Raw genomic sequence first — 57,213 nt, 5'->3', positions numbered from 1 at the left:
GGACCCTGGCGCTCGCCGGCCGCAAGAATCGTCTGCCACGCTTCCGGCCACGCACGCTTCACCGCATCGACCCACCACGCGCGGTAATTCCAGCGTGCGACGGGATCGCCCTGCATCGCCGCGACGAGCGCGTCGCGCTCACGTTGGAAACGCCGCAGCACGGCGTTGACCAGTCCCTTCGCGAACGCAAATTCGCGCCGTGCGCCGATCACGGTGACGGCCTGGTCGACGATCGTGAATGCCGGATACGCGGCCGAGTCCTCCGGATCGAGCAGCAGCGCAAGCGCACCAGCGAGCACCGCATGCACATGCGCGGGCGGCGCCTTGCTGACCAGCCGGCCGATCAGCCAATCCGCACTGCCGAGACGACGCATCGTCCGGTACGCGACGTCCTGCGTCGCGCCGCGCGCCAGCGCCTGCGCGCCGGCCGGCATCTGCGCGAACACCGCGGCCAGTGCCGCCGGCAGCGCGGTGCCGCGCCGCACCGCATCGACGGCCTGCGCGGCCGCGTCGAGCGCGAAGCCCAGCGAATCGGGCGCGAGATGCAGCGCGGGCAGGCGCGCGGCGCGACCGGAGGAAGACTGAGCGGAAGAGCGGGTTCGTGTCATCGGAGCAAAATCGGCAAACGGGCGCCGCGAGCGGCGGGAACCCAGCGGCCGCATGGCTGCCGCGATTCCAAACCGCGCATTGTAGCGTGCGATCATGCGGCCCCTTTACGGGGCGCACAAATGAAACACCCCGCAGCGCGGGGCATGCGGGGTGACGTGTCGAGCGCGACGCGACTTAGTCGAAGCGGCCGGTGCGCGCCATCTCCATCAGGCGCGCGATGCGCTCCTCGGTCGCCGGGTGCGTGGAGAACAGATTCTGCAGACCGCCGCCGTGAAGCGGGTTCATGATCATCATCTGCGCGGTGGCCGGATGCGCTTCGGCCGCCTGGAACGGGATGCCGGCCGCATAGCGATGGATCTTGTCGAGCGCGGTGGCGAGCGACTGCGGATCTCCCGAGATATGTGCGCCGCCGCGGTCGGCCTCGAACTCGCGCGCGCGAGAGATCGCCATCTGGATCAGCGCACCGGCGATCGGTGCGAGCAACGCGACTGCGATCCCCGCGATCGGGTTGGCCGGACGGCCGTTTTCGTCGCGACCGCCGAAGAACATCGCGAAGTTGGCCAGCGCCGAAATCGCGCCCGCCATCGTCGCGGTGATCGTCGAAATCAGGATGTCGCGATGCTTCACGTGCGCGAGCTCATGCGCCATCACGCCGCGCATCTCGCGCTCGGACAGCACACGCAGGATGCCCGTCGTCGCAGCGACCGCCGCGTGCTCGGGGTTGCGGCCCGTGGCGAACGCGTTCGGCGCGTCCTCGTTGATCAGGTAGACGCGCGGCATCGGCAGGTTCGCACGCGTGGCGAGCTCGCGCACCATCCGGTAGAACTGCGGCGCCGTGTTCTCGTCGACCTCCTGCGCGTTGTACATGCGCAGCACCATCTTGTCGGAGAACCAGTACGAAAAGAAATTCATGACGAGCGCGAACAGCAGCGCGATCGTCATGCCGCGCGAGCCGCCGATCATGCCGCCGATCACGATGAACAGGGCCGTGATCGCGGCCATCAGCATCGCCGTTTTGACCCAATTGAACATACCCACTCCTTATCCGTCAGGGGACCCGCCGCACATTTCGGTGCACGGCGGAAAATTGTAAGCGATTTGTTAGATAAGGTCTTGCCGGAAAAATTCAATCTCAGCGTTGCGTCGCCGCGAGCCGCAGCCCGAGGCCGACGAAGGCGCTGCCCACCGTGCGGTCAAGCCACTTCCTGACGCCCGGCTTGCCGGAAAAGCGCTGCGTGACGCTGCCCGCGACCCACGCGACGATGCAGGACCAGACCGTGCTCATCGCGACGAACACCGAACCGAGAGCCAGGAACGCCAGCGCCTTGTGCGGGCTGTCGGCCGACACGAACTGCGGGAAGAACGACACGAAGAACAGCACGACCTTCGGGTTCAGCACGTTGGTCCAGAAACCCTGCATGAACAGCTGGCGCAGCGGCTTCGCGGCCGTGGCCCGCGCCGCCTCGGCGCCTGCCGGCGCGGCGGCCTGCTTCGTGAGGATCAAGCGCACGCCAAGGTAGATCAGGTAAGCGGCACCGACCAGCTTGATCACCGTGAACGCGGCGGCCGACGCCGCGAGCAGCGCGGTCAGGCCGAACGCGCACGCAAGCGCGTGCACGCAGCAGCCGGCGGAGATGCCGAGCGCAGACATCAGCCCCGCGCTACGGCCCTGCGCGACGCTGCGGCCGACGATGTACGCCGTATCGGGGCCGGGCGTGACGTTCAGCAGGAAAACCGCGAGCACGAAGAAGCCGAAATGGGTGATGCCAAGCATGAGAACCTCGAAATCGGAAAGCGCAGGGAAATTCTACGCGCGCCTGCTGCGCCGTGCGACTCGGCCATCCGGCCAATTGCGCACGACCGGCATGTCGGGTCGAATGACGCTCACTGCCCGTCGGGCAACGCGAAGCGCTGGCCCGCGGCGAGCGGCGAGCCGGCCAGGAATTCGCGCGCGGGCAGCCGCTTGCCGCCCGGCTTCTGCAGTTGCGTGACGCGCAGCGCGCCGCCACCGCATGCGACGACCACGCCTTCCGGCGAAGCCTCGACGATCGTGCCGGGCGCCGCGTCGGCAATCGCGCCGTGCGCCGCCACGGGCTCGGCCGCCCACAGCTTGATTGCCGCGCCGTCGAGCATCGCGACACCGCCCGGGAACGGGTCGAACGCGCGCACCTGGCGCGCGAGCACGTCGGCCGGCTTGCACCAGTCGAGCGCCGCTTCGTGCTTGCCGATCTTTTCCGCGTAAGTCACGCCGTCGGCCGGCTGCGGGGTGGCGGGCAGCGCGCCGTCGCGCTCGAGCCGCACCAGGGCGTCGCAGATCAGGCGTGCGCCGTCGGCGGCCAGCCGGTCGTGAAGCGTCGCGGTCGTATCGTCGGGCGCGATCGCGACGCGCGCTTCGTCGATCATCGCGCCGGTGTCGAGGCCAGCGTCCATCTGCATCAGCGTGATGCCCGTCTCGGCGTCACCGGCCTCGATCGCGCGATGGATCGGCGCGGCGCCGCGCCAGCGCGGCAGCAGTGACGCGTGGATGTTGATGCAGCCGGCGCGCGGAATGTCGAGCACTTCCTGCGGCAGCAGCAGGCCGTATGCGGCGACCACCATCACGTCGTGCGGCGTCGTGCGCAGCAGCTCGATCGCGTCGGCCGCCTCCGTCGGGTACTTGCCCGCGCGGCGCAGCGACGTTGGCTGCGCGACGGACATCCCGTGCTCGACGGCATAGCGCTTCACGGCGCTCGCCTGCAGTTTCATCCCGCGCCCGGCGGGGCGGTCGGGCTGGGTGAGCACGAGCGGCACCGGAAAACCGGCCTCGTGGATCGCGGCGAGTGCGGCCGCGGCGAATTCCGGCGTGCCGGCAAAAATCACGCGCAACGTATGGGTCATGAAAGCGTTCGGGATCGATCTGGGCAAACGCGCGTTACATCGCGCGTTCGAGTTTCTTCATCTTCGTCTTGATACGAGTCTGCTTCAGCGGCGACAGGTATTCGACGAACACGCGCCCCATCAGGTGATCCATCTCGTGCTGCACGCACACGGCGAGAAGGCCCTCGCAGTCGAGCTCGAAGGTCTCGCCCTGCTCGTTGAGCGCACGCACACGCACGTGGTCGGGACGCTCGACTTCGTCGTAGATCCCGGGTACCGACAGGCAGCCCTCCTCGTAGACCTGTTTCACGTCGCTCGACCAGATGATCTCGGGATTGATGAACGCGCGCAGCTCGTTCTTCTCCTCGGAGACGTCGATCACGATCACGCGCTCGTGCACGTCGACCTGCGTCGCCGCCAGGCCAATGCCCGGCGCGGCGTACATGGTTTCGGCCATGTCGGCGACGAGCTTGCGGATCCGGTCGTCGACCTTGTCGACGGGCTTGGCGACCTTGTGCAGCCGCTTGTCGGGGTAATGAAGAATGTTCAGCAAAGCCATGGTGTTCGGTATTCGGTGAAGCGGCGCGCCGCATCGGCCATCCGGCCGGCTGGCGCCGCCGCCGGGATGCAATGAAGATGAGGCGGACGCGCGGCATGTCAACGCCGCGGGTCTGCCTCCTGCAATTGGCCGGACGCTCGTGCGCGCGGCCCTGTCGAGTATTTCGGATGATGAAAATTTTATCATGGCGCCACGCTGTTCGCTGGCCGCCGCATTCGAGGGGAACCTCATGTCGCCGCAAGCGCTGACGACCTCCGCGTTGCGTGCGTGGCTGCAGCTCTCGCATGCGCCGGGGCTCTCGCCCGCCGTGCTGCGTGCGCTGCTCGATGCATTCGGCTCGCCGGCGGCGCTGCTGCGCGCGTCCGACCAGGCCATCGGTGCGGCGAGCAGCGCTGCGGCCGCGCGGGCGGTGCGCACCAGCCAGCGGAACGACCTCGATGCGCGTACCGACGCCACACTGGCATGGCTCGATACACCGGGCAACGCGATCGTCACGCTCAACGATCCCGTCTATCCGCCGCGGCTGCGCGACCTGCACGATCCGCCACCGCTGCTATATGTAAAGGGCAGGCTCGACTTGCTGCACGGGCGCGGACTCGCCGTGGTCGGCAGCCGCCATGCAACGCCGCAGGGGCTCGCAGACGCCACGCGCTTCTCGCATGCGCTGTCCGATGCGGGCCTCGTGATCGTCTCCGGTCTCGCGCTCGGCATCGACGGTGCCGCACATCGCGGCGGGCTCGACGGCCGCGCCGGCACGGTCGCGGTGATCGCGACGGGCGCCGATCTCGTCTATCCGGCTCGGCACCGCACCCTTGCGCACGAGATTGCCGCACGCGGCGCGATCGTTTCCGAATGGCCGCTCGGCACACCCGCGCGGGCGTCACATTTCCCGCAGCGCAACCGGCTGATCGCTGCACTGGCGCTGGGCGCGCTCGTCGTCGAAGCCGCGCCGCGCTCCGGCTCGCTGATCACCGCGCGGCTCGCCAACGAGCTGGGCCGCGACGTGTTCGCGATGCCGGGCTCGATCCACGCGCCGCTCGCGCAGGGCTGCCACGCGCTGATCCGCGACGGCGCGAAGCTCACCGCGACGCCGCTCGACGTGCTTGAGGAATACGGGTTGGGCGAACCGGCTGCTCACGCCGGCCGCGCGACGAATTCGCGTTCGCGCCCCGATAACGGAGGAACAACCGACACCGCCGCGCGGTGCGCGGACGAGCCCATCGGGAAAGCGGGTTCCGCCATTCCGGCCGCTGCGCCCGCCGAGATCGACGGCACGCCGACCGACGACCCGGCCGACCGATCCGTACTCGCCGCACTGGGATACGGCCCCGTTACTTACGAGTGGCTCGCCGAGCACACCGGCTTGTCCGACGACGCGCTGCACCGCTCGCTACTCGGGCTCGAACTGGCCGGCCGCGTTGCGAGCATGCCCGGCGGACGCTTCGCGCGGCTTGACGCGACGCCCACCCTGCCCGCGTCCGGCGTGCTACAGTCCCCCGCATAGAGGCGGCCGTGCCGCCGACGCTACTCAAGGAATTCCATGCCCGCGCTGAATCTCGACACCGATGCCGATCGGATCGCCGAGCGCCTCGCCGATCCCGACACGCTGCTGGTCGCCTGCCTGTGCGCCGAATGGTGCGGCACCTGCCGCGATTACCGAACGGCCTTCGACCAGCTCGCCGACGCCCATCCCGACGCCTGCTTCGCGTGGATCGACGTCGAAACCCATGCCGACCGGCTCGACGATCTCGACGTCGAGAATTTCCCGACGATCCTGATCGAGGACGCGAACACCGCGCGCTTCTTCGGCACGGTGCTGCCGCACGCGGCGATCGTCGAACGGATGCTGTCCGACCTGAGCGCCGTGCCCGGCGCGCCGCACGCACCGAAATTGCGCAACATCCTGAATGTCGAGGCGTAAGCCGCACGCCAGCCCGGCAGCTTTTCGCGCCGTCGCGCGTGCCGCCACGCCGGGCGCTTGCCGCCATTGCGGCCCCCCACTATGATGAGCCGCTTTTTGCACGCCGCGCCGCCGTCGCCACGGCGTGTGCTATAAAGCCGTCGTAAAAGGGACCCACGCCGGCGAACCCGGTCTACCAACACACATCTGTCATGTCCAAAGCACTGATCATTGCGGAAAAGCCTTCTGTCGCGAACGACATCGCGCGCGCTTTGGGCGGCTTTACAAAGCATGACGAATACTTCGAGAGCGACGAATTCGTCCTGTCGTCCGCGGTCGGCCACCTGCTCGAAATCGCCGCCCCGGAAGAGTACGAGGTCAAGCGGGGGAAATGGAGCTTCGCTCATCTGCCCGTCATCCCCCCGCATTTCGACCTGAACCCGATCGCAAAAAGCGAGTCGCGCCTGAAAGTCCTGACCAAGCTCATGAAGCGCAAGGACGTCGACCGCCTGATCAACGCATGTGACGCGGGGCGCGAGGGCGAGCTGATTTTCCGCCTGATCGTGCAGCACGCGAAGGCAAAGCAGCCGGTCCAGCGCCTTTGGCTGCAGTCGATGACGCCGCAGGCGATCCGCGACGGTTTCGCGCATCTGCGCAGCGACACGGACATGCAGCCGCTCGCCGACGCCGCACGCTGCCGCTCGGAAGCCGACTGGCTCGTCGGGATCAACGGCACGCGGGCGATGACCGCGTTCAACAGCAAGGGCGGCGGCTTCTTCTTGACGACCGTCGGCCGCGTTCAGACGCCAACGTTGTCGATCGTCGTCGAACGTGAAGAGAAAATCCGCCGTTTCGTCCCGCGCGACTATTGGGAAGTGAAGGCCGCGTTCGCGTGCGCGGGCGGGTTCTACGAAGGCAAGTGGTTCGACCCGAAATTCAAACGCGACGAATTCGATCCGGAAAGGCGCGACTCCCGCCTGTGGAGCTTGCCGGCCGCCGAAACGATCGTCGCCGCGTGCCGCGACCAGGTCGGCACGGTGTCCGAGGAATCGAAGCCGTCGACGCAACTGTCGCCGCTGCTGTTCGACCTGACGAGCCTGCAGCGCGAGGCGAACAGCCGCTTCGGCTTCTCCGCGAAGAACACGCTCGGTCTCGCGCAGGCGCTGTATGAAAAGCACAAGGTGCTGACGTACCCGCGTACCGACGCGCGCGCGCTGCCGGAAGACTACATCTCGACGGTGCAGTCCACGCTCGAGATGCTCAAGGAGAGCCACAACTACCTGCCGCACGCGAAGCAGGTGCTCGACAAGGGCTGGGTGAAGCCGAACAAGCGGATCTTCGACAACTCGAAGATCAGCGACCACTTTGCAATCATCCCGACGCTGCAGGCGCCGAAGTCGCTGTCCGAGCCGGAGCAGAAGCTGTACGACATGGTCGTGAAGCGCTTCCTCGCAGTGTTCTTCCCGGCGGCCGAATTCCGCGTCACGACGCGGATCACCGAAGTCGCCGGCCATCACTTCAAGACCGAAGGCAAGGTGCTCGTCGAGCCGGGCTGGCTGCAGGTGTACGGCCGCGACGCCGAAGGCGCGGACGCGAACCTCGTGCCGGTGCAGAAGGACGAGAAGGTGAAGACGGACGAGATCGCCGCCGTCGCGCTCGTGACGAAGCCGCCCGCACGCTACTCGGAAGCGACGCTGCTGTCGGCGATGGAAGGCGCGGGCAAGCTCGTCGAGGACGACGAGCTACGCGAGGCGATGGCCGCGAAGGGCCTCGGCACGCCGGCGACGCGCGCGGCGATCATCGAAGGCCTGCTCGGCGAGAAATATCTCGTGCGCGAAGGCCGCGAACTGATCCCGACCGCGAAGGCATTCCAGCTGATGACGCTGCTGCGCGGGCTCGGCGTGAAGGAACTGACCGCGCCCGAGCTCACCGGCGAATGGGAATACAAGCTGTCGCAGATGGAGCGCGGCAACCTCGGGCGTGACGCGTTCATGCAGGAAATCGCCCGCATGACGCAGCAGATCGTCAAGCGCGCGAAGGAATACGATTCCGACACGATCCCGGGCGATTACGCGACGCTCGAGACACCGTGCCCGAACTGCGGCGGCCAGGTGAAGGAAAACTACCGCCGCTTCGCATGCACGAAGTGCGAGTTCTCGATCTCGAAGATTCCGGGTAGCCGGCAGTTCGAGATCGCGGAAGTCGAGGAATTGCTGCAGCAGAAGACCATCGGTCCGCTGTCCGGCTTCCGCAGCAAGATGGGCCGCCCGTTCTCGGCGATCCTGAAGCTCTCGTTCGACGACGAGACGAAGAACTACAAGCTCGAGTTCGACTTCGGCCAGGACCAGGGCGGCGAGGAAGGCGAGGCGCCCGACTTCTCCGCGCAGGAACCGGTCGGCGCGTGCCCGAAGTGCAAGGGCCGCGTGTTCGAGCACGGGATGAGCTATGTGTGCGAGCACTCGGTCGCGAATCCGAAGACCTGCGACTTCCGTTCGGGCAAGGTGATCCTGCAACAGGAAATCACGCGAGAGCAGATGGCGAAGCTGCTGGCCGACGGCCGCACGGATCTGCTGCCGAACTTCAAGTCGTCGCGCACGGGCCGCAACTTCAAGGCCTTCCTCGTGAAGCAGCCGGACGGCAAGATCGGTTTCGAGTTCGAGAAGAAGGAGCCGAAGGCTGCCGCCGCGAAGAAGACGGCAAAATCGGCGACGAAGGACGCCGAAACCGTGACGGAAGGCGCCGAAGAGAAACCGGCACCGGCTCGCAAGACCGCCGCCCGCAAGACGACGGCGCGCAAGACGGGCTCGTAATGCTCAGGCTGCCGGGGGCTCCCCCGGCGCGGCGCGCGCCGGTCGAACGACCATGAAGGCGGCGATAAAAAAACGCGGATCGATCGCTCGATCCGCGTTTTTTCTTGATGCCGGCCGTTTCCGTGCGCGGCCGCCGCGACGTTACAGCGGCGACGGCACCGCGACCCGCGCGCGCGGCGAACGCGCGAGGCGCGGCTGCAGGTTCGGGTCGGTCGATTCGGCGGGCTCGGCACGCATCTCGACGCCGATCGGCGCAGGCGCAGCACCCTGTGCGGCCCACTGTTCGCCCATCGTCGCGTCGGTCGAGTGGCTGAAATACTCGACGAGGTGGTCGATGAACGTCCGCACCTTCGCAGGCAGATGGCGCCGGCTCGGATAGGCGATGTTGATCTCGACCTGCGGCAGCCGGAAATCCGGCAGCAGCCGCACCAGCGCACCGCGCGCGATGTCGCTGCCGATCAGGTAGCTCGGCAGGATCGCGACACCCATCCCGAGCAGCGCGAACTGGCGCAGCATCGCAGTGTTGTTCGCGACGATCACGTTGGTCGGGCGCACGCGCACTTCGCCGTCCGGCCCCGTGAACACGCGCTCGTCGCCCCAGTATTCGGTCGGCAAGCTCAGCGCCGGGTGCTCGGCGAGGTGTTCCGGGTGGGTCGGCACGCCGTGCTTTTCCAGGTAGCTCGGCGTCGCGCACACGGTCATGCAGCCCGTGGTCAGCCGCCGCGTGACGATGCTCGCGCTGCGCATCTGACGCGTGACGACGATCCCGACGTCGAAACCTTCCTCGACGAGATCGACTTGGCGGTCGACCAGCGTCAGATCCGGCACCACCTTCGGGAATTTCTCGGTGTACGACTGCAGGACGGGGGCAAGGTTGTGCAGGCCGAACACGACCGGCGCGACGATGCGCAACGTGCCGACCGGCTCGTGATTGCGCGCGACGACCATCTGTTCGACATCCTCGAGCTCATCGAGAATCTGGCGCGCCCGCTCCAGGTAGACCTGGCCCGACTCCGTCAGCGAAAGGCTGCGCGTGGTGCGGTTCAGCAGGCGCGTGCCGAGCCGACCTTCCAGATCGGCGACGTGACGCGTCGCGACCGCGTTGGAGATATCCATTGCACTCGCGGCCCGCGCGAAACTGCCGAGATCCGCAACCTTGACGAACACGCGCATCGACTGCAAATGATCCATAAACGACTCCTGCCGCTGTTACAACTTCAAAAAGTTGAAGCATATGCGTAATTCTCCTACGACAGCGGAAATGATGCAGAGTTGCTCAACAAGGCCCACGTTGACGATAAAAATAGTCAAAAATCCTCACTCATCGCGAATGGATGATCCAATTATTCTGATTGAAGCAACAATTGGGTGAACCTCATCCGGTAAGCGGCCGAATCAGGAAGGACGTGTCTGATGCGACACAACATCGCACCCCGCCACACCCGACGGGAGCGGCGCCGGGTCAGGCCGGCGCCGATTGCGGCGGAGCGTAACAACCTGTTAAAAAGACACCAAGACGTCCGCCGACGTAGCATCATGTCGGCCCCGGCCGGGCGGGACGGGCGCGCGACGTGCGCCGCCGCTACTGCCGCCTTCAACGCGCGACTCCCGCTGATCATGAAAATTGCCATCCTCGACGACTACCAGGACGCCGTCCGCAAGCTGAACTGCTTCGAGATGCTTGCCGAGCACGACGTGAAGGTCTTCAACAACACGGTTCGCGGCCTGGGGCAACTCGCGAGCCGCCTGGCGGAAGTCGAGGCGCTCGTGCTGATTCGCGAGCGCACGCCGATTTCGTCGCAATTGCTCGCCAAGCTGCCGAACCTGCGCATGATCAGCCAGACCGGCCGTATCTCGAGCCACATCGACCTCGAAGCATGTACCGACCGCGGCATCGCGGTGCTCGAAGGCACGGGTTCGCCGGTCGCGCCCGCCGAACTGACCTGGGCGCTCGTGATGGCCGCCCAGCGCCGCATTCCGCAATACGTCGCGAACCTGAAACAGGGTGCCTGGCAGCAGTCGGGCCTGAAGACGTCGGCGCTGCCGCCGAACTTCGGTCTCGGCCAGGTGCTGCGCGGCCAGACGCTCGGCATCTGGGGCTACGGCAAGATCGGCCGGCTGGTCGCCGGCTACGGCAAGGCGTTCGGGATGAACGTGCTGATCTGGGGCCGCGAGCATTCGCTCGAGGCCGCGCGCGCCGACGGCTACACGGCCGCCGAGAGCCGCGAAGCGCTGTTCGAGCAGAGCGACGTGCTGTCGCTGCACCTGCGCATGCACGACGACACGCGCGGGATCGTCAAGCAGGAAGACCTGATGCGGATGAAGCCGACGTCGCTGCTCGTCAACACGAGCCGCGCGGAGCTGCTCGAGGAAAACGCGCTCGTCAACGCGCTGTCGCACAACCGTCCGGGGATGGTCGCGATCGACGTGTTCGAGAGTGAGCCGATCCTGCAGGGCTACAGCCTGCTGCGGATGGAAAACGTGATCTGCACGCCGCACATCGGCTACGTCGAGCGCGAAAGCTACGAGCTCTACTTCAGCGCGGCGTTCCGGAACATCCTCGCGTTCGACCAGGGCGACATGTCGAGCGTCGTCAATCCGGAAGCGCTGACGCCGCGCCGCGTGCGCTGACCGGCGCGGGCCGCGCTCGCCGCGCGGCCCCGTTTCTCCGTTCCCGCCTTCAGGCGGCCACGCGGCCGCCCGTCATCGCGTCGACGCGCGTGAGGAAATGCTCGCCGTCGCGCCGCCCGAGGTCGTATGCATGCCGCATCTGCGACGGGCTCGTGTAATCCCAGCTCGAAATCGGCACCTTGCTCGACGGCTGTACATAGAGCCGCCTCTGGTCGCCGTGCGCGACCGTGAACATCTGCGGGCGCGGATACAGCCGCGTGACGAGCACCAGCACGCCGCCCGGCGATGCGTCGAGCGCGTCGACCGGCACGTTGTCGACCATCCCCCCGTCGAGCACGGGCCGGCCGCCGCGACGCAGCACCGGCGTGAACGGCGGCGTGCACGACGACTGCAGGATCAGGTCGGCGAGTTCTTCGACGCTCGCGCATGCCTGCGCGCGCACGAATTCGGGCCGGAAGCCGAGCATGCGCCCGAGCGTCGGGTGCAGCGTCTTGCGCACGTATTTCTCGATGTTGTACGCGACGAGGCCGGCGGCGACCGCACTGCGCGCGCCGAGCCAGCGCGGCACGTGCGACACGCCGATGCGGATCTCCGGCGCCGCGGCGAGCTTCGCGAACGGCTCGCCGTAGATGTCGAGCAATGCCTGACGGTAGATCCGGTAATGCGGAAACACCGGCTCGCGCCCGAACAGGTTGCCCCAGTACGCGTTCTTGCGGTTGTGGCGCAACGCCTCCTCGTAATAGCGCATCACCCACGCGGCATCGCGCGTATACAGCATGCAGGCGGTCGCCGCGCCGGCCGAGATGCCGGCGATCACGCGCGGGCGCAAGCCGAGCGCCGGCTGGGCAACGTCCCAGAAGCCGGCCTGCCACCAGCAGCGATTGCCGCCGCCCGCGAAAACGATCTGGTCGAACATCGCGCCGCTCAGCTGACGAGCGCGTAGGTCGACGTGGCGTGAACGGCCATCTTGCCGTCCTCGTCGAACAGCTCGACTTCGCCGAATACCAGGTTGCGGCCCATGCGCAGCACGCGCGCGGTGACGAGCACGTCGCCCTTGCGCACCGGACGCATGAAATTCGTGTTCAGCGAGACGGTGGTCATCGGCCGGAACTCGCCGAGCGCGGCCGAGATCGCGACCACCATCGCGGTGTCGGCGGCGGCCGTGAACACCTGCCCGCAGATGATGCCGCCCGAATGACGGAATTCGCCGGAAAACGGCAGGCGCATCGTGACGCTGTCGTCGCCGATCGATACGGGGACCAGACCGAGCGAGCGGACCCACGGGGCCAGCAGGCGATCCAGCAATTCGCGGACTGCGTTTTCGTCCATCTTCGAATGTCCAGAAAACGTTGCGCGACCGCCGCGCAACGGGTGTGGACGTCATCATACCGGGAGCACGCCAACTGCGATCGATCGTTGGCGCACCGGAAGCCGCCGGGGCCGTGACGAAATATTTTCAGGGAATTTGCAGAAAGGGCTTGCCAAGTCTGAAATACCCGTGCATAATCTTTCTTCTGTTGGGGGCGTTAGCTCAGTTGGTAGAGCAGCGGACTCTTAATCCGTAGGTCGAGTGTTCGAGTCACTCACGCCCCACCAGGAATTCCAAAGGCCGGTCAGCGCAAGCTGACCGGCCTTTTTCCATTCCGGCGACCGATTCAGGCGCCCGCCCAACTCCCCCGCATCACGGCATGCAATTACATACATGCCTCGCCCGTACACTTTCCGCTAGAATCGTCCGACAAAATATCACACGACCGGGGCGGCGATCGCCATATCGCCCCCGGCACTGAGAGAGCATGGGACGTCAGACATGGAATCATGTGAGCGAGACGCGACCATTCAGAGGGCACGGTCACGCCGACAGCGGCACGCACGTCGAGTCGCGCCATCCCCCCGATCGCATCCGGCCCCGTCGCACGACGCGCAACGCGGATCCGGCCATGCCACGTAAGGACGCGCTCGTCGCACTCGCGCTCGGCGTTGCGCTGCTCGTGGTCGCAGCGATGCTCGCCGTCACCGCGAGCCATGCGGTGGGTGATCTGGTCCGCACGCCGGGCACGGTCGTGCGCATCGTGCAGGACAGCGACGCGATGCGCGGATACCGTCCGATCGTCGCCTATCTCGCGAACGACGGCCACCGCCGTGAAGTCGCCGGCAATACCGCATCGGTGGTCCCGGCGTACGACATCGGCGAAAGCGTGGACGTCCTGGTCGATCCTGCCCATCCGAACCGTCCCGCGCTGATCGACGATTTCACGCAACGCTGGTTTCCCGTCGCGGTGCCGGCACTGCTCGCGGTCGCGTCGCTTGCGGTCGGCTGCCTGCTGTACGGGAGCGAGCGCCCCAGCCGGCGAGACGACGCGCTTGCCGCCGGCAAGACGGCCCGGCGCCGCTGGAACATCGCGATCGTGCTGATGCCGATCGCGATCGGCACCGGCTTCCTGGCCGGCGCCGGTGCTGCCGGGCTGCGCGAGTGGCAGATCGCCCGCCATTACGCGCACTCGACCGGCCACGTCGTCGAGATCACCGAATCGGCGCAATCGTCCCGCACACGCACGTCGCTCTATTCGGCGACCATCGCGTTCACGACCGACAGCGGCCGCCCGGTCACGTTCGCGCAAGGCTCGGCTTCATCGCGCCCCTGGCTGTACGAAGGCGAGGTGGTCAACGTGCTGTACGACCCCGTCATACCCGAGCGCGCGGTCATCGACCGGTTCTGGGACCGCTGGGGACTCACGGCGATCCTGTTCGCGATCGGCGCGCCGTTCCTCGTCACCGGATTGTTCGTCATCGGTGCGCTGTGGCCCGACCATCGGCCGCACGAACTCGCTGAATGATGAACGCGGAGCAGGCGAGTCGTCGGCGCCGCGGCCCTGGCCTCACCGTTCCCTGAACGCCTCCACCTTCGCGCGATTCCCGCAGGTGCGCATGTTGCACCAGCGGCGCCCGACGCCGCGGCCGTGGTCGACGAAGAACCACGTACAGCGGCCGCACTGCCGCACGCGCGCGAAGTCGTCGCCACGCAGCAGATGCTCGAACCCGAGCGCGGCCGCGTCGACCCAGCGCGACGCGGCACGCGCATCGGGCCGCCACGCGAAGCGGCCATCGACCGCGTCAAACGCGCTGCGCCCGATCGCATCGCGGATTGCCTCCGTGAGCCGGCCTGCCGCTCGCGCGCCGGCGCCGCCGCCGCCACCGCTCGTCAGATGCGCGAGTGCCGCGTACGCATCCTCGCGAAAACCATGCAGCGCGGCGAGTTCGTCCGCGCCGTCCTGCCGGGGATGACGCAGAAACCGTGTCAGGTCGGCCCGAGCCAGCAACCCCGATTTCCCCGCCCATGCGCGCACGGCCGCCCAGTCGACGAGTTTGTCCTCGTCGCGCGTCTTGCCCGTGTCGGCCACCGTGTTCAGGAAATCGAGCGCCGGATGGCCGCCGACGAAATCGGCCGCGCTCCATACATGCGCCTGTCGCCCAGGCTCGTGTCGAGTAACCATTTATTTCCACCTATCGGTTTCATATCCGGATGAACAGGCGTAACCTGTTATCAACCAAAACAGGTTATCACGGAGGCGCCGATGCTCGATCTCGCCTATCGCTTCGTTTTCGACGGTCACCGGATCGCATGGGGCACGCTCGGTGAAGGGCCGCCGCTCGTGCTCGTGCACGGAACGCCGTTTTCATCGCAGGTGTGGCGCCGGATCGCGCCATGGCTCGCGCGACGCCATCGCGTGTTCTTCTACGACCTGCTCGGCTACGGCCAGTCGGACATGCCCGACGCGGACGTCTCGCTCGGCCGGCAGAACGTGCTGTTCGGCGCGCTGCTCGACGAATGGAATATTGCGCGCCCGCGCGTGCTTGCACACGACTACGGCGGCGCGACCGTGCTGCGCGCGCACTTCCTCGACGGCATCGCGTATTCGGACCTGACGCTCGTGAACCCGGTTGCGATCGCGCCGCAAGGCTCGCCGTTCGTGCGGCATGTCGCGCAGCACGAAGCCGCGTTCACGGGGCTGCCGGCGTATGCGCACCACGCGCTCGTGTCGGCCTATATCGGCAATGCCGTCGCGCGACCGTTGAGCGACGACGTGCTGTCGATCTATCGCTCGCCATGGCTCACGCCGGCCGGCCAGGCGGCGTTCTATCGGCAGATCGCGCAGATGCGCCAGCGTTACATCGAGGAAGCCGAGGCACGCTATGCGCCGCCGGACTTTCCGGTGCGCATCGTGTGGGGCGAGGACGACGCGTGGATTCCGCTCGAACAGGGGCAGGCCCTCGCCGATCGCATCGCGGGCGGCAAGCTGATCCGCGTGCCGTGTGCAGGCCACCTCGTTCAGGAAGATGCGCCGGAAGCGATCGTCGCCGCCGTGCTCGACGGACACCGACAGGATTGATGCCTCCCGCAGCCGCGTGGCGTGGCGTGGCGTGGCGCGTCAGAAGGCCATTACGCCAAGCGCGAGCGTCGCGACGAATTTCGCGGTGCGGGGGGCGCGCGATCGCCCGAACAACTCGCGCGACGCGCCGGCCTCGACGACACGGTCATCCGCGAGAAACATCGCAGCGTGCGCACGCATCTCCGGCACTTCGAGCAGGTTCACGCAGCGCTGCAACGTGCGCTAGCATCCCAATCGGCGAACGACATGAGCCGATCGAATAGCGCCCGCACTGGCCACGAAGCCGGTGCGGGCGCGGGCACATTGCGTGCCGCTTACCACGGCAGCGAATAGGTCTTCGTGTTCGTAAAGCTCTTCATCGCTTCCTGCACGCCTTCCTTGTACCCAAGCCCCGAATCCTTCACGCCGCCGAATGGCGTCAGTTCGAGCCGGTAGCCCGGCACCTCGCGCACGTTCACGCTGCCGACTTCGAGCTCGGTGATGAAGCGCGTGATGTTGTCGAAGCGGTTCGTGCAGACCGACGACGACAACGCATAGTCGGTGCTGTTCGACATCCGGATTGCTTCGTCGATGTCGCGAAAGCGCATGATCGGCGACACCGGGCCGAACGTCTCGTATTTCACGAGCGGCATGTCGGGCGTCACGCGATCGATCACCGTCGGCGAATACAGCGCACCGTCGCGAACGTTGCCGACCAGCAACCGCGCACCGCGCGCGATCGCGTCGTTCACCTGCTGCTCGCAGAACTTCGCGGCTGCCTCGTCGATCACCGTGCCCATGTCCACCGACGGATCGGACGGATTGCCGTACGACCACGCGCGCGTTTTCTCGACCACCAGCTCGGTGAAGCGATCGGCCACCGCCTCGTGCACGAGCATGCGCTTGATCGCGGTGCAGCGCTGCCCCGAGTTCTTGTACGAGCCCGACACGGCGAGCGAGCTTGCTTCGTCGAGATCGGCATCGTCCATCACGATGATCGGATCGTTGCCGCCGAGTTCGAGCACCGCGCGCCGATAGCCCATTCGCGACGCGATCGACTTGCCGATCGATACGCCGCCGGTGAACGTGATGAGGTCGATCGCCGGGTTCGTGATCAGCTCGTCGGCAATTTCCTTCGGGTCGCCGGTGAGCACTTGCAGCATCTGCGGCGGCAGACCGGCTTCGTACAGGATGTCCGCAAAGAGGTAGCACGACAGCGGCACCTTCTCCGACGGCTTCACGACGATCCGGTTGTTGGTCGCGACCGACGGCACGACCTTGTGCGCGACCTGATTCATCGGATGGTTGAACGGCGTGATCGCGGAGATCACGCCGAGCAGCGGTTCGCGCTGCGTGTACACGCGGCGCTTCTTGCCGTGCGGCGTCAGATCGCACGAGAAGATCTGCCCGTCGTCCTTCAGCACTTCGCCCGCGCCGAACGTCAGCACGTCGGCAACGCGCCCGGCTTCGTACGTCGAATCCTTGATGCACAACCCGGCCTCGGCCGTGATCAGCGCCGCGATCTCGGCGGTGCGCTCACGCACGATGTCGGCCGCGCGGCGCAGGATCGCCGCACGCTCGTGGCGCGTGAGCGACGGCCGGTATGCACGCGCGGCGGCGAACGCGCGCCGAACGTCATCGAGCGTCGCCTTCGGCACGGTGCCGACGAGCGTTCCGTCGTACGGGTTGCGCACCTCGATCACCGCGTCGCGATGAATCCGCTCCCCATCGACTCGCAGTGCTTCACGATGAAACGCACGGGCCTCCGCCGATGCTGCAATGTCGTTCATGATGTCTTCCTGGCGGGTGCGTACGCGTCACTGCAGATGATTGAGCGCGATGTCGATGATGTCGAAGTTGCGCAGTCGCGCGCGGCCCGTGACGTCGGTCGCGACCGGTTTGCTGAAGATCAGCGGCACGATCTGCTCGGAGATCCCGCCGTGCGAGCGCAGCGGCACGTCGAGGCCCGACAGGTCGTGCTTGATGCGGCTCGTGCCGAGCACGACGTCCTGCTTCGAGATCACGATCAGGTCGCCCATCCGGTCGGGCGGCAGCTCGAAGCGCGCGCAGCCCTCGGCACCCGACAGCACGACCTCGATGCCGTCCACCGCGGCAAGCCGCGCGCGCAGCGCGTCGGCGTCGGCGGAATCCGGCACGTAGACGGTCGCGAACGAGCCGAGCGCGCCGTGGTGCACGACGTACGGATCGGTGATCGGCAGGATCACGCGCGCGGCATCGTGGCCGAGCCACTCGTCGAACAGCTCCTGCAGGTAGATGACGTTGGGTTCGCCGGTCTCGCCGTCGTGCTTCGCGTTCATCCCGTGGTCGGCCGTGATCGCGACGATCGCGCCGAGCTCGTCGAACCGCTTCAGGTACGCGTCCATCATCTGGTAGAACGCGTTCGCGCCGCCCGTGCCGGGCGCGCATTTGTGCTGCACGTAGTCGGTCGTCGACAGGTACATCAGGTCGATCGGGCGTGTTTCGAGCAGGCGCACGCCAGCCGCGAACACGAACTCGGACAGCTCCGCGCTGTACACGCTCGGCACCGGCTTGCCGACCAGTTCCAGCACGTTGTCGATGCCGTTTTCCTCGACGCTCGCCTCGTCGGCCTTCTCCGACGAGAAGCAGATGCCCTTGAGCCCCTTGCCGAGCAAGCGGCGCAGCTTGTCCTTCGCGGTGACGACCGCGACGCGCGCGCCGCGTTCGGCGAAGGCCGCGAGCACGGTGGGCGCGACGAGGTACCTCGGATCGTTCATCAGCACCTCGGCGCCGGTGTCGCGATCGTAGAAGTAGTTGCCGCTTATCCCGTGGATCGCCGGCGGCACGCCCGTCACGATCGACAGGTTGTTCGGGTTCGTGAAGCTCGGCACCACGCACTCGCCCTTGAGCGCCGTGCCCGGCTTGAGCAGCGTGCGCAGGAACGGCGCGACGCCGGCCTCGGCCGCCATCTCGAGGTATTCATAGGCGCAACCATCGACGCAGACCACCACCACGGGGCGGCTCATCCAGTTGTAGCGGCGGCCGTTCACTTCCACGGATACAGGCGTTTCAGACATGACGTTCAGTCCTTTCGGTTCGAAGGGGTTGCGCTGTCGGCGCCCGCACCGCGCCGAGAAGGATGTTTTCCATGCTTGACATTAAAATCGATGATTTGTAGATTGTCAACAATATGGAGAAAACAGAAAGCAAAAGGCGAAAGCACGGCGGACTCGCCGCACGCGGCGGCCGCTGCCAGCGCAGTTGCCGCGCGTTGGTCGACGGCTTCCGGCCGTTCGTCGATCCGGCAATCCCGGTGCCGATCATCGTCACGTTCCATGCGCCGGACGATCCAAACCACGATTTCAAGCGGTTTTATCAGGAGGTCAAAATGCGCGGCTACGTTCTGTATCGGGGCAAGCTGACGGAAGTCGATACGGTCCACGTCGGCTGCATCGGCCGCTTCGGCGAAGCCGGCATTCCGGGCGCGGTCGCCGCAATCGCCGACACGCTGACGGGGATGGGCAGGCGCCGCACGTCTGCCGAAGCCGCGGCCTGACGCGATGTACCCGCCGCACGACGACACGCATCGCCGTGCGGCGGTTTCGTTTTCTTTTCCCGCCGTGCGCGGCACGGCGCCCGACCCTTACCGGCACGACAACCGATGCGACCCTTCTGGATCGAACAAGCACTGTTCAACGACGGCGATCTCGCCCCCGCCTTGCAGGGCGCGACGCAGGCCGACGTCTGTATCGTCGGCGGCGGCTTCACCGGGCTCTGGACCGCGATCCAGGCGAAACAGCAGAACCCGGCGCTCGACATCGCGATACTCGAAGCCGACCTGTGCGGCGCCGGCGCGAGCGGGCGCAACGGCGGGTGTCTGCTCACGTGGTCCGCGAAATTCCTGACGCTGCGCCGCCTGTTCGGCGAAGCGGAGGCGATCCGGCTCGTGAAGGCGTCGGAGGCGGCCGTCCAGCACATCGCCGACTTCTGCCGCGCGCATCGCATCGATGCGGAGCTGCGGCTCGACGGCACGCTGTACACCGCGACGTCGCGCGCGCAGGTCGGCACGCTCGCGCCGGTGCTCGACGCGCTCGCCGCGTGCGGCATCCACAGCTACGAGCCTCTGCCGGCCGCCGAGGTCGCGCGCCGCTCGGGCTCCGCACGCAATCTCGACGGCGTGTACTCGCCGATCGCCGCGACCGTGCATCCCGGCAAGCTCGTGCGCGGGCTGCGCCGCGTCGCGCTCGACACGGGAATCCGGATCTACGAGCGCACGCCGCTCGTCGACTTCACGCCGGGACAACCGGCCGTCGTGCGCACGCCGTCCGGCAGCGTGCGCGCGAGCAAGCTGGTGTTCGCGATCAACGCGTGGATGGCGAGTCGCTTCCCGCAGTTCGAACGCACGATCGCGGTCGTGTCGAGCGACATGGTCATCACGGAGAAATGCCCGGAACTGCTCGAGCAGACCGGACTCGTGGACGGTGTGTCGGTGCTCGATTCGCGGATCTTCGTGTATTACTACCGCACGACGGCCGACGGGCGGCTGATGCTCGGCAAGGGCGGCAACACGTTCTCGTGGCACAGCCGCATCGCGCCGGTGTTCGACCGGCGCTCGCCGTACGAGGCGCAGCTCACGCAGAGCCTGCGCGAATTCTTCCCGTCGCTCGCGGGCGTGCCGGTCATCGCGAGCTGGAACGGCCCGTCGGACCGCTCGGTGACGGGCTTCCCGTTTTTCGGCCGCCTCGACGACGCGCCGAACGTGTTCTACGGCTTCGGCTATTCGGGCAACGGCGTCGGGCCGACCTACATGGGCGGGCAGATCCTGTCGTCGCTGGTGCTCGGCCTCGACAACGTCTGGACGCGCAGTCCGATCGTGCGAGGCCCGCTCGGCCATTTCCCGCCGGAGCCGATCCGCTATGTCGGCGCGCACGTCGTGCGCAATGCGATCCGCCGCAAGGAGCGCGCGGAAGACGAGAGCCGACGGCCGGCGAGGGTTGACACATGGCTCGCGAAATTCGCGAGCGCGGCCGGCAAGGCCGACAAGGCGTGACGATGCGATGACGTCACGTGCAACGAAGCGCAATGAAAAAGGGACGCTGCGAAGCGTCCCTTTGAATTGGGTACGACCGCCCGTGCGGCCGCGTCACGCGCGCGCGGTTTTCTCACGCGCCACGTTGCCCACCGAGGGCAGCGCCTGCTCATGCGTGCGGCGCATCCGCGCAAGGCCGTGCGCGACGTGCTCGCGCACGAGCGCGACGGTCTTCTCCTCGTCGCCGCTCGCGAGCGCCTGCACGATCTTGTCGTGCTCGGCCGCCGACACTGCAATCGCGTCCTCCTCGGCCTCGATCGCGGCCTGGCGCAGCAGCCCGAGCTGGCGCACGAGCCGGCGATAGGTGTCGGTGAGGTGCGTATTGCCGACACCGACCACCATCGCGTCGTGAAACTGCACGTTCAACTCGGTGTAGCGCGTGACGTCGTGCGTCTTCGCCGCATCCTTCATCGACTGGATGATGCCCTTCAGCACCTTCAGCGTGTCGGGCGAAATGCGTTTCGCGAGCGCGCGCGCGACCGACTCGTCGAGCATCGCGCGCACTTCGTAGATCTCCTCGGCCTCGCGCAGCGGCACGACGCGCACGGTCACGCCGCGGTTCTTCTCGTTGCGCAGCAGCCCGGCCTGCTCGAGCGCACGAAACGCCTCGCGCACGGGGCCGCGCGACACGTTCAACTTGGTCGCGATATCGACTTCGTTGAGTTTCTCGCCAGGCGCATATTCGCCGGACACGATCGCGCGCTCCAGCATGTCCTGGACAATCATCGCGAGCGACTGGCTTTGCAGGAGTTCGATGGCGTTGAGCGCGTTCGGGACAGTCATGATCGGGCAGGCAGCGAAGCTGCGGATGAGAACGAGGGCGCCATGTCGGCGAATGATCGCTATATACCCTCAGCCCGATATATTGTCAACAGTTTTCAGTTTCCAAAAGCGCATGCCTCGTGCCGGAATGCGATGCGCGTGCGGCCGGCGCGAGCACGCCGAACCGCGCGACGCAGGCCAGCCGTCAGGCCGTCTGCTTGACCGGCCCCGGATCGCTCTGGCTCGGCCGGCCCGTCTCGACGTGGCCCGCGAAGCGGCGCACGACCTTGTCGTCGCCGCCGCGCAGCGTCGTCGCGGTGATCGTCAGATCGTACCAACCGTGGCTCGACGACAGCTCGAAGTGATCCTCGATGCGCTCACCCGGCTCCAGCGTGTAGGTGCGCGCATGCGCGTGGCTGTACGCGTTGTCGACGACCACGCGGCATGTCGCACGGCCGCTGTTGCGCAGTTGCAGGTACACGTGGCGGTTGCGCACGTCGTAGCCGATCTTCGCTTCCGGGTTCGCGTGGCGGCCGTCCGCCGCCAGCCGCGTGTTGCCCTGGAATTCGCACAGATAGCCGTTCGGGCCATAGGCGGCGAGATGGTAGTCGCCGCGCGCGGCCGACGTGCTCCAGGTATCGGCGAAACGATCGTGCGAGGACACCGCGTAGCGGCGCGGCGGCGTCGCCGGATTGCGGCGGTCGTACACGTAGAACGCGGCGCCCGCGTCACCCGAGTTCGCGAAGTCGAGCGACACGCTGTCGTCGCGCCCGTTCACGCGGGCATGCACGAACAGTTCGTACGGCAGCGCGCGCGCCGGACGCGTGCCGGGCTCCTGCGCCGGCATCGACTGCTGCGCGGGCACCTGGTACGCCTGGCCGGCGGTGGCGATGTGCTGCGGCACCGTGAAGCTCACCGTGCGCGTATCGGGCCGCGCGGAGAAGTCGAATGCCGACGTGAGGTCGCCGCAGACCGACCGGCGCCACGCGCTGATGTTCGGCTCCTGCACACCGAAGCGCGCTTCGAGAAAACGCAGCACCGACGTGTGGTCGAACGTTTCCGAGCAGACCCAGCCGCCCTTCGTCCACGGCGAAATGATGATCAGCGGCACGCGCGGCCCGAGGCCGATCGGCTGGAGGCCGCCCGGGTCCGCGCCCGGCACCAGCGGGCTCATCTCGCCCGGGTACTTGTTCAGGTCGAGCAGTTCGTCGCCGAGGTTCGACAGCAGGTTCGACGACACGATGCCCTGGCCGCCTACCCCGCTCGTGACCGGCGGCACCGGCGGCACGACGTGGTCGAACAGCCCGTCGTTCTCGTCGTAGTTGAGGATGAACACCGTCTTCGCCCACACCTCGGGGTTCGACGTCAGCGCCTCGAGCACCATGTTGATGTAGAACGCGCCGTCCGTCGGCGACGCCTGCGGGTGCTCGCTGTACTTGTACGGCGCGACGATCCACGACACCTGCGGCAGCCGGTTCGCCTGCACGTCGGCCTTCAGCTCGGCGAGCGTGTGGTCCGACGCGCCCTTGTCGACCAGCGGGCCGCTCGCGCCTTCCTTCACCTGGAACTTCTTGAAGAACATCAGCGAATTGTCGGTGTAGTTGTCGGTCGGGTCGCCCGGGATGCCCGTGCCGCCCTGGTACACCTTCCAGCTGATCTTCGCGTTCTCGAGACGTTCCGCGTAGGTCGTCCACGTGTAGCCGTTCGTGTTGTTGCGCTCGCCGATGCCGGGGCCGTTCGGCTGCGTGCCGTACACGTTGCGCGAGTCGATCGTGCCGGTCCACAGGTAGATGCGGTTCGGTGCCGTGTCGGCGTGCGCGGAGCAGAAGTACGCGTCGCAGATCGTGAACGCGTCGGCCAATGCGTAGTGGTACGTGAGATCCTGGCGCTTCAGGTAGCCCATCGTCAGCACGTCCTGCTTCTGGTTCACCCACTGGTCCCACTGGCCGTTGTTCCAGGACAGGTGGCCGCTGCTCCAGCCGTGGTTGGTGCCCGGCTGGAATTCGGTCGTCTGCTTCGGGTCGAGATAGAACGGCAGCACGTACGGCGCGGACGGGTCGAGCCCGCGCGAATGGTAGTTCTTCGTGAACACCGACGCCGGCGGCTGCTGCCACACCGGCGCACCGCTCGGCAGCAGGTGCGGGCGCGGGTCGTTGAAGCCGCGCACGCCGCGCAGCCCGCCGAAGTAATGGTCGAACGAGCGGTTTTCCTGCATGAAGATGACGACGTGTTCGACGTCGCGGATCGTGCCGGTGCGATAGGCGGCCGGCATGGCCAGTGCCTTGCGGATCGCGGGCGGGAAGCCGGCGTAGGCGGCCATCGCGCCGGCCGACTGGGCGGCAAGGCGCAGGAAATCGCGTCGATTGGTGGCGGACATGAAGAGGATCCTGTGGGTCGGTAAGGGTGGCGCCGGTCGAGCGGGGCCGGCGGTCGGTGCGTTGCCGTTATTACTCCGCACCGGCGTGTCCCGGCCGTGACCGGTTCCAGCAGGTTTCTTGCGCTCACCCCCAGCTTTTTTTCGAAGCAGCGCCCGGCGCGCCTTTCATCCGGCCGACACATGCCTGCGCTACGCTGACGCGCGATGAAGAGGGGGGAGAAGCCGAGCCGTGTTCGATCAGCTGAAGGCGTTCCACGCGACCGTCCGGCAGGGCAGCATCACGCGCGCCGCGCGCCACCTGGGCGTCAGCCAGCCGACCATCGCCGCGCAGATCCGGCAGGTCGAGCAGTTGTACGGCGTCGAGCTGTTCTATCGCAGCGGCCGCAGGCTCGAAGTCACTGAAACCGGTATCGAGCTCCTGCCGCTCGTCGAGAAGATGATCTCGCTCGAGGCGCAGGTCGACATCATGCTGCGCAACGTCGGCGGCCTGTTCGAAGGACACCTGCGGATCGGTGCGACCGGGCCGTACTACATCATGGACGCGGTCGGCCGCTTCTCGCATGCGCATCCGTCGATCGCACTCACGTGCCGGATCGGCAATTCCGAGGAAATCCTGCAGGCGCTGCAGGAATTCCGCATCGACCTCGCCGTGTCGTCGCAGCGCAATGACGCGGACGGCCTCGAACGCAAGGTGATCTCCACCGATCCGCTCGTGCTCGTCGTGCATCGCGACCATCCGCTCGCGCGCTTCGACGCGATCGACGCCGCGCAGCTCGCGGACGTGCGGCTGCTGATTCGCGAGGAAGGGTCGGTCACGCGCCGCTGCACGGAGACGATCCTCGCGGCGGCCGGGGTCGCGCCCACGTCGGTCGCCGAAATCGGCAGCCGCGAAGCGATCCGCGAGGCGATCCTGCATGGCGTGGGCGGCAGCCTGTTTCCGCGCGGCGAGGCCGAGCGTCATCCGGACCTGCGCGTCGTCGCGCTGCGCGGTGTCGACACGACGATCGACGAATACGTGTACTACCTGAAGGCGCGCCGCCAGAGCCCCGCGATCGACGCGTTCCTCGCGTGCATCCTGCCGGTGCGGACCGCGACGCACGAGCCAACGCACGCGACGCGGCCGGTGAACGCGCGCTGAGCCGCCGCGCGTTCACCGGGTTCGCGCATTTCCGTGCACATTCCTGGTCATGTCCGGCGCTGGTCCCGCGCCTTCCCTCGTTGTTTTCCTCGTGCCTTCCCTCTTGCTTCCCGCCGTGTGTTACTTCGGCAGCGCCGGAATCATCCACGTGAACACGTGCTGCTGCAGGAACACGAGCACGCCGAGCAGCAGCGTGAGAATCACGCTGTGCCAGAACGTGCGCGCGAACACGACGCCTTCCTGTCCCTTCAGGTCGGTCGTCGACACGCCCGTGGCGATGTTCTGCGGCGAGATCATCTTGCCCATCACGCCGCCCGACGAGTTGGTCGCGGCCATCAGTACCGGATCGAAGCCGAGCTGCCGCGCCGCGACCACCTGCAGGTTGCCGAACAGCGCATTGCCGGACGTGTCGCTGCCGGACAGGAACACCGCGATCCAGCCGAGCGACGCCGACACGAGCGGAAACAGCGCGCCGGTCGACGCGACGCCGGTGCCGAGCGTGTAGCTGATGCCCGAGTAGTTCAGCAAATACGCCAGCCCGACGATCATCATCACCGTGATGATCGCGATCCACGTCTGCCGCCAGGTCTTGACCACGCATTCGAAGAACGCGCCGACGCCGGTGCGCGTCAGCACGGCCGTGATGATCGCCGAGAGCAGGATCGCGGTGCCCGTGCCGAGCGGCTGGAAGTCCCAGATCGCCGCATACGGCTTGTGATACAGCGACACGAACACCGTGTTGTGCAGGCCCGGCCACTTGATCTTCACGTCGCCGATCGCCGCGACGTTCGCATGCACCCAGACTATCACGACCACCGACACGACGATCCACGGCAGCCAGCCGCCGAAGCCCGCGCGCGCGGCGCCGGCCGCGGCAGGTGCGCTGCGTGCGAGCGCGTATTGCGGATCGGGCTGCGGCTTCCACACCTGCAGGAAGCCGATCGTGACGATCAGCGACGTGAGCGACGACAGCACGTCGGTGAGCTGGTAGCCGAGGAAGTTCGACGTGACGAACTGCGCGATCGCGAAGCTGCCGCCCGACACGAGCAGCGCGGGCCACAGCTTCGAGATCGAGCGCAGGCCGCCGTATGCGCCGACCACGTAGAACGGCAGCAGCAGCGCGAAGAACGGCAGTTGCCGGCCGACCATCGCGCCGAGCGTCGCGGGCGGCAGCGACGTGACCGCGCCGAGCACGGTGATCGGCACGCCGAGCGCGCCGAACGCGACCGGTGCCGTATTGAACAGCAGCGTGTAGGTGAGCGCTTCGAGCGCGGGGAAGCCGAGCGCGATCAGGAGCGCGCTGGTGATCGCGACCGGCGTGCCGAACCCGGAGATCCCTTCGAGCAAACAGCCGAACGAGAACGCGACGACGAGCAGCACGAGGCGGCGGTCGTCGGGCAGGTTGTCGAGCATCCACTGCCGGAACTGGTCGAAGCGGCCCGACTTCACCGCGATGTTGTAGAGCAGCAGGGCGTTGAACACGATCCACATCACCGGCACGACCGCGAGCGCCATGCCGGCGCCGACCGCGTCGAACGCGAGGCCGGCCGGCATGCCCCAAGCACCGATCGCGACCGCGAGGCCCGCGACGAGGCCGGCGAGCGACGCCTGCCACGCTGGCCGGCGCAGCACGCCGAGCGCGATCAGCGCGACTGCGATCGGGATCACGGCGACGAGGAAAGACAGGAACAGCGAGTTGGCGACGGGCGTCAACGGCTGCGCGAACAGGATGCCGGGCGGCAGGGCTGCGGTGGGATTCATCGTGTCTCCGTTGTCGACCGGAGTTGGCGCTTTAGCGCTTACTCCGGTCCCATGCTTCGCGGTCGACCGGAGTTGACGCTTCAGCACTTACCCCGGTCCCATGCTTCGCGGTCGACCGAGGCTTGCGCATCAGCGCCTGCGCACACCTCGATCCCGTTCAAACGTCTGTTCCACGGCCGCAACGATCATCCGACGCTTGCGCACGCAACCATGCCGCAGCGCCGACCGATCGGTCGCTTAAAAGAGGTTAGGAGGCGCATCGCGCTTCCACAAGGAGGGCAAGCCCGATGCGCGCGGTGCCGATACACGGCATCCGCCGCAGGTTGAACGGCGGCTGGCGACCCGCTGACGCGCGCGCCAGCAATCCGCCGGCGCAATGTTGCTCAACCGGAAAAGGTGACTGACGAGACGCGGGGTGTTTCGTCTGGCATCCGAAGCCTAGACTCGCTGCATCGATTCCGCCCGCGCCGACGAGGGCGCGGCTCCGGAACGCACACGGAGCAAACACGATGAAAACCATGAAACTTGCGGCGTACGCGTTGGTGCTGATCGGCTCGGCCGTCGCCGCCCAGGCGCAGGCTGAGTCGACGCTGACGCGCGCGCAAGTTCGCCAGGAACTCGCGGAACTGCAGGCCGCCGGCTATCGGCCGAGCCTCGCCAGCGGCCCCGACTTTCCGCAAAACATGCAGGCGGTCATGCAGCGCGCCGCGCAGGCGCGCGGCGATGCGGCCGGCCACGGCAGCGACGGCCACGCGAATGTGGAATCAGGGAAGCCGGCGCTGCCGCGCGTGGCCGATCGCGACACATACGCGCATCACTGACGCGGCTGAAACCCGGCCGGGCGCGTGACCGCACCACCATCCGGCCCGCGGCCGGCCTGCCCGCCGCGCGACGCGCAGCGGGCGGTGGCCGTCAAACGCTGAAGCGGTTCAGCGTATACGCACGATAGGCCGCGACGAACGCATCGAACGATCCGGCCTCCTTCGCTTCCAGTTCGGCCTGCTCGGCCAGCGACTTCGCCGCGAGCGCCTGCTCGGTGCGCATCGTCTCCGCCGACGGCGGGTTCGCGCGGAAATGCGCGGCGTGCGCTTCGCTGTGCGCGAGCGCGAACGCGAGGAACGACTGACCGTTCTCGCGCATCGTGCGCAGCACGCGCGCCGACGGCGTGCGCTCCGGATCGGCGAGCTTCTCGCGCTGCGCGGCAATCGCGCGCGCATGCTCGTCGCCGCCGCGGATCTCGTCCAGACGGCGCCCGACGGTCTCGATATCGGCCATCAGGTCGTCCGCCCACGCCTGCAGCGTGACCGGCTCACCGTCGCGCACCAGCGTGAGCCCCGGCTTGCGCCCTTCCATCGTCACGCTGCCAAAGTTCGCATTCGCTTCCTTGTACGCGTCGCAGTCGAGCGCAGGGCTGTCGTCGAGCGCGCACGCAAGCAGGAACGCGTCGATGAAGCGTGCGGTTTCCAGCGCGATGCCGGTCGGCTCGAACGGATCGATGTCGAGGCAGCGCACTTCGATGTATTGCACGCCGCGCGACGCGAGCGCATGCAGCGGACGCTCGCCCGAATACGTGATGCGCTTCGGCCGGATCGTCGAGTAGAACTCGTTCTCGATCTGCAGCACGTTCGTGTTGATCTGGATCCACTCGCCGTCGCGATGCGTGCCGATCGCCTCGTACGGCGGATACGGCTCGCTCACGGCCTTCGACAGCGCATCGAGATAGCCAGGCAGCGTGTTGTAGTCGACGTGCAGCGCGGCCTGCGCGGTCGTGTTCGAGTAACCGAGGTCGCTCATCCGCAGGCTCGTCGCGTACGGCCGGTACAGCGTATCGGCATCGAACGTGTCGAGCTTGTGCGGCTTGCCGCGCAGGAATTTCGTGTCGAGCGCGGGCGATGCGCCGAACAGGTACATCAAGAGCCAGCTGCGGCGGCGGAAGTTGCGGATCTGCGCGAGATAGCGCTCCGACTGGTAGTCGACGAGCGTGGCCGTCGAGCCCTCTTCCGCATGCAGGCGCCGCCACACTTCCTCGTGCAGCGAGTAGTTGTAGTGGATGCCGGCGATGCACTGCATCGTGCGGCCGTAGCGATACGCGAGGCCGCGGCGGTACACCGTCTTCAGGCGGCCGATGTTCGACGTGCCGTAGTCGGCGATCGGAATTTCATCGTCGGCCGGCAGCAGGCCCGGCATCGAGTTGTTCCACAGCATCTCGTCGCCGAGCGACGCATACACGTAGCGGTGCAGATCGTCGAGACGTTCGAGCGTGATCGACGCGTCGCCTTCCGCCGGCGTGATCAGTTCGATCAGCGCTTCGGAATAGTCGGTCGTCAATGACGGATGCGTAAGTGCTGAACCGAGCGCGCGCGGATGCGGCGTGAACGCGATCATCCCGTCGCGCGTCACGCGCAGGCTTTCCTTTTCGATGCCGCGCAGGCCGTCGGGCAGATGCTGCCGCGTCGGGCCCGAGCTCAGCGCTTCGAGACGATTCAGCAGCAGTTCGGACTGGCGGTGAGTCATGGTGTTCGACATGGAGACGCAAGTGCGTGACGGCCGCGCGCGAAACGCCGCGCGCGGCCGGCTGGATTATTGGTCGCTTCGTTGGTAGCGGGCACTTTAACATCTCGCCGTAACACGCGCTTGAGGTGGCGCCGGGCGGTGCGCACCGGCCGCGGCGGGCCGTCGGGCGGGCCGATGACAACGAACGCCGCACGCATAGCCGACCGTCGGCGATACCGGCGGACGCAGCAATCACGCGACATTCATCGGAGGGAACGTCAGCGACGAACACGGCCGCGCCGTCAGGTGCAACCCGTTCAGCCGAAGCCGCGATGCGTCGTCGTCACCGCCGGGCCAAACGTACGCGCCGGGGCGTCAGACACCGGAGCGGGTTGATCACCGTCAAACGTCGCAACCGTGAGGATCACCGACCGATCGCTGCCGGGGCGATGCCCCTTGCGGGTTGCGTCGCGGCCCTGCCCGGTCGCACCCGCCGGCCTGCGGCCGGGACCGTCATCCGCCGCGCGCGCCGCCGGCCCGGTCCGCCACGTCGTTCCACAAATGAAGCGCCGCATACGCGCGCCACGGCCGCCAGCCTTCGGTCCGGCTTTTCTGGCTCGCGAGCCGGTCGAGCGACGGATCGCGCGCCGCGATCGACTGCATCAGCACCAGATCGGACGCCGGCCACGCGTCCGGGTCGCGCCACGCGCGCATCGCGATGTATTCGACGGTCCACGGGCCGATGCCGGGCAGGTCGAGCCACGCGCGACGCAGCGTCGCGAGATCGGCCTGCGCGGGGTCGAGCGGCACGTGGCCAGCCGCCACCGCGCGCGCCATGCCCGTCAGCGCCGCGGCCCGCTTGCCCGGCATCCCGATCTTCTCCAGATCGCATGCGGCGAGCGCGTCCGGCGTCGGAAAACGCCAAGCGGGGGCGCCGTCCGGCGCCGCCATGCCGTCGTCGTGCACGACGCGCTCGCCGGCCCGCTGGACGAGCCGGCCGACGATCGTCGTCGCCGCCTTCACGCTCACCTGCTGGCCGACGATCGCGCGCACCGCGAGCTCGAATCCCGACCAGGCGCCCGGCACGCGCAGCCCCGGCGCGGCCTCGACGAGCGGCGCGAACCACGGGTCGCGCGCGAGTCCGCCGCCGATCGCGGCCGGGTCGGCGGCGAGGTCGAACATCGATGCGACGCGCTGCGCGAATGCATCGTCGACATGCCGCGCAGCCGCCCCTTCGAGCGTCGCGATCAGGCAATGCCGGCGCGGATGCTTCGTGACGACGAGCCTGCCCGCGTCGCCGTTCAGATCGACGATCCGGCGATACATGCCGTCGACGACCTGTTCGACACCCGGAATCGCCCGTCCGCTGAAGAAGCGCAGTACGCGCTCCCAGTCGTACGGCGCCTTGAAGCGCAGCGCCATCTGCGCAGACGGCGGCACGTGGCCGCCGTTCGCGATCGATATCGTGGTTTTGTCGATGCTCAAACTGCGTTGCCCTCCGCAACGGCTTCGGTTTCATCGTCGCGCACATGGCGCGCCTCGGACGCGAGCAGCGTCGCCTTGCGGCGCACGCCCCAACGATATCCGGCGAGCGCGCCGCCCTTCTGCACGACACGGTGGCACGGGATCGCGAGCGCGACCGGGTTCGACGCGCAGGCCGATGCGACGGCCCGCACCGCGCGGGGCGAGCCCAGCGCCTCCGCAATCTCCGAATAGCTGCGCGTTTCCCCGTACGGGATGTGCGTCAACGCTTCCCACACGCGCTGCTGGAACGCGGTCGGCGCGATGTCGAGCGGCAGGTCGAACGCGTGCCGCGTGCCGTCCAGATACGCGCGAATCTGCGCGACGAACGGCGCAAGCCGCGACGGCGATTCGACCAGCTCGGCACGCGCGAACGCGTCCTTCAGTTCGCCGACGAGCGACGCCGGTTCGTCGCCGAACGCGATCCGGCAGATGCCCTGTTCGGTCGCGGCGACGAGCACCGTGCCGAGCGGCGTCGACGCGGTCGCATAATCGATTCTCGAGCCGGCGCCCTGACGACGGAACGCGGACGGCGCCATCCCCAGCTCGCGCGGCACCGATGCGTAGAGCCGCGACGGCGAATTGAACCCCGCGTCGACGGCCGCCTGCGTGACCGGCTGCCCGCTTTGCAGCGCCTCGCGCAAGGCGGCGCCGCGCTGCGCGGCCTGATACTGCCGCGGCGACACGCCGACCACGCGCTTGAACAGCCGCTGCAGGTGGAACGGGCTCACGTGCACGGCGTCGCTCAGCTGCTGCAGCGTGAGCCGCTCCGGATGCGCATCGAGCACCGCGCACGCGCGGTTGACGATCTCGAGCTCGCGCGGCAACCCTTCCGGCTGGCAGCGCTTGCATGGGCGGAAGCCGGCCGCGCGCGCGGCGGCCGGATCGGCAAAGAAGGACACGTGCTCGCGCCGCGGCAGCCGCGACGCGCAGCTCGGGCGGCAGAACACGCCGGTCGTGCGCACGGCATAGAAGAACGCGCCGTCCGCATGCGGATCGCGCGCGGTCACGGCGCCCCAGCGGGCATCGTCGGTCGAATAGGCGGCTGTCATCTGAACCTCGCACTCTCCAGTGTAGATGGTGCCTACTCTAGACATCGGCATGGGCCGTCGCGCCCTGAATCTTGCTCTGTGATTCGCGCCGGTGAAACCGGGGACACAATCGGGGGCACATCGAACCCGTTCAATCGGACGAAAAGCCGCGCAAGCGCTGCGTCCACGCCGCCTTCATCATCATCGCGTCACCATTTTGCTGCAATGCGGATGCGACAAATCGCCGTCCTCACCATTTTTTACACTCGGAATATTGCAACGCACCATCGCCGTGTGTATAGTTGGAACTGTCTCCTCCATGTCTCCTCCTGATATGGATTAAGCCCGTTCCGCTCTGCGTGAACGGGCTTTTTTTCGTCCGTCGATCGTGCCGCGTTCCGGCATTCGTCGCCGGCGCGATCTACACTCGGTGCACGCCATCCGCGAAGGAGTGCCCGCTCATGAAACCGACCATCCGCGCGATCGATCACGTCGTGCTGCGCGTGACCGACATGGCTGCGATGACACGCTTTTACTGCGATGCCGTCGGCTGCCACGTGGAGAAGGAACAACCCGACCTGGGCCTTGTACAGTTGCGCGCCGGCGACGCGCTGATCGACCTGCTGTCGGTTGGCGGCCCGATCGACCGTCCCGACAGCGGCCCGCCCGGCACCGGCCGCAATCTCGACCATCTGTGCCTGCGCGTCGAGCCATTCGACCCCGATGCACTGATCGCGCATTTCGCCGCGCATGGCGCGCGCCCTGGCGCCCCCGCCGAACGCTACGGTGCAGGCGGCTACGGGCCGTCGATCTATCTGTTCGATCCCGAAGGGAACATGCTCGAATTCAAGGGGCCGCCCGCGGCGCTCGGCTGAGCGCCGGCCGTCACGCGTCGGCGCGCGCCTTCAGGACCGTCCATTCGACCGCGACGGGATCGTGATCGGCGCTCGAGATCCAGGCGGCGCCGTCCTGGACCGTGCACTGCAGGCGCATCGTACGCTCGGCGAGACGCCCGAGCGCGGCCGCGACGCCGTCGGCCAACGACAGCACCTGGACGTTGCGCAGTCGCTCCACCTTGCTGCGCACGCCCTGCCACCAGATGTCCGAGGTCTTGCCGCCATACGCGATCACCGTGACCTGCCCGGCGCGGCCGGCCGCCTTCGAGATGCGCCGTTCGTCGGGCTGGCCAGCCTCGATCCACACGTCGATCGCGCCCGTCAGATCCTTCTGCCACAGATCGGGTTCGTCGACGTCCGACAGCCCCTTGCAGAACTCGAGACGCTCGTGCGCGAACAGCGCGAACGCGACGATGCGCACCATCATCCGGTCGTCGGTTTCCGACGGGTGACGGGCGACCGTCAATGCGTGATCGGCGTAGTAGTGCCGATCCATGTCGGCAATTTGCAGCTCGGCTTTGTAGATCGTGGATTTCAGCGCCATGCGGATAGGGCCCGGGCGGGCATTCGGTTCGGTCGGGCCGTGATGATACCGAATGCGCGCCGCCCGGCGCGTGACGGGCGCTCCACAGCACGACGGCCCGGCATCGGCCGGGCCGCGTTCGTGCCGCGCCGCCGGCGGTTGCGGCCGGCGCGCGGGTGCGAGAGGTGCGCGTGCGGGTTACTGCTTGACGAAGCGCGAATCGGTCCAGAGACCCTGCTGGTCGCTGTTGTCGGCGCTGACGAACTGGACGTCGCCCTGATCGACCGACACCACGCGGAAGCGCTGGCCTTCCGGCACCGACAGGCAACGGTAGTCGTCGAAGTACTGCTGCTTCGCCTGCGACTTGCCGTCACGCTCGTGACTCAGTACGGAGTCCAGATTGTCTTTCGACAGACAGCCCCATGCATTCTTCGTCAGCTGGATTTCCTGCTTCGGCTGGACAGCCGCATCGCCGCCCGCCTGGGCGATCGAAACCACGGAAAATGCGCCGACAAGGGCGAAAAGGACACCGGTACGCTTCATCATGTTCTGTCTCCAGGCTTGCGGGCACCAGGCTCGGTTAGCTATGTGTTTAAAGGTGATCGTGAACCCGCGTTTGTCAATTTAGAAGACTGGCAAGCGATAGCAAGCACATTTGTTGTGCGACCGCAATAGCGGCGAATTGTCGCACCATGCGCACCTCCGATTTTTTGCTTGCCGCGCACACGCGGCGGCGGCGGCCATCGGGCGAATTCGCCCGCGCCGCCGGGCGCAAAGCATTGCCCTGCAAGACCGTCAGCGAAATTGCGACACGCCGGTTGAACGGTTTGGATAATTCATTTCAATATCGAGACCATTTTGATGCGTTGCACACAAAGTCATCCGAAACGATATGAATTTACCGCAGTGCGGAACCGGATTTACCTGATACAAGAAAAATGCCAGGTATAAGCGCACGCGTATTTACCCGTATTTTCCCGAATGCGCCGTGCGCCCGCAGCGCGTGGCCGCAGGGCGTCTTCACCCATGTTTTACCCGGCATTATTCAGACCGATTGCGGCTGCTCGAAATAATCGCGCTGGAAGATGCACATGCGATAAGCGTTGTGATACGCGCCGTTTCCGAAAAATTCCTCCTTCAATTCCGCCTCGTGCTGGAATCCGCATTTCTCGTACACGTGGATTGCCGCCGCATTCGACGTATCGACGATCAGGTACAGCTTGCGCATGTTCAGCACCTTGAACGCATATTCGATCGCGAGGCGCGTCGCCTGGCCTGCATAGCCGCGCCCCTGGCATTGGGGCGCGATGATGATCTGGAACTCGCCGCGACGGTGAATGTAGTCGAGCTCGATCAGCTCGACGAGGCCGACCAGTTCGTCCTGCGGATTGACCGCGACGAAGCGGCGCTCGCGCTGGTCGTGCACGTGGCGGTCATACAGTTGCGACAGCTCGGAGAATGTTTCGTACGGCTCCTCGAACCAGTAGCGCATGATCTTCGCGTCGTTGTTCAGCTCGTGAACGAAGCGCAGGTCCTGACGCTCCAGCGGCCGCAGTGCAAGCGTGTGCTTGTCGTTCTGGAGTTGCATGGTCGTGTCCTTTTTGATGCCCGCGTGCGCGCGCAGCGTCCGTGCCGCGGCACTGCGAACGAGGCGCGTTTCGCGCTGTAAGAAGTTGAACGCGGGCGAAGTTCAGAGCCTAGAATGGGAGCAAGGGTTCCTGCCACCGCAAGGAGGCTATCGTGATCGAGCAAGTCATACTCGGCATCTTCCTCGTGTTGCCACTCGTGATCGTGGCTGCGCTGTTCTCCGACGAACTGTGGCAGGAACATCGGCGCCAGCACCCGCGCGACGAAAACGCCCCCCATATCGACTGGAAACATCCGTGGCGCCGCGCGCGGCGCGGGCACTGAGTCGATCGCCATCCCCGCAGGCACGCCGTTCGCGCCGGTCGCCCCGAGCCGAACGGTGCCCTTTCCGCTGCGAACCGATTCCCGCTCAACCAGCGAGACGCCGACGTGAACGATAAACCCGCCCTCCCTCCGCACGATATCCCCGGCGAAGCGATCGATCTGCAGATCGCCGACGTGCTCGCCGCCGTCCGCTACCCGGCGAACAAGGATGCGATCGTCGACGCCGCACGCGACGCCGGCGCGAGCAACGAAGTGCTGTCGATGCTCGACGGCCTGCCCGAACAGGACTATGCGGACGTCGATGCCGTCACGCGCTGGGTCGCCGGCAACTTCGGCCCTGGCCTTGGGATTTGAGCGCGCGCGAATAACGCGATAGGATCGGGCCGCACCGGTCGCATCGCGGCCGGATGCATGCCGCCCGGCGCCAAGACCGGGCGTGACCGCACGAGCGCCCGGGGGAATCCATGGAAGGCATTCTGATCCAGCACACGACGCGTCGTCAGCTCTGGTTCGGCGCACTGACGGCGCTCGTCATCGTGCTCGCGCTCGGGATCGCCGTGCCTCACGCGAACGTCGCGCTGCCGGCCGTCGAGCCGTTCATGCCGATGTGCGCGCTGACCGTGTTCACCACCGCGAGCATCGCCGCCTTCTTCCTCGGCGCGCAGTTCACCATCACCCGCCAGCCCGTGCTCGGTGCGCTCGGCGGCGCCTATGCGTTCACCGCACTCGCCGTCGCGCTGCAACTGCTCACCTTTCCCGGCGTGTTCGCGCCGCACGGCTTGCTCGGCGCGCGCCCGCAAAGCGCCGCGTGGATGTGGGTCTTCTGGCATGCCGGCTTTCCGTGCTTCGTGATGGCCGCGCTACTCGCGCGCGAGCGGCTCACGCGTGCGCCGATCGGCGCGGCGCAGACGCGCCTGTGGACGTTCGCGCTGGTCGGCGGCCCCGCCATCGCGGCCGCGCTGCTGTGCGTGCTCGCGCTGAACGTGGCACTGCCGCCCGCGTTCCATCCGCCGGCCGACGCGGCCGCGCTGCCCGTCAACGGGATCGCGCTGGTCGTATGGATCCTCAATGCGCTCGCGCTCGTCGCCGTGCTGGCCGCCGGCCGGCTGCGCACGACGCTCGACCTGTGGCTCGCGATCGCGGTGCTCGCCTGCCTCACCGACACGACCCTGAACCTGCTGACCACGAATCGCTTCACGGTCGGCTGGTATCTCGCGCGCGTGTTCAGCATGTTCACGCCCGGCGTACTGGTGTGCGTGCTCGCATGGGAAGTGACGAAGCTGTATCAGCAGCTGTTCGAAGCACATGCGACGCTGGTTCTTTCGTCCGCGCGCGACGGGCTGACCGGCGCGTTCAACCGCAGCCACTTCAACGATCACTTCCACACGTTGTTCCTGCAGGCGCGGCGGCAAAGCGAGCCGTTGTCGCTGCTGATGATCGACGTCGATCACTTCAAGGCCTACAACGACGCGTTCGGTCACGTGAAGGGCGATGCCTGCCTGATCGCCGTCGCGAATGCGCTCACCGGTGTGGTGCGGCGTCCCGCGGATTTCGTCGCGCGCTACGGCGGCGAGGAGTTTGCGATCGTGCTGCCGAATACCGGTGCGCGCGGTGCCCGGATCGTTGCCGAGGAAGCGCGCGAAGCGGTGCTGCGGCTCGATCTCGCGATGCCGTCGTCGCCGGCGGGGCGCGTGAGCGTCAGCGTCGGTTGCGCGACGGTGTCGGCCGAGGATCTGACAACGCCCGATGCATTGATCGAAGCTGCCGATGCCGCGCTGTACCACGCGAAGGATGCCGGGCGAAACCGCGTCGTCGTGGCGTGAAAAGGTCTGCGGATTGGCGATTTGTTACGGTCATTGTGACCGGAATAATCCGCCGTTACGGATTGCGGCACCGGGAAACGATCGCTTACAGCCGCTATTGATCGCGCTCGCTATGCTGGATTCATGTCGAATCCGAGCAGGTGAACGCGATGAAAAAAACCCTTTTGCTGATTGCCGGCGTGGCCGTGTTGTTGAGCGGCTGTATCGTGGTGCCTGACGGCGGCGGGTATTACGGTGATGGCGGGTATTACCATCATCATCGGCATTGGGATTGATGCGTTCCGCCCCGGCCGCCGCGATGATGACGCGATGACGCCGTCCGGATCGGATCAGCCGATTGATCCGGACTGCGGGGAGCGGCAGTTGCGTCTTTCCTCATGAACCGCGGGAAAGTCTTCGCAAGACTTCGGCGCGTATTCCTGAATTCTGACTACATCACATCTGGCCTCGAACTCGAAGCCGATCTCGGCAAGCTTTCCCGACATCACCGTTGAATGGTCCGCCGCTCGATGCGTGGCACGGCGTCCGCCATCGGCAAGGCGCTCACCTCCAAACGGGACCGATGCGCCAAAGGGAAACAGCGGGACGTGAAGTGCCCGCTCACTTCCCGATACAAAACCTGCTGAAAATCACCCCCAGCAGATCATCCGAAGTGAACTCACCGGTAATCGCATTGAGCTGCTCCTGCGCGAGCCGCAGTTCCTCGGCAAACAGATCGAGCGATTGCGCCCGCTGCTCCGCATGCTCGGCCGCCTGCGTGAGATGCGCCTGCGCAGCCCGCAGCGCAATCAAATGCCGTTCGCGCGCCAGATAAACACCTTCGGCCCCGGCCTGCCACCCCGCGATTCGCAGTAGCTCCGCGCGCAGCATGTCGATCCCGTCACCGCGCTTCGCCGACAGATGCACCTCCGTCAGGTCGCCTTCGGCCGCCGGATGCTCGACGCACGCCGGCACGCCGGTCAGATCCGTCTTGTTCAGCACCCGCACCACCGGCACGCCAACCGGGAACCGCGCCGCGATCGCCTCGTCGTCCGCCGTCATCCCCGTGCGCGAATCGAGCAGGTGCAGCACGACGTCCGCGCGCTCGATCTCGCTCCATGTCCTCGCGATCCCGATCCGCTCGACTTCGTCCTCCGTCTCGCGCAACCCGGCCGTATCGATGATGTGCAGCGGAATCCCTTCGACCTGGATCGTCTGCGCGACCTTGTCGCGGGTCGTGCCCGCGATCGGCGTGACGATCGCCAACTCCGCGCCGGCCAGCGCATTCAGCAGCGACGACTTGCCGACGTTCGGCTGCCCCGCGAGCACGACCGACAGCCCCTCGCGCAGCAGCGCGCCCTGCCGCGCATCGCCGAGCACGTGCGCCAGTTGCTCGCGGATCTTCGCGAGCTTGCCGCGCGCATCGGCCGCTTCCAGGAAGTCGATTTCCTCTTCCGGGAAATCGAGCGTCGCCTCGACCAGCATCCGCAGCGTGATCACATCCTCGACGAGCGCGTGGATCTGCCGCGAGAACGCGCCGTCGAGCGAGCGCCCGGCCGAACGCGCCGCCGCTTCGGTACTCGCCTCGATCAGGTCGGCGACCGCCTCGGCCTGCGCCAGGTCCAGCTTGTCGTTCAGAAACGCACGCCGCGTGAACTCGCCCGGTTCCGCGAGCCGCAGCCCGAAGCCGCGCCCCGCATCCAGGCAGCGCTGCAGCAGCAGCTGCATCACGATTGGCCCGCCATGACCCTGCAGTTCCAGCACGTGCTCGCCGGTGTACGAATGCGGCGCGGTGAAATACAGCGCGATCCCGCGGTCGAGCGGCGCGCCGTGCTCGTCGAGAAACGGAACGTAGCTCGCATGGCGCGGTGCAAGCCGCTGCCCGCACAACGCGTCGATCAGCGGCAGCGCGGCCGCCTCGCCGCCGCGCCCGAACGAAACGCGGACGACGCCGATGCCACCCCGGCCGGCAGCAGTGGCAATGGCGACGATCGGATCGGAATCGGTAGCAAGCATGGGAATCGGATGAATCGGGTGAACAGAGGGTCAATGATGCGCCCGCGCAACGGTTTGGGCATCGGGACGCCGGCATTGTAGCGTGCCGGCCCGCACGCCACCGGACGCCGCGTCGGTTTCGGAATCGCCCGAATTTATCCCGACGGAGCTAAGGCGAGTATCGATTCCACGCCGACACGTACTGTCCATTTCGGACGAGTATGCCTGCCGGATTGACCGGACTCCCAATTCCTGGATACGCTCCGCGGCAAGTTGGGATTCGTCCAAATGAGCTATGTTTAGCCTGCGCGGTTGTCTGAAAGGCGTCGGTGGAATTGCACAATCACCCCATGCCGACACCCGAAGAAAAATCAGCGTTTTCGGAACGCCTGAAATTCGCCTTGAGGCGCAGCCCGGAGAAGGTCACCGGCGCGACCGAACTCGCGAACCGGTTCAATCTGCGTCACCATGGTGCGCAGCCGGTTTCACCGCAGACCGCGCACAAATGGCTGACCGGTCGGACGATTCCGACGCCGGACAAACTCGAAACGCTCGCCGACTGGTTGCGCGTCGAACTGCATTGGCTGCATTACGGCCCATCGCCGAGCGCGACCGAACATCTGACGCCGCAACCGCTGCCGCGCGACGAGCGCTATCCGCCAACGCCCGAGACGATCGAACTCGCGTCGAAGATCGAGGCGCTGCCGCCGCACCAACGTTACCTCGTTCAGGAACTGATCGAGCAGTTCTACGGCAGCGACGCGAAAATCGAAGCGAAGAAGGCCTGAACGGCAGGCAGCGCTGGACCTCCGCACACGCCGCCGCGCCGCCATCCGCCGGAAACAAAAAAGCCGCATGGATGAAACCATGCGGCTCTTTCACGCGCATCGCGGGCGGCTGGCCGCCCACGTGTGCGACATGCGTCAGGCCTTCTTGCCGCCGCCGAGCTTGCGCGTGATGTAGTACTGCTGCGCGATCGACAGCACGTTGTTCACGACGTAGTACAGCACCAGACCGGCCGGGAAGAAGAAGAACATCACCGAGAACGCGATCGGCATGAACTTCATCATCTTCGCCTGGACCGGGTCCGGCGGCGTCGGGTTCAGGCTCGTCTGCACGAACATCGAGACGGCCATCAGCACCGGCAGGATGAAGAACGGATCGCGCTGCGACAGGTCGTGAATCCACAGAATCCACGGCGCACCGCGCATTTCGACCGAGGCGAGCAGCACCCAGTAGAGCGAGATGAACACCGGGATCTGGATCACGACCGGCAGGCAGCCGCCGAACGGATTGACCTTCTCGGTCTTGTACAGCTCCATCAGCGCGGCATTCATCTTCTGCGGATCGCTCTTGAAGCGTTCGCGCAGCGCCTGCATGCGCGGCGTGATTTCCTTCATGCGCGCCATCGACTTGTAGCTCGCGGCCGACAGCGGGAAGAACACGGCCTTGATCAGGACCGTCAGCAGCACGATCGCCCAGCCCCAGTTGCCGACGAAGCCGTGGATCTTCTCGAGCAGCCAGAACAGCGGCTTCGCGATGATCGTTACCCAGCCGTAGTCCTTCACGAGCTCCAGGCCCGGCGCGATGCCTTCGAGCATGCGCTCTTCTTCCGGACCGGCGAACAGGCGTGCCTGCACGTCGGCCGACTGGCCCGGCGCGATCGCGGCCACCGGCTGCTTCACGCCCACGCGGTACAGCGTCGGATCGATCTTTTCAGCGTAGATGTCGCGCTTCACGCCCTGCTGCGGAATCCAGGCCGACGCGAAGTAGTGCTGCACCATCGCGACCCAGCCGTTGTCGGCGGAGTTCACGAAGTCGGCCTTGTTCTTGTCGAGGTCGCTGAAGTTGATCTTCTGGAAGTGCTTCGAATCCGTGTAGACCGCCGGCCCGAGGAACGTGTGCGAGAACATCGGCGTTTCGACGGCCGTGTTGTCGCGCACCAGTTCCATGTAGACCGTCGGCGTGACCGGTGCCGTGCCGACGTTGTCGATCTTGGTATCGACGCCGATCACGTAGCTGCCGCGCGTGAACGTGTAGGTCTTCACGACCTTCACGCCGCCCTTCACCGGCGATTCGAACGACAGCTTCAGCGTGTTCTGGTCGCCCGTCAGCGACGTCGGGCCCGCATTGACCTGCGTGTAGACGTCGTTGTGGTTCGGGAAGTCGCCGCCGAGCAGGCCCGTACGTGCGAGGTACGTGTGGCCGGCCGTGTGGTCGAACAGCGTGATGTACAGGTCGGGCTGCTTGCCGTCGCCCTGCTTCTTCAGCGTCAGCTTCGCGAGCGTGCCGCCGCGCGTGTCGATTTCGCCGTCGTACACGTCGGTCGAGAACTTCACGAGCTGCGCCTGCGCGGCCGGCGCCGTCGTCGACGGTGCGGCGCCGGCCGCGGCGGCCGGTGCGTCACCTGCGGTCGTCGTCGCGCCCGTGCCCGAAGCGCCGCCTGCCGCGGCCGCGGGGGCCGTCTGCGTGGCGCTCGGGAAGAACATCGACGGGCGTCCATGGTCGCGCTGCCAGTTGTCGTACAGCATGACAGCTGACATGAAGAAGATCACCCATAGGACGGTGCGTTTGATATCCATGCGTTGTCTCAGAGTCGATGGGACCGCGCGTCGGCTTCGCCGCGAGCGCGAGTGTCGGAGTTGGGCGGCGGGACGAGGTCGATGCCGCCCGCGGAAAACGGATGGCATCGGCACACGCGCCTGACGGCGAGATACGTGCCGCGCGCGGCGCCATGATACTGGATTGCCTCGCGCGCGTAATCCGAACAGGAAGGATAAAAACGGCAACGGTTGCCGAGCATCGGGCTCACGGCAACCTTGTAGAAGCGCAGCAAGGCGATCAATACCGTTTCCATACCTTGGGCGGCGCCATTCGACGCCGCGTCAAAACCGGCCGGGCGGGCGCGAACGCCGCACCGCGAACGGATGCGTCACTCGGACGCGGGCTTCGACGCACGGCGCGCGATCTCCCGAACCGCCCTGTCGAGCAGCTCGCGGATTTCGGCCGCGCACATCGCCGCGAGCGGGGCGGAAGCCGCGCTCGGCAGCGCTTTCTTGTCGAAGCGCGTGTGCTGCCGCAGCAGCAGGTCGTAACCGGCGAATTCGGCGCGGCGCAGGCGAAACGCGTCGCGCGCCAGCCGCTTCACGAGATTACGCGTGACTGCACGCGGCGCATACTTCTTGCCGATGACGAGCCCCAGGCGGGCAGGCTGGCCGGTCGGCTTGCCGTAAATCACGAAGTGCGCGGAACGCCGCCAGGGGCGCAAACGAAAAACGGATGAAAATTCATCCGTTTTCAGAAGTCGCGCAGCTTTCGGGAAGGCGGCTTTCGTCTGCGACGGATTCGCACCCGGCTCGACGGCACCTTCCGCAGGACTGCGGACGGCGGACACAGCGCGCAACCTGCCTTAGATGGCGAGGCGCTTGCGGCCCTTCGCGCGGCGAGCGTTGATGACCTTGCGGCCACCTGCCGTCTTCATGCGGACACGGAAGCCATGGGTGCGCTTGCGGCGCGTCACGGACGGTTGGTAAGTACGTTTCATGATGTTCTCACTTGTTCGAGAATGTCGAAATTCAGGGGACCGCGTGCCCTTAACCGGAGGCATTCGGGCGAACGCAATCGCCGGGAATACAGGATTGGTTTTCGCGGAACCCGCTATTTAAACCGTTTTTCTCTTGACGGTCAATACTTTAGGAGTCGCTCGCCTGTGCCGGCCCGCGCCGATCCGGCCCCGCGACCCACAACCGCAGCCTGTGGATAAGTCCCGCTGTGGCCGCGTTTGGCGTTAGAATCTCGCCTTATCTCCAAGAATCCCGCACGCCGCTTCGGCCCGCGCCTGCCCCTCCAAGACTGTGACGCAGGCGTCCGAGGCACGCTCGCACGACCGCTTCGGGCCTTGTTGCGCAACCGCGACAAGGGCGCCGGCGAGCCGCGCTGTGCACGCAAAAAACGACAGCTACTTGATGAACGATTTCTGGCAACACTGTTCCGCACTGCTGGAGCGCGAGCTGACGCCCCAGCAGTACGTGACGTGGATCAAACCCTTGGCCCCGGTGGCCTTCGATGCGTCGGCGAACACGCTGTCCATCGCCGCGCCGAACCGCTTCAAGCTGGACTGGGTCAAGAGCCAGTTTTCGGGCCGGATCTCCGATCTGGCCCGTGAATTCTGGAACACGCCGATCGAAGTCCAGTTCGTCCTCGATCCGAAAGCCGGCATGCGCAGCGCCCCCGCAGGCGGCGCGACGGCCGCCCCGCGTGCGCCGCTGGCCCCGACCGGCCCCGCCGCGACGGTCGCCGCGATCGCCGCCAACCTGAGCGCGAATGCCGCCGCTGCCCCGAGCGCGCCGGCCGACGTGCCGATGACGCCGTCGGCGGCCGCCGCGCACCACCTGAACGCCGACGACGCCGACATCGACCTGCCGAGCCTGCCCGCGCACGAAGCGGCCGCCGGCCGCCGCACGTGGCGCCCGGGCCCCGGCGCCGCACCCGCGAACGGCGGCGAAGCCGATTCGATGTACGAACGTTCGAAGCTGAACCCCGTGCTCACGTTCGACAACTTCGTGACCGGCAAGGCCAACCAGCTCGCGCGCGCCGCCGCGATCCAGGTCGCGGACAACCCCGGCATCTCGTACAACCCGCTGTTTCTGTACGGCGGCGTCGGCCTCGGCAAGACCCACCTGATCCACGCGATCGGCAACCAGCTGCTGCTCGACAAGGCCGGCGCGCGGATCCGCTACATCCATGCCGAGCAATACGTGTCGGACGTGGTGAAGGCATACCAGCGCAAGGCATTCGACGACTTCAAGCGCTACTACCACTCGCTCGACCTGCTGCTGATCGACGATATCCAGTTCTTCTCCGGCAAGTCGCGCACACAAGAGGAATTCTTCTACGCGTTCGAGGCGCTCGTCGCGAACAAGGCGCAGGTGATCATCACCAGCGACACGTATCCGAAGGAGATCTCGGGCATCGACGATCGCCTGATCTCGCGCTTCGACTCGGGCCTCACCGTCGCGATCGAGCCGCCCGAGCTGGAAATGCGCGTCGCGATCCTGATGCGCAAGGCGCAGTCGGAAGGCGTGAACCTGTCGGAAGACGTTGCGTTCTTCGTCGCGAAGCACCTGCGCTCGAACGTGCGCGAGCTCGAAGGCGCGCTGCGCAAGATCCTCGCGTATTCGAAGTTCCACGGCCGCGAGATCTCGATCGAGCTGACCAAGGAAGCGCTGAAGGACCTGCTGACCGTGCAGAACCGGCAGATTTCGGTCGAGAACATCCAGAAGACCGTCGCCGACTTCTACAACATCAAGGTCGCGGACATGTACTCGAAGAAACGTCCGGCGAACATCGCGCGGCCGCGGCAGATCGCGATGTATCTGGCGAAGGAACTGACGCAGAAAAGCCTGCCGGAGATCGGCGAGCTGTTCGGCGGGCGTGACCACACCACCGTGCTGCACGCCGTGCGCAAGATCGCCGATGAGCGCAGCAAGGACGCGCAGCTCAACCACGAGCTGCACGTGCTGGAACAGACGCTGAAGGGCTGAGCGCGCGCACCGCGCTTGATAATTCGGCCTCCGCCCCAATTTAAGGGGGGCGGTTCGGTTTTGAGGCACAATACTGGTTTGACCGCCCCGGTGGTGGCGGGCCAAGAGCCCGGCCGGCGGGGCGCTGCGAGGCTGCTGCGCTGCAGGCCGTTACTCAACGAAGGAACTCTATGCAACTGGTCAAGACCGAACGAGACACACTCCTCAGGCCGCTGCAAACGGTCAGCGGCATCGTCGAACGCCGCCATACGTTGCCGATCCTCGCCAACCTGCTGATCACCAAGAACGGCCCGGACGTTTCATTCCTGTCGACCGACCTGGAGCTGCAGATCACCACGCGCGCCGATTTCGGCGTCGGCGGCGACCAGGTGGCCACCACCGTCGCGGCCCGCAAGCTGCTCGACATCCTGCGCGCGATGCCTGACGGCCAGGTCACGCTGTCGCTCGCCGACAAGCGCCTCACCGTTCAGTCCGGCAAGAGCCGCTTCGCACTGCAGACGCTCGCGGCCGACGAGTTCCCGACCGTCGCGCAGGCAAAGGATTTCGGCGCGACCCTGACCGTCCCGCAGAAGTCGTTCCGCCAGTTGCTCGGCATGGTGCACTTCGCGATGGCGCAGCAGGACATCCGCTACTACCTGAACGGCATGCTGCTCGTCGTCGACGGCGACCAGCTGATGGCCGTGGCCACCGACGGCCACCGCCTCGCGTTCTCGTCGATGAAGATCGAAGGCGGCACGTTCGGCCGTCAGGAAGTCATCGTGCCGCGCAAGACGATTCTCGAGCTGCAGCGCCTGCTCGAGGACATCGACGACACCGTCACCATCGACATCGCGCAGACCCAGGCCAAGTTCACGTTCGGCCAGGTCGAGCTCGTGTCGAAACTCGTCGAGGGCAAGTTCCCCGACTTCCAGCGCGTGATCCCGAAGGCGCACAAGAACACGTTCGAGATCGGCCGTGAAGAGCTGCAGCGTTCGCTGCAGCGCGCGGCGATCCTGACCTCGGACAAGTTCAAGGGCGTGCGCTGCATCATCGCGCCGGGCCAGCTGAAGATCATGTCGACCAACGCCGATCAGGAAGAGGCGCAGGAAGAACTCGAAATCGCCTACCAGGGGGATACCGTCGACATCGGCTTCAACGTCACGTATCTGCTCGACGTGCTCGCGAACCTGAAGGTCGACACCGTGCAGGTGAGCCTTGGCGACGCCAGCTCGAGCGCGCTGATCACCGTGCCCGAGAACGACGAATTCAAGTATGTCGTGATGCCGATGCGCATCTGACGCGCTCGACATCAAGATACACACCAGGGGGCGGCAAGCCCCTTTGGCGTTTTTATGGCGAACCGACAACCCGTCCCTTTGGTGCCTTTTGGGCGCCTTGGGCGGGCCAGGAAACTGGAGCGGCCCGGCGATTTCTCTCGCTGAAACGCACCGCGCCGCCACGAGAGTGGCCTCGCAGAACCGGAAGATATCCATGAGTGAACAGCACAATTCGCAACCCGATAACAGCAGCTACGGTGCCTCGTCGATCCAGATCCTCGAAGGTCTGGAAGCGGTGCGCAAGCGCCCCGGGATGTACATCGGCGACACGTCGGACGGCACCGGTCTGCACCACCTCGTGTTCGAGGTGCTCGACAACTCGATCGACGAAGCGCTGGCCGGGTACTGCAACGACATCCACGTGACGATTCACGCCGACAACTCGATTTCCGTGACCGACAACGGCCGCGGGATTCCGACCGACGTGAAGATGAACGACAAGCACGAGCCGAAGCGGAGTGCCGCGGAAATCGTGATGACCGAGCTGCATGCCGGCGGCAAGTTCGACCAGAACAGCTACAAGGTTTCCGGTGGTCTGCACGGCGTGGGCGTGTCGTGCGTGAACGCGCTGTCGAGCTGGCTGCGCCTCACCGTGCGCCGCAACGGCAAGAAGCATTTCATGGAGTTCCATCGCGGCATCGCGCAGGATCGCGTGCTCGAGGTGGTCGATGGTGTCGAAGTGTCGCCGATGCTGGTGACGGGCGACACCGAGAACCGCGGCACCGAAGTGCACTTCATGGCCGATCCGACCATTTTCGGCACCGTCGAGTATCACTACGACATCCTCGCGAAGCGGATGCGTGAGCTTTCGTTCCTGAACAACGGTGTGCGGATTCGCCTCACGGACCTGCGCTCGGGCAAGGAAGACGATTTCGCGTTCGCCGGCGGTGTGAAGGGCTTCGTCGAGTACATCAACAAGACCAAGACCAACCTGCACCCGACGGTTTTCTTCGCCAACGGCGAGAAGGATGGCGTGGGCGTTGAAGTCGCGATGCAGTGGAACGACAGCTACAACGAGAACGTGCTGTGCTTCACGAACAACATTCCGCAGCGCGACGGCGGCACGCACCTGACCGGCCTGCGGGCCGCGATGACGCGCGTCATCAACAAGTACATCACCGATAACGAAATCGCGAAGAAGGCGAAGGTCGAGACGACCGGCGACGACATGCGCGAAGGGCTGTCGTGCGTGCTGTCCGTGAAGGTGCCGGAGCCCAAGTTCAGCTCGCAGACGAAGGACAAGCTGGTGTCGTCCGAAGTGCGCGCGCCGGTTGAAGAAGTCGTCGCGAAGGCGCTGGAAGAGTTCCTGCTCGAAACGCCGATCGATGCGAAGATCATCTGCGGGAAGATCGTTGAGGCTGCTCGGGCACGTGATGCGGCGCGCAAGGCGCGTGAAATGACGCGCCGCAAGGGCGTGCTCGACGGCGTCGGCCTGCCGGGCAAGCTCGCGGACTGCCAGGAGAAAGACCCGGCGAAGTGCGAAATCTACATCGTCGAGGGTGACTCGGCAGGCGGCTCGGCGAAGCAAGGTCGTGACCGGAAGTTCCAGGCGATCCTGCCGCTGCGCGGCAAGGTGCTGAACGTCGAGAAGGCGCGCTACGACAAGCTGCTGTCGTCGGAACAGATCGTCACGCTCGTGACCGCGCTCGGCTGCGGGATCGGCAAGGACGATTACAACCTCGACAAGCTGCGCTATCACCGCATCATCATCATGACCGACGCGGACGTCGACGGTGCGCACATCCGGACGCTGCTGCTCACGTTCCTGTATCGCCAGATGCCGGACATGATCGAGCGCGGGTACGTGTATATCGCGCAGCCGCCGCTTTACAAGATCAAGGCGGGCAAGGACGAGCGGTATCTGAAGGATGACGTGGAGCTGAACGCGCACATGTTGCGGTTGGCGCTGCAAGGGTCGGAGCTGGTGCCGGGTGAGAATGCGGCGGCGATTTCGGGCGATGCGCTTGGCGAGCTGGCACGGTCGTATCTGCTGTCGCAGAGCGTCATTGACCGGTTGAGCCGGTTGTATGACCCGGCCGCGCTGGAAGCGGTCATGGATGGCGTGGTGATCGATCTTTCCAATGAGGCTTCGACCGAGGCTTCGGCTAAGGCACTGCACGCTGCGTTGCATGACGAAGCGCTGAAGAACGAAGTGCGGGTTGTGCCTGCGTATGACGCGGTTCGCGAACAGCGGTCGCTGCATGTCGAACGCACGCATCACGGCAACGTGCGGGTTTCGGTCATCGACCAAGAATTCCAGCACACGGCGGATTATCAGCAGCTCGTGACCACCGCGAATACGTTCAAGGGGCTCATTGGCGAAGGGGCGGTCATCAAGCGCGGTGAGCGCAGCATGGCTGTGAGCGACTTCAAGAGCGCGATGAAGTGGCTGCTGGCGGATGCTGAGCGGAACGTCTCCAAACAACGCTATAAGGGGCTCGGCGAGATGAACCCCGAGCAGCTGTGGGAAACGACGATGGATCCGGCTGTGCGGCGACTGCTGCGTGTGCAGATCGAAGACGCGATTGCAGCGGATGGGATCTTTACTACCCTCATGGGGGACGATGTCGAGCCGCGGCGGGCGTTTATCGAGTCGAATGCGTTGCGGGCGGGGAATATTGACGTTTGAGGTCAAGCGTAGATAACCATATAGCTTGAAAGCCCAAAGACCCATAATCCGAGAGGCTTGTGGGTTTTTTAATTTCCGATTTAGAGGGCCTACAACGCTGCGAAGCACGTCAGTTTGGTCATTCTGACGGACTTGCTATAAGGCCCATCGATACTGCATCTCGGCGCCCCCTCCCGCTTCAGTCATTTGTCCTTCTTGCTCAAGTCCGCGCCCCAAGGTAGCAGCTTCAATTGCGAGACCGTCAAGATCAACAGCGGACGACTGTCGTCTACAGTCACCAAGACGACATGCATCTAAGAGGCATTGGCATGGGCTCGCGGCAAATGGTGGACGGAGCGCGAGATCACCCGCTCGGCGAGGCCGTCCCGATCTTGGACGATGCCATTGCTTCGGCTGCATGCGCCCCGGTAACGCTTTCTGACTATCGGAAGTGCGTTGCATCAGCGGGTTGAATCCGCAAACAAGCACGTCCCCAGTTCCTGCCCGCGTTGGGAGAGGTGTCACTCGGCCCCTGCGATGCTTGCAGATTAAGGCATCAGCCAGCGCTCGTCAGGCAAAAATTGATCAGACCCCTAAAAATCGATCGACAAGAACCAGGGGGCCAAGATAGAATGCGGCAGATATTGAACCCCGAGTACCAGTGGAGAATTTATGCCTCGTCCTATCGGGATTGACCTGTTCGCGGGGGCGGGCGGGTTGTCGCTAGGTTTTGAACAAGCAGGCTTTGACATCGCGGCAGCGGTCGAGATCGATCCGATCCATTGCGCAACGCACGAGTACAACTTCCCTAAAACGAAAACGATTTGCGCAAGTGTCGTCGATCTGACCGGGGACGAAATCCGCCGTCTTAGCGGAATCGACGATGCCGAAGTTGATGTGGTGTTTGGCGGTGCGCCGTGCCAAGGCTTTTCAATGATCGGAAAGCGCGCCCTGGACGACCATCGCAATCAGTTGGTCTTCCACTACGTTCGGCTGGTGAGCGAGCTTCAACCCAAATATTGCGTTTTCGAGAACGTCAAAGGCTTAACTCTGGGCAAACACGCGCAGTTTCTGGTTGAACTGATCGAAGCCTTGAGTGAAGCAGGCTATAACGTCGTCGATCCCTATCGGGTGTTAAACGCCTCTGACTACGGAGTTCCGCAGTCGAGGGAACGGCTTTTTTTGATCGCCGCCCGAAACGACCAAACGATGCCCGAGTATCCCGACCAGCTGGAAGATAGGGTAACGGTGCGCCAAGCCATCGCCGATTTGCCCGATGCGGACCAATTTGATGAGCTTCGGTCAACCGATTCGGTTCGCGTCGACTGGCTTACGGAGTCGACCTACGCACGCCGCTTACGCGGCATGGAAGTCGATAACACCGACTTCAGCTACACGCGCACATTTGATCCGAATGTCCTCACGTGCAGTCTAACCACCGAACACACCGAACTATCGAAGGCTCGTTTTTTGGCAACGCCACCCGGTCGGACGGAGAAGATTAGCAGGTTCCTGCGACTCGATCCGGAGGGACTTTGCAACACGTTGAGAGCAGGGACCGACAGCGCGCGTGGTGCCCATACATCGCCAAGACCAATTCATCCTGTGTATGCGCGCGTACTGACCGTAAGAGAAGCGGCGCGACTTCACTCGTACCCAGATTGGTTTCGCATGCATGTGACGAAGTGGCATGGCTTTCGACAGATCGGTAATAGTGTCCCGCCGCTTCTCGGGAGAGCTGTCGCATCAACCATAATGGCCGCGTTGGGCGAAATAGCGGCGAAGCCGGAAGAGGCTATTGAGCTAGGGGCCGAGTCGTTGCTGTCCATGAATATGGGAGAGGCTGCTGCGTACTTTTCGGTCTCCCGGCACGTGATTGCGCAACGCAACAGAAAGCCGGCTGACAAGAAGTCGACGGAACCCACACCCACGCCTGAGACTGCGAACGAAGACCTCGGCGTACCGTTCGAGCTAACGCCCTCGTGACTTCGACCGAGCCAGTCGTCAACCAGGCATGGTTGACGACTCAAATACCCTTGACGGTTGGTGAAAGCACGTACATCGCCTCGCGGTGAAATTGAGGGGATTCGAATGTATCGCTCTCGGCACGGTGAACTGCGCGAAACTCGACTACGTAAATGCCCTTATCTTTGATTGCAGCAATCGCAATCGGAATGACCACATCGTTGTCGGTGGATTCGAAGGCCGCTTTTACCTGTCTAGCGATTTGCTCTCTCAGGATTCTTTGGTTGCCTTGCTTCGCTTCCACCGTGATTAGAACTCGGCCAGAAGGATCGTCGGGGCACGGCTCGCGCAATGCGAGAAACAATGCATCGATTTGAACGCGCCTGAGTTTGATGTCCATCTGCAGATGATTGACCTCGAGCGGTTCGATCTGGCGATTATCACCAATTGCGAAGTGACTCTCCACAATACGCAGATTCACGGCCACCTGCAAAAGCCACGACTCATCGGTCCGACCTAATGCCTTCGACGCACTTGGGAGACTAAGACTTTGAACCGGAACTACTGGCGTGCCGCTTGTCGGTCGGAAGTCGACCGCAAACCCTTCGGACTCCCCCGGCACCACTGGCACGAACTCGAAAACCTTTCCGTCGCCGGTGACTTGCTCACCGACGTAACCCAGTTGCCGCACTCGGTCGGGCCAGATTCTTGCCGCACCCTTACCTCGAACGATGTCCTTCATAAAATTGAAGGGGTTACTGTCAGGTTTAAAAGTTGTGCCATGATGCTCGTTGCAGAATCGCTTTGCCTCCTGCACGTCAGTGGCGGTTACGACTGTTCGTGACAGCGCCCCCGAAGCAGAGTCGTAAAGTTGGTCAAATATATGTTCGATGACAATCGTTTTTTGACTTTTGGCCATGCTCTTGTCGCGTAGTATTCTTCTGAAGGTGCTCAGCATACCAAAGTCCCGAGGCGCCTAGGAGCCGCATTGACTACCGAACGCGAAATCTCTTGATGGAAACGTCGCAGAGCAGGTGCAATGGATAGACTATCGCCCGAGAAACGCAGCTGGCTGATGTCGAGGGTAACATCCAAGAACACGAGTCCGGAACTCGTCGTTCGTGTACTGCTACACCGGTTGGGTTACAGATTCCGGTTGCACGACCAACGACTGCGCGGGAAACCCGACATAGTTTTCTCCAAGAAGAAGAAGGTGATCTTCGTTCACGGATGCTTTTGGCACGGCCACGTCGGATGCCGGCTAGGCCGCCTACCCCAAAGCAATCTGGACTTCTGGATTCCCAAAATCGAACGGACACGAATACGCGACCAAGAAGTGATCTCTGCGCTGGAAGCTGACGGTTGGCAATCTTTGGTAATCTGGCAATGCGAGTTAAAAGACCTCGACGCGTTGACTAGCCGCCTCACATCGTTTTTGGGTGCCCCTCGGTAGTAATACATGGCGGGATGTCACGACGCTCGCTGAGGTTCCTTCGGTTTTTCACCTTCCAACGGTCCCGAGTTATGCTGTGGCATCTTTAGTTTGAGTAGTATTTTTCCTGCCCCGCAGATACCGTTCTGGAAAAATTAAATCGGGCGGCTAGTGACAAAGATTTCAGTTGTAAAATACTTCGCTGCATTCGAACAGATCGATCTCCGCATTCCAATGCTCTCCAAGCAACAGAGGAATGAAAGCGTGAAAGCGTCTTTGGACAAACAATTAAAACCGATCCTCAAGAAATACGCAACCCATTCCGAATTCTTGGGGCTTAACCCGACCGATCCGAATCAGAAAGGAGCCCTGGACGACACCGTTTTGCATCTTGCCACACGCAAGGGCGCCGTTGACGATATGGAAGCACTCTGTAGTGGTCTAATGAATCCGGACACTGATTTAGGCGAGAATGGTCGCCATGAAGAGGTGTCTGATGAGCAAGCAACGACGTACGTTTTCCCCGGAGTTCAAACAGCAAGCCGCCTGTCTGGTGCTCGACCAGGGCTATAGCCATATGGAAGCAAGCCGCTCGGTCGGCGTCGGCGAGACGGTGCTGCGCCGCTGGGTGCAGCAACTTCAGATGGAACGCCAGGGCGTCACGCCGCAGGGCAAGGCAATCACGCCGGATCAACAGCGTATTCAGGAACTCGAGGCGCGTATCGATCGCCTCGAGCGTGAGAAGGCCATTTTAAAAAAGGCTACCGCGCTCTTGATGTCGGAAGGCATCGAACGTACGAAGTAATTGATCAGATTGGTGCAAGCGAATCGGTCGAGCTGATCTGCGCGGTATTCGACGTGTCGCGGTCCTGCCTGTATGCCCACCGAGGGCGAGCCCGACGCGTTGATGCCGAGCGCATGGCACTGCGTAGCCGGGTACACGAGCTGTTCATCGAGAGTCGAAGCTCTGCTGGCAGTCGCAGCATCATGGGCATGATGCGCGAGGAAGGTACGGCGATTGGCCGCTTCAAGGTCAGCCGCTTGATGGAAGAACTCGGGTTGATCTGCAAGCAGCCGGGCCGCCATGCCTACAAGCAGGCCACGGTCGAGCGGATCGATATCCCGCCATCTCAATCGCGAATTCGAGGTTGGTACGCCGAATCAGGTGTGGTGTGGTGACATCACGTATGTCTGGGCGCAGGGCCGTTGGCATTATCTGGCCGCAGTACTCGACCTGTTCACGCGTCGGGTTGTTGGCTGGGCGTTCTCGACACGCCATGATGCCGATCTGGTCGTGCAGGCGTTGGAGATGGCCTATGAGCAACGTGGTCGACCGCAAGGCTTGCTGTTTCACTCGGATCAAGGCGGCCAATATGCAAGCCGGAAATTCCGTCAGCGCCTCTGGCGCTATCGGATACAGCAGAGCATGAGCCGTCGAGGAAATTGTTGGGATAACTCCCCGATGGAGAGGCTGTTCCGCAGCTTCAAGACCGAATGGCTACCGTAAGTGGGCTACATGTCGGCGCAGGAGGCACACCGGGACATCAGCCACTACCTGATGCACCGGTACAACTGGATACGGCCGCATCAGTTCAATGACGGACTGGCGCCGGCGGTTGCGGAAGAAAAACTTAACGCAGTGTCCGGGATTAGTTGAGCACTACAACATGCCATGGATGCGCGCCATCGACGCGCATTTCGAGATGTTCGGATTCAAGCCAGGTGATCGCGTCTATCTTCGGTTCGGCTTTGATTCCCGAAGAGTCGTCACCACGCCCGACTACAGCGCGCTGAACTGGCGAGAGCAGCCCTATGGTGCAGCTACGCAAGAAGAGGAGAAGGACGAGGAATACGCGGCGCTGGCGCCCTTGCGCCGCTCTGTTGTCTGGTGATGGCTCGGCGTGAAGCACTTTGGCACGCGCCCCTTGATGCAAATGGTCCACGGCGGCGCTGCAAGTAACATCAACAACCGTCACAACAGACGAAAAGTTGCGTTCCGTCTTCTCCGCATCCGGCGGCATCGAGGGCATCGAGGGCATCGAGGGCATCAGTGCGTGCAGCACTACATACGGCTATGCCGAATACTCCGCGCACATTTCCGCCGCTCAAATGCAAAAACCCCCGCCTTTCGGGCGGGGGTTTCTGGCTTAGGGAGCCTGACGATTACCTACTTTCACACGGGAATCCGCACTATCATCGGCGTAGAGTCGTTTCACGGTCCTGTTCGGGATGGGAAGGGGTGGGACCGACTCGCTATGGTCATCAGGCAAAGAGGGTTGTTGTGCTGGCTTCGCAGCACAACCAATCTTGGAAGAAGCAGTAATTTAGGTTGTGTGTATCACACACGAGAATCAACCAGTCCGACGCGCTCTGTAGCGCGAGACAGACTTGTTATAGGATCAAGCCTTACGGGCAATTAGTATCAGTTAGCTGAACGCATTACTGCGCTTACACACCTGACCTATCAACGTCCTGGTCTCGAACGACCCTTCAAGGGGATCTAGTCCCCAGGGATATCTCATCTTAAGGCGAGTTTCCCGCTTAGATGCTTTCAGCGGTTATCTCTTCCGAACATAGCTACCCGGCGATGCCACTGGCGTGACAACCGGTACACCAGAGGTTCGTCCACTCCGGTCCTCTCGTACTAGGAGCAGCCCCCTTCAAATATCCAACGCCCACGGCAGATAGGGACCAAACTGTCTCACGACGTTTTAAACCCAGCTCACGTACCTCTTTAAATGGCGAACAGCCATACCCTTGGGACCGGCTACAGCCCCAGGATGAGATGAGCCGACATCGAGGTGCCAAACACCGCCGTCGATATGAACTCTTGGGCGGTATCAGCCTGTTATCCCCAGAGTACCTTTTATCCGTTGAGCGATGGCCCTTCCATACAGAACCACCGGATCACTATGACCTGCTTTCGCACCTGCTCGACTTGTCGGTCTCGCAGTTAAGCACGCTTATGCCATTGCACTATCAGCACGATTTCCGACCGTACCTAGCGTACCTTCGTACTCCTCCGTTACGCTTTGGGAGGAGACCGCCCCAGTCAAACTGCCTACCATGCACTGTCCCCGACCCGGATCACGGGCCAAGGTTAGAACCTCAAACAAACCAGGGTGGTATTTCAAGGACGGCTCCACCGAAACTAGCGTTCCGGTTTCATAGCCTCCCACCTATCCTACACAGATCGGTTCAAAGTCCAATGCAAAGCTACAGTAAAGGTTCATGGGGTCTTTCCGTCTAGCCGCGGGTAGATTGCATCATCACAAACACTTCAACTTCGCTGAGTCTCGGGAGGAGACAGTGTGGCCATCGTTACGCCATTCGTGCAGGTCGGAACTTACCCGACAAGGAATTTCGCTACCTTAGGACCGTTATAGTTACGGCCGCCGTTTACCGGGACTTCAATCAAGAGCTTGCACCCCATCATTTAATCTTCCGGCACCGGGCAGGCGTCACACCCTATACGTCCACTTTCGTGTTTGCAGAGTGCTGTGTTTTTATTAAACAGTCGCAGCCACCAGTTTATTGCAACCCCTTCACCCTCCTGGCGCAGGCCAGTCAAGCTACAAGGGCGTACCTTATCCCGAAGTTACGGTACCAATTTGCCGAGTTCCTTCTCCCGAGTTCTCTCAAGCGCCTTAGAATACTCATCTCGCCCACCTGTGTCGGTTTGCGGTACGGTCATCGTTAGACTGAAGCTTAGAGGCTTTTCTTGGAACCACTTCCAATTGCTTCGCTTCCGAAGAAGCTCGCGCCACACCCTTGAATCCTGCGCCCGGATTTGCCTAAGCGCCTTCTCCAATGCAGCGACCGGGACTTCCAACACCCGGACAACCTTCCGCGATCCGTCCCCCCATCGCATCTAACAATGGTGCAGGAATATTGACCTGCTTCCCATCAGCTACGCATTTCTGCCTCGCCTTAGGGGCCGACTCACCCTACGCCGATGAACGTTGCGTAGGAAACCTTGGGCTTACGGCGAGGGGGCCTTTCACCCCCTTTATCGCTACTCATGTCAGCATTCGCACTTCCGATACCTCCAGCACCCTTTACAAGGCACCTTCGCAGGCTTACGGAACGCTCTCCTACCATGCGTGCAAAGCACGCATCCGCAGCTTCGGTATATAGCTTAGCCCCGTTACATCTTCCGCGCAGGACGACTCGATCAGTGAGCTATTACGCTTTCTTTAAAGGGTGGCTGCTTCTAAGCCAACCTCCTGACTGTTTTAGCCTTCCCACTTCGTTTCCCACTTAGCTATATTTGGGGACCTTAGCTGGCGGTCTGGGTTGTTTCCCTCTTGACACCGGACGTTAGCACCCGATGTCTGTCTCCCGTGATTGCACTCTTCGGTATTCGGAGTTTGCTATGGCGGGGTAATCTGCAATAGACCCCCCAACCATGACAGTGCTCTACCCCCGAAGGTGAGACACGAGGCACTACCTAAATAGTTTTCGGAGAGAACCAGCTATTTCCAAGTTTGTTTAGCCTTTCACCCCTATCCACAGCTCATCCCCTAACTTTTCAACGTTAGTGGGTTCGGACCTCCAGTACGTGTTACCGCACCTTCATCCTGGCCATGGATAGATCACTTGGTTTCGGGTCTACGCCCAGCAACTGAACGCCCTATTCGGACTCGCTTTCGCTACGCCTGCCCTATACGGTTAAGCTTGCTACTGAACGTAAGTCGCTGACCCATTATACAAAAGGTACGCCGTCACCCCTTACGAGGCTCCGACTGTTTGTATGCATGCGGTTTCAGGATCTATTTCACTCCCCTCCCGGGGTTCTTTTCGCCTTTCCCTCACGGTACTGGTTCACTATCGGTCGATCACGAGTATTTAGCCTTGGAGGATGGTCCCCCCATCTTCAGACAGGATTTCACGTGTCCCGCCCTACTTGTCGCACACCTAGTTCTTTCATACTGTTTTCGCCTACAGGGCTATCACCTGCTATGGCCGCACTTTCCAGAGCGTTCGGCTAACAATACAAATAAAGAGTGCAAGGCTCATCCCATTTCGCTCGCCACTACTTTGGGAATCTCGGTTGATTTCTTTTCCTGCGGTTACTTAGATGTTTCAGTTCACCGCGTTCGCTTCGCATGGCCTATGTATTCAGCCATGGATACTCCAAAAGGAGTGGGTTTCCCCATTCGGACATCTACGGATCAAAGCTCGTTTGCCAGCTCCCCGTAGCTTTTCGCAGGCTACCGCGTCCTTCATCGCCTGTGATCGCCAAGGCATCCACCACATGCACTTGTTCGCTTGACCCTATAACGAGTCTGTCTCGTTACAGGTTGAGTTCTCGCGTTGTGCCGTATTCCAATTGA

General features: G+C 64.6%; 51 protein-coding genes, 1 tRNA gene, 2 rRNA genes and 2 pseudogenes (1 of these 56 only partly in view). 26 read left to right on the top strand and 30 right to left on the bottom strand.

The genetic code is table 11. The features are described from left to right. The 5 genes from rsmB to def all read right to left on the bottom strand — a co-directional run. Positions 1-608, bottom strand: the 5' portion of a protein-coding gene (rsmB, locus tag WS75_RS02210; RefSeq protein ID WP_059679065.1) for a 16S rRNA (cytosine(967)-C(5))-methyltransferase RsmB. Its footprint begins 781 nt before the window's first position; the window shows 608 of its 1,389 coding nt (coding positions 1-608); its start codon is at positions 606-608; its stop codon lies off the left edge, out of view. Positions 609-783: 175 nt separating this feature from the next. Continuing rightward, entirely contained in the window at positions 784-1,641 is an 858-nt protein-coding gene (htpX, locus tag WS75_RS02205; RefSeq protein WP_059678965.1) for a zinc metalloprotease HtpX, read from the bottom strand. A gap of 100 nt (positions 1,642-1,741) precedes the next feature. Then, on the bottom strand, positions 1,742-2,383 hold the full coding sequence (locus WS75_RS02200) for a LysE family translocator (RefSeq protein WP_059678964.1): 642 nt from the start codon (positions 2,381-2,383) through the stop codon (positions 1,742-1,744). A gap of 110 nt (positions 2,384-2,493) precedes the next feature. Next, positions 2,494-3,486 (bottom strand): methionyl-tRNA formyltransferase, encoded by a 993-nt coding sequence (fmt, locus tag WS75_RS02195; RefSeq protein WP_059678963.1) that lies wholly within the window; start codon positions 3,484-3,486, stop codon positions 2,494-2,496. A gap of 34 nt (positions 3,487-3,520) precedes the next feature. After that, the gene (def, locus tag WS75_RS02190) at positions 3,521-4,024 is read right to left on the bottom strand and encodes a peptide deformylase (RefSeq protein WP_059508357.1); all 504 of its coding nucleotides are present in this window, start codon (positions 4,022-4,024) and stop codon (positions 3,521-3,523) included. Between the two features lie 184 nt (positions 4,025-4,208). On the opposite strand from def, the gene dprA reads away from it, so the two are divergent. From dprA to WS75_RS02175, 3 genes are all read left to right on the top strand, one after another. After that, on the top strand, positions 4,209-5,528 hold the full coding sequence (gene dprA / locus WS75_RS02185; protein ID WP_059678962.1) for a DNA-processing protein DprA: 1,320 nt from the start codon (positions 4,209-4,211) through the stop codon (positions 5,526-5,528). 36 nt (positions 5,529-5,564) lie between these two features. Next, positions 5,565-5,945, top strand: a complete 381-nt coding sequence (locus WS75_RS02180) for a thioredoxin family protein (protein WP_059534911.1) — start codon at positions 5,565-5,567, stop codon at positions 5,943-5,945. Between the two features lie 191 nt (positions 5,946-6,136). Next, on the top strand, positions 6,137-8,734 hold the full coding sequence (locus tag WS75_RS02175; RefSeq protein WP_059678961.1) for a DNA topoisomerase III: 2,598 nt from the start codon (positions 6,137-6,139) through the stop codon (positions 8,732-8,734). 141 nt (positions 8,735-8,875) lie between these two features. On the opposite strand, the gene WS75_RS02170 is transcribed toward WS75_RS02175, so the two are convergent. Further along, positions 8,876-9,925, bottom strand: coding sequence for a LysR family transcriptional regulator (locus WS75_RS02170; RefSeq protein WP_059678960.1), 1,050 nt, complete (start codon positions 9,923-9,925; stop codon positions 8,876-8,878). A gap of 426 nt (positions 9,926-10,351) precedes the next feature. Here WS75_RS02170 and WS75_RS02165 point away from each other — a divergent pair, with 426 nt between their 5' ends. After that, positions 10,352-11,365, top strand: coding sequence for a D-2-hydroxyacid dehydrogenase family protein (locus tag WS75_RS02165; RefSeq protein ID WP_059678959.1), 1,014 nt, complete (start codon positions 10,352-10,354; stop codon positions 11,363-11,365). Positions 11,366-11,414: 49 nt separating this feature from the next. Here WS75_RS02165 and WS75_RS02160 read toward each other — a convergent pair whose 3' ends face one another. Together WS75_RS02160 and WS75_RS02155 are read right to left on the bottom strand one after the other, a co-directional pair. Then, the gene (locus WS75_RS02160; RefSeq protein WP_059678958.1) at positions 11,415-12,281 is read right to left on the bottom strand and encodes a patatin-like phospholipase family protein; all 867 of its coding nucleotides are present in this window, start codon (positions 12,279-12,281) and stop codon (positions 11,415-11,417) included. Between the two features lie 8 nt (positions 12,282-12,289). Continuing rightward, a complete protein-coding gene (locus WS75_RS02155) occupies positions 12,290-12,694 on the bottom strand; it encodes a PaaI family thioesterase (protein WP_011886440.1) in 405 nt (134 codons plus the stop codon). Positions 12,695-12,885: 191 nt separating this feature from the next. Here WS75_RS02155 and WS75_RS02150 point away from each other — a divergent pair. Next, positions 12,886-12,961: transfer RNA gene (locus WS75_RS02150), tRNA-Lys, on the top strand. Between the two features lie 200 nt (positions 12,962-13,161). After that, complete coding sequence (locus tag WS75_RS02145) at positions 13,162-14,202, top strand: DUF3592 domain-containing protein (RefSeq protein WP_059678957.1); 1,041 nt, start codon at positions 13,162-13,164, stop codon at positions 14,200-14,202. 42 nt (positions 14,203-14,244) lie between these two features. Here the strand turns inward: WS75_RS02145 and WS75_RS02140 are convergent, their stop codons facing one another. Further along, complete coding sequence (locus WS75_RS02140) at positions 14,245-14,859, bottom strand: CGNR zinc finger domain-containing protein (protein WP_059678956.1); 615 nt, start codon at positions 14,857-14,859, stop codon at positions 14,245-14,247. An 81-nt stretch (positions 14,860-14,940) separates the two neighbouring features. Between WS75_RS02140 and WS75_RS02135 the strand changes: the two genes are divergently transcribed. After that, positions 14,941-15,756 carry an alpha/beta fold hydrolase gene (locus WS75_RS02135; protein ID WP_059678955.1) on the top strand — a complete coding sequence of 272 codons (816 nt, stop codon included), beginning with the start codon at positions 14,941-14,943 and terminating at the stop codon, positions 15,754-15,756. Between the two features lie 39 nt (positions 15,757-15,795). Here the strand turns inward: WS75_RS02135 and WS75_RS33260 are convergent, their stop codons facing one another. From WS75_RS33260 to WS75_RS34010, 4 genes are all read right to left on the bottom strand, one after another. After that, the gene (locus tag WS75_RS33260; protein ID WP_257129312.1) at positions 15,796-15,960 is read right to left on the bottom strand and encodes a hypothetical protein; all 165 of its coding nucleotides are present in this window, start codon (positions 15,958-15,960) and stop codon (positions 15,796-15,798) included. 110 nt (positions 15,961-16,070) lie between these two features. Further along, positions 16,071-17,525, bottom strand: coding sequence for a phosphonoacetaldehyde dehydrogenase (phnY, locus tag WS75_RS02130; protein WP_059678954.1), 1,455 nt, complete (start codon positions 17,523-17,525; stop codon positions 16,071-16,073). A gap of 27 nt (positions 17,526-17,552) precedes the next feature. Then, entirely contained in the window at positions 17,553-18,791 is a 1,239-nt protein-coding gene (gene phnA, locus WS75_RS02125) for a phosphonoacetate hydrolase (protein ID WP_059678953.1), read from the bottom strand. Positions 18,792-18,796: 5 nt separating this feature from the next. Next, on the bottom strand, positions 18,797-19,051 hold the full coding sequence (locus WS75_RS34010; RefSeq protein WP_179948865.1) for a hypothetical protein: 255 nt from the start codon (positions 19,049-19,051) through the stop codon (positions 18,797-18,799). Between WS75_RS34010 and WS75_RS02120 the strand changes: the two are divergent. Further along, positions 18,938-19,270: pseudogene (locus WS75_RS02120) on the top strand (2-aminoethylphosphonate--pyruvate transaminase); the annotation flags it as partial. The gene WS75_RS34010 and the pseudogene WS75_RS02120 overlap by 114 nt on opposite strands. A gap of 105 nt (positions 19,271-19,375) precedes the next feature. Continuing rightward, positions 19,376-20,764, top strand: a complete 1,389-nt coding sequence (locus tag WS75_RS02115; RefSeq protein WP_059678951.1) for an FAD-dependent oxidoreductase — start codon at positions 19,376-19,378, stop codon at positions 20,762-20,764. A gap of 93 nt (positions 20,765-20,857) precedes the next feature. On the opposite strand, the gene WS75_RS02110 is transcribed toward WS75_RS02115, so the two are convergent. Beyond that, positions 20,858-21,586, bottom strand: a complete 729-nt coding sequence (locus WS75_RS02110) for a phosphonate utilization associated transcriptional regulator (RefSeq protein WP_059678950.1) — start codon at positions 21,584-21,586, stop codon at positions 20,858-20,860. A 184-nt stretch (positions 21,587-21,770) separates the two neighbouring features. Further along, positions 21,771-23,942 carry a phosphocholine-specific phospholipase C gene (locus WS75_RS02105; protein ID WP_059678949.1) on the bottom strand — a complete coding sequence of 724 codons (2,172 nt, stop codon included), beginning with the start codon at positions 23,940-23,942 and terminating at the stop codon, positions 21,771-21,773. A gap of 229 nt (positions 23,943-24,171) precedes the next feature. Here WS75_RS02105 and WS75_RS02100 point away from each other — a divergent pair, with 229 nt between their 5' ends. Next, entirely contained in the window at positions 24,172-25,080 is a 909-nt protein-coding gene (locus WS75_RS02100; protein WP_059678948.1) for a LysR family transcriptional regulator, read from the top strand. A 120-nt stretch (positions 25,081-25,200) separates the two neighbouring features. Here the strand turns inward: WS75_RS02100 and WS75_RS02095 are convergent, their stop codons facing one another. Then, positions 25,201-26,841 (bottom strand): L-lactate permease, encoded by a 1,641-nt coding sequence (locus WS75_RS02095; RefSeq protein WP_059678947.1) that lies wholly within the window; start codon positions 26,839-26,841, stop codon positions 25,201-25,203. Positions 26,842-27,350: 509 nt separating this feature from the next. On the opposite strand from WS75_RS02095, the gene WS75_RS02090 reads away from it, so the two are divergent. Then, a complete protein-coding gene (locus tag WS75_RS02090) occupies positions 27,351-27,662 on the top strand; it encodes a DUF4148 domain-containing protein (protein WP_059678946.1) in 312 nt (103 codons plus the stop codon). A 91-nt stretch (positions 27,663-27,753) separates the two neighbouring features. Here the strand turns inward: WS75_RS02090 and gshA are convergent, their stop codons facing one another. The 3 genes from gshA to ada form a co-directional block, all read right to left on the bottom strand. Next, entirely contained in the window at positions 27,754-29,367 is a 1,614-nt protein-coding gene (gene gshA / locus WS75_RS02085; protein ID WP_059678945.1) for a glutamate--cysteine ligase, read from the bottom strand. Between the two features lie 480 nt (positions 29,368-29,847). After that, entirely contained in the window at positions 29,848-30,819 is a 972-nt protein-coding gene (locus WS75_RS02080; RefSeq protein ID WP_059678944.1) for a DNA-3-methyladenine glycosylase family protein, read from the bottom strand. After that, positions 30,816-31,907, bottom strand: a complete 1,092-nt coding sequence (ada, locus tag WS75_RS02075; protein ID WP_059678943.1) for a bifunctional DNA-binding transcriptional regulator/O6-methylguanine-DNA methyltransferase Ada — start codon at positions 31,905-31,907, stop codon at positions 30,816-30,818. Before ada ends, WS75_RS02080 begins: the two co-directional genes overlap by 4 nt. A 440-nt stretch (positions 31,908-32,347) precedes the next feature. Here ada and WS75_RS02070 point away from each other — a divergent pair, with 440 nt between their 5' ends. Continuing rightward, the gene (locus tag WS75_RS02070) at positions 32,348-32,761 is read left to right on the top strand and encodes a VOC family protein (RefSeq protein ID WP_059678942.1); all 414 of its coding nucleotides are present in this window, start codon (positions 32,348-32,350) and stop codon (positions 32,759-32,761) included. A 10-nt stretch (positions 32,762-32,771) separates the two neighbouring features. On the opposite strand, the gene WS75_RS02065 is transcribed toward WS75_RS02070, so the two are convergent. Further along, positions 32,772-33,326 (bottom strand): YaeQ family protein, encoded by a 555-nt coding sequence (locus tag WS75_RS02065; protein ID WP_006498691.1) that lies wholly within the window; start codon positions 33,324-33,326, stop codon positions 32,772-32,774. A gap of 177 nt (positions 33,327-33,503) precedes the next feature. Continuing rightward, on the bottom strand, positions 33,504-33,851 hold the full coding sequence (gene sap1, locus WS75_RS02060; protein ID WP_044848669.1) for a surface attachment protein Sap1: 348 nt from the start codon (positions 33,849-33,851) through the stop codon (positions 33,504-33,506). Between the two features lie 146 nt (positions 33,852-33,997). Between sap1 and WS75_RS33255 the strand changes: the two genes are divergently transcribed. Next, the gene (locus WS75_RS33255; RefSeq protein ID WP_156429693.1) at positions 33,998-34,201 is read left to right on the top strand and encodes a hypothetical protein; all 204 of its coding nucleotides are present in this window, start codon (positions 33,998-34,000) and stop codon (positions 34,199-34,201) included. Positions 34,202-34,350: 149 nt separating this feature from the next. Here the strand turns inward: WS75_RS33255 and speG are convergent, their stop codons facing one another. Next, entirely contained in the window at positions 34,351-34,893 is a 543-nt protein-coding gene (speG, locus tag WS75_RS02055) for a spermidine N1-acetyltransferase (protein ID WP_059678941.1), read from the bottom strand. 152 nt (positions 34,894-35,045) lie between these two features. On the opposite strand from speG, the gene WS75_RS34005 reads away from it, so the two are divergent. The 4 genes from WS75_RS34005 to WS75_RS34380 all read left to right on the top strand — a co-directional run bounded on the left by WS75_RS34005 (position 35,046) and on the right by WS75_RS34380 (position 37,314). Further along, a complete protein-coding gene (locus tag WS75_RS34005; protein ID WP_162840546.1) occupies positions 35,046-35,216 on the top strand; it encodes a hypothetical protein in 171 nt (56 codons plus the stop codon). 105 nt (positions 35,217-35,321) lie between these two features. Next, positions 35,322-35,570 carry a DUF2795 domain-containing protein gene (locus WS75_RS02050; protein ID WP_006756942.1) on the top strand — a complete coding sequence of 83 codons (249 nt, stop codon included), beginning with the start codon at positions 35,322-35,324 and terminating at the stop codon, positions 35,568-35,570. Between the two features lie 110 nt (positions 35,571-35,680). Further along, positions 35,681-37,039, top strand: a complete 1,359-nt coding sequence (locus WS75_RS02045; RefSeq protein ID WP_059678940.1) for a GGDEF domain-containing protein — start codon at positions 35,681-35,683, stop codon at positions 37,037-37,039. Positions 37,040-37,188: 149 nt separating this feature from the next. Then, entirely contained in the window at positions 37,189-37,314 is a 126-nt protein-coding gene (locus WS75_RS34380; protein WP_256980637.1) for a hypothetical protein, read from the top strand. Between the two features lie 325 nt (positions 37,315-37,639). On the opposite strand, the gene mnmE is transcribed toward WS75_RS34380, so the two are convergent. After that, positions 37,640-39,034, bottom strand: a complete 1,395-nt coding sequence (mnmE, locus tag WS75_RS02040; protein WP_059678939.1) for a tRNA uridine-5-carboxymethylaminomethyl(34) synthesis GTPase MnmE — start codon at positions 39,032-39,034, stop codon at positions 37,640-37,642. Positions 39,035-39,363: 329 nt separating this feature from the next. On the opposite strand from mnmE, the gene WS75_RS02035 reads away from it, so the two are divergent. Next, positions 39,364-39,801, top strand: a complete 438-nt coding sequence (locus tag WS75_RS02035; RefSeq protein WP_059678938.1) for a helix-turn-helix domain-containing protein — start codon at positions 39,364-39,366, stop codon at positions 39,799-39,801. A 135-nt stretch (positions 39,802-39,936) separates the two neighbouring features. Here the strand turns inward: WS75_RS02035 and yidC are convergent, their stop codons facing one another. From yidC to rpmH, 4 genes are all read right to left on the bottom strand, one after another. Then, positions 39,937-41,595, bottom strand: a complete 1,659-nt coding sequence (yidC, locus tag WS75_RS02030; RefSeq protein ID WP_059678937.1) for a membrane protein insertase YidC — start codon at positions 41,593-41,595, stop codon at positions 39,937-39,939. Between the two features lie 8 nt (positions 41,596-41,603). Beyond that, positions 41,604-41,870, bottom strand: a complete 267-nt coding sequence (gene yidD, locus WS75_RS02025) for a membrane protein insertion efficiency factor YidD (RefSeq protein WP_006750110.1) — start codon at positions 41,868-41,870, stop codon at positions 41,604-41,606. 75 nt (positions 41,871-41,945) lie between these two features. Beyond that, positions 41,946-42,407 carry a ribonuclease P protein component gene (gene rnpA / locus WS75_RS02020; RefSeq protein ID WP_031401531.1) on the bottom strand — a complete coding sequence of 154 codons (462 nt, stop codon included), beginning with the start codon at positions 42,405-42,407 and terminating at the stop codon, positions 41,946-41,948. 15 nt (positions 42,408-42,422) lie between these two features. Next, positions 42,423-42,557, bottom strand: a complete 135-nt coding sequence (gene rpmH / locus WS75_RS02015) for a 50S ribosomal protein L34 (protein ID WP_004198824.1) — start codon at positions 42,555-42,557, stop codon at positions 42,423-42,425. A gap of 421 nt (positions 42,558-42,978) precedes the next feature. Here rpmH and dnaA point away from each other — a divergent pair, with 421 nt between their 5' ends. The 4 genes from dnaA (at position 42,979) to WS75_RS01995 (ending at position 50,466) form a co-directional block, all read left to right on the top strand. After that, positions 42,979-44,556 (top strand): chromosomal replication initiator protein DnaA, encoded by a 1,578-nt coding sequence (dnaA, locus tag WS75_RS02010; protein WP_059679063.1) that lies wholly within the window; start codon positions 42,979-42,981, stop codon positions 44,554-44,556. Between the two features lie 170 nt (positions 44,557-44,726). Then, positions 44,727-45,833 carry a DNA polymerase III subunit beta gene (gene dnaN / locus WS75_RS02005; protein WP_059605245.1) on the top strand — a complete coding sequence of 369 codons (1,107 nt, stop codon included), beginning with the start codon at positions 44,727-44,729 and terminating at the stop codon, positions 45,831-45,833. A 193-nt stretch (positions 45,834-46,026) separates the two neighbouring features. After that, on the top strand, positions 46,027-48,501 hold the full coding sequence (gene gyrB, locus WS75_RS02000; protein WP_059679062.1) for a DNA topoisomerase (ATP-hydrolyzing) subunit B: 2,475 nt from the start codon (positions 46,027-46,029) through the stop codon (positions 48,499-48,501). 651 nt (positions 48,502-49,152) lie between these two features. After that, the gene (locus WS75_RS01995; protein WP_082729470.1) at positions 49,153-50,466 is read left to right on the top strand and encodes a DNA cytosine methyltransferase; all 1,314 of its coding nucleotides are present in this window, start codon (positions 49,153-49,155) and stop codon (positions 50,464-50,466) included. Positions 50,467-50,506: 40 nt separating this feature from the next. Here the strand turns inward: WS75_RS01995 and WS75_RS01990 are convergent, their stop codons facing one another. Continuing rightward, complete coding sequence (locus WS75_RS01990; protein WP_156429692.1) at positions 50,507-51,403, bottom strand: hypothetical protein; 897 nt, start codon at positions 51,401-51,403, stop codon at positions 50,507-50,509. 81 nt (positions 51,404-51,484) lie between these two features. On the opposite strand from WS75_RS01990, the gene WS75_RS31345 reads away from it, so the two are divergent. The 4 genes and pseudogenes from WS75_RS31345 (at position 51,485) to WS75_RS01975 (ending at position 53,769) form a co-directional block, all read left to right on the top strand. Then, positions 51,485-51,898, top strand: a complete 414-nt coding sequence (locus tag WS75_RS31345; RefSeq protein ID WP_082729469.1) for a very short patch repair endonuclease — start codon at positions 51,485-51,487, stop codon at positions 51,896-51,898. A gap of 150 nt (positions 51,899-52,048) precedes the next feature. Continuing rightward, positions 52,049-52,450, top strand: a complete 402-nt coding sequence (locus WS75_RS33250; RefSeq protein ID WP_156429691.1) for a hypothetical protein — start codon at positions 52,049-52,051, stop codon at positions 52,448-52,450. Then, positions 52,374-53,534: pseudogene (locus WS75_RS01980) on the top strand (IS3 family transposase). The gene WS75_RS33250 and the pseudogene WS75_RS01980 overlap by 77 nt, the downstream one beginning before the upstream one ends. Then, positions 53,473-53,769 carry a hypothetical protein gene (locus tag WS75_RS01975; protein ID WP_059678935.1) on the top strand — a complete coding sequence of 99 codons (297 nt, stop codon included), beginning with the start codon at positions 53,473-53,475 and terminating at the stop codon, positions 53,767-53,769. Before WS75_RS01980 ends, WS75_RS01975 begins: the two are co-directional and overlap by 62 nt. Before the next feature lie 262 nt (positions 53,770-54,031). Here the strand turns inward: WS75_RS01975 and rrf are convergent. Both rrf and WS75_RS01965 read right to left on the bottom strand, forming a co-directional pair. After that, a 5S ribosomal RNA gene (rrf, locus tag WS75_RS01970) occupies positions 54,032-54,144 on the bottom strand. Positions 54,145-54,272: 128 nt separating this feature from the next. Beyond that, positions 54,273-57,154 (bottom strand): 23S ribosomal RNA (locus WS75_RS01965). Positions 57,155-57,213: the final 59 nt, after the last annotated feature.

Source organism: Burkholderia sp. FL-7-2-10-S1-D7 (assembly GCF_001524185.1).
GTDB classification, from domain to species: Bacteria; Pseudomonadota; Gammaproteobacteria; order Burkholderiales; family Burkholderiaceae; genus Burkholderia; species Burkholderia diffusa.
Note: the sequence above shows the minus strand (reverse complement) of the source record. Positions and strands in the feature narration are given on the sequence as shown.

Coding starts and splice junctions, on each gene's coding strand:
- WS75_RS02200 (WP_059678964.1), bottom strand. CDS start 2,383: ATGCTTGGCATCACCCATTTCGGCTTCTTCGTGCTCGCGGTTTTCCTG.
- WS75_RS01995 (WP_082729470.1), top strand. CDS start 49,153: ATGCCTCGTCCTATCGGGATTGACCTGTTCGCGGGGGCGGGCGGGTTG.
- WS75_RS01975 (WP_059678935.1), top strand. CDS start 53,473: ATGACGGACTGGCGCCGGCGGTTGCGGAAGAAAAACTTAACGCAGTGT.
- WS75_RS02070 (WP_059678942.1), top strand. CDS start 32,348: ATGAAACCGACCATCCGCGCGATCGATCACGTCGTGCTGCGCGTGACC.
- WS75_RS02155 (WP_011886440.1), bottom strand. CDS start 12,694: ATGGACGAAAACGCAGTCCGCGAATTGCTGGATCGCCTGCTGGCCCCG.
- WS75_RS34010 (WP_179948865.1), bottom strand. CDS start 19,051: ATGGAACGTGACGATGATCGGCACCGGGATTGCCGGATCGACGAACGG.
- WS75_RS01990 (WP_156429692.1), bottom strand. CDS start 51,403: ATGCTGAGCACCTTCAGAAGAATACTACGCGACAAGAGCATGGCCAAA.
- phnA (WP_059678953.1), bottom strand. CDS start 18,791: ATGTCTGAAACGCCTGTATCCGTGGAAGTGAACGGCCGCCGCTACAAC.
- phnY (WP_059678954.1), bottom strand. CDS start 17,525: ATGAACGACATTGCAGCATCGGCGGAGGCCCGTGCGTTTCATCGTGAA.
- ada (WP_059678943.1), bottom strand. CDS start 31,907: ATGACAGCCGCCTATTCGACCGACGATGCCCGCTGGGGCGCCGTGACC.
- gshA (WP_059678945.1), bottom strand. CDS start 29,367: ATGTCGAACACCATGACTCACCGCCAGTCCGAACTGCTGCTGAATCGT.
- WS75_RS02140 (WP_059678956.1), bottom strand. CDS start 14,859: ATGGTTACTCGACACGAGCCTGGGCGACAGGCGCATGTATGGAGCGCG.
- def (WP_059508357.1), bottom strand. CDS start 4,024: ATGGCTTTGCTGAACATTCTTCATTACCCCGACAAGCGGCTGCACAAG.
- WS75_RS02135 (WP_059678955.1), top strand. CDS start 14,941: ATGCTCGATCTCGCCTATCGCTTCGTTTTCGACGGTCACCGGATCGCA.
- yidC (WP_059678937.1), bottom strand. CDS start 41,595: ATGGATATCAAACGCACCGTCCTATGGGTGATCTTCTTCATGTCAGCT.
- fmt (WP_059678963.1), bottom strand. CDS start 3,486: ATGACCCATACGTTGCGCGTGATTTTTGCCGGCACGCCGGAATTCGCC.
- WS75_RS02115 (WP_059678951.1), top strand. CDS start 19,376: ATGCGACCCTTCTGGATCGAACAAGCACTGTTCAACGACGGCGATCTC.
- WS75_RS02035 (WP_059678938.1), top strand. CDS start 39,364: ATGCCGACACCCGAAGAAAAATCAGCGTTTTCGGAACGCCTGAAATTC.
- WS75_RS33255 (WP_156429693.1), top strand. CDS start 33,998: ATGCGCACCTCCGATTTTTTGCTTGCCGCGCACACGCGGCGGCGGCGG.
- WS75_RS02170 (WP_059678960.1), bottom strand. CDS start 9,925: ATGGATCATTTGCAGTCGATGCGCGTGTTCGTCAAGGTTGCGGATCTC.
- dprA (WP_059678962.1), top strand. CDS start 4,209: ATGGCGCCACGCTGTTCGCTGGCCGCCGCATTCGAGGGGAACCTCATG.
- sap1 (WP_044848669.1), bottom strand. CDS start 33,851: ATGATGAAGCGTACCGGTGTCCTTTTCGCCCTTGTCGGCGCATTTTCC.
- htpX (WP_059678965.1), bottom strand. CDS start 1,641: ATGTTCAATTGGGTCAAAACGGCGATGCTGATGGCCGCGATCACGGCC.
- dnaN (WP_059605245.1), top strand. CDS start 44,727: ATGCAACTGGTCAAGACCGAACGAGACACACTCCTCAGGCCGCTGCAA.
- WS75_RS31345 (WP_082729469.1), top strand. CDS start 51,485: ATGGATAGACTATCGCCCGAGAAACGCAGCTGGCTGATGTCGAGGGTA.
- WS75_RS02165 (WP_059678959.1), top strand. CDS start 10,352: ATGAAAATTGCCATCCTCGACGACTACCAGGACGCCGTCCGCAAGCTG.
- WS75_RS02175 (WP_059678961.1), top strand. CDS start 6,137: ATGTCCAAAGCACTGATCATTGCGGAAAAGCCTTCTGTCGCGAACGAC.
- rpmH (WP_004198824.1), bottom strand. CDS start 42,557: ATGAAACGTACTTACCAACCGTCCGTGACGCGCCGCAAGCGCACCCAT.
- WS75_RS02095 (WP_059678947.1), bottom strand. CDS start 26,841: ATGAATCCCACCGCAGCCCTGCCGCCCGGCATCCTGTTCGCGCAGCCG.
- speG (WP_059678941.1), bottom strand. CDS start 34,893: ATGCAACTCCAGAACGACAAGCACACGCTTGCACTGCGGCCGCTGGAG.
- WS75_RS02145 (WP_059678957.1), top strand. CDS start 13,162: ATGGGACGTCAGACATGGAATCATGTGAGCGAGACGCGACCATTCAGA.
- WS75_RS02160 (WP_059678958.1), bottom strand. CDS start 12,281: ATGTTCGACCAGATCGTTTTCGCGGGCGGCGGCAATCGCTGCTGGTGG.
- mnmE (WP_059678939.1), bottom strand. CDS start 39,034: ATGCTTGCTACCGATTCCGATCCGATCGTCGCCATTGCCACTGCTGCC.
- dnaA (WP_059679063.1), top strand. CDS start 42,979: ATGAACGATTTCTGGCAACACTGTTCCGCACTGCTGGAGCGCGAGCTG.
- gyrB (WP_059679062.1), top strand. CDS start 46,027: ATGAGTGAACAGCACAATTCGCAACCCGATAACAGCAGCTACGGTGCC.
- WS75_RS02110 (WP_059678950.1), bottom strand. CDS start 21,586: ATGACTGTCCCGAACGCGCTCAACGCCATCGAACTCCTGCAAAGCCAG.
- WS75_RS02180 (WP_059534911.1), top strand. CDS start 5,565: ATGCCCGCGCTGAATCTCGACACCGATGCCGATCGGATCGCCGAGCGC.
- WS75_RS02045 (WP_059678940.1), top strand. CDS start 35,681: ATGGAAGGCATTCTGATCCAGCACACGACGCGTCGTCAGCTCTGGTTC.
- WS75_RS02090 (WP_059678946.1), top strand. CDS start 27,351: ATGAAAACCATGAAACTTGCGGCGTACGCGTTGGTGCTGATCGGCTCG.
- WS75_RS02065 (WP_006498691.1), bottom strand. CDS start 33,326: ATGGCGCTGAAATCCACGATCTACAAAGCCGAGCTGCAAATTGCCGAC.
- yidD (WP_006750110.1), bottom strand. CDS start 41,870: ATGGAAACGGTATTGATCGCCTTGCTGCGCTTCTACAAGGTTGCCGTG.
- WS75_RS02105 (WP_059678949.1), bottom strand. CDS start 23,942: ATGTCCGCCACCAATCGACGCGATTTCCTGCGCCTTGCCGCCCAGTCG.
- WS75_RS34380 (WP_256980637.1), top strand. CDS start 37,189: ATGAAAAAAACCCTTTTGCTGATTGCCGGCGTGGCCGTGTTGTTGAGC.